Here is a 57671-nt window from a genome sequence, read left to right on the forward strand (position 1 = left end):
GGACCTCAGGGTCCTGGTTGAAGGCGTCACGGATGTCGCGGCGACGCGGGCGCGGGGTGCCGCCGTGGATGGAGACGACCGCCTCAGGGCGGCCTATCAGGTTCCTGATACGGCGGCACAGGTAATCCAGGGTGTCGCGATGCTCGGTGAAGATGATCAGTTTGCGCGGCACGCCCTGCTCGTCTCGCATCAGCGGTTCGTCTTCGAGCAACCCGGACAGCTCCCGCCACTTGCGGTCGTCCCCGGAAGCCAGCACCCGCCCCGCAAGGCCCTCCAGCTCGCGCAGCGCGGCGATTTCCAGCTCCAGCTCCTGGAGAGTGCGGGCGGCAGTTGCGGCGTCGACGACCTGCTCCTCCAACTCCTCCAGCTCACCGCCGGTCAGATCGTCCAGCTCGTCCTCGGCCGGGACGGACGGGACAGGCGCGGCACTCGACGCAGCCAAGGACTGACCCGACAGCATCTCCTGGCGCCTGGTCTCGAGCCGCAGCCGCCTGCGTTCCAAGGAACGGTGGATCGCCGCCGGACTCGAGGCGAGGCGGCGCTGGAGGATGGTGAGTGCGAAACCGACCTGGTTGCCACGGCGCCCGTCCAGCCGCTCCGCCCGGTTCATTTCCTGGCGGACGTACTCCGTGACCTGCTCGTACAGCTCCTGCTCGGTGCGCGAGAGGTCATAGGGGACGGTATAGGCGCGACGCTCGGGGAAGAGCCTGCGGCCATCGAAGGTGAGCAGGTCCTCCTTGATCATGCGGCGCATTAGCCCGGAGACGTCGTGTCGGTGGATACCCGCCCGGTACCGGCCACTGAAGCGGTCGCTGTCCAGCAGGGTCATGAACAGCTGGAAGTCCTCCTCCTTGCCCGCGTGCGGGGTAGCGGTCATCAGGAGTAGGTGCCGGGTGAGACGGCCGAGGAGGCGGCCCAGCTCGTAGCGCTTGGTGGTCTTCAGCTCCGTACCGAAGTAGCTGGCGCTCATCCGGTGTGCCTCGTCGACGACGACAAGGTCCCAGCCGCTCTCCCCGAGCAGCCGCTTCAGGTCGTCGGAGCGGGCCAGGCCGTCCATGCGCGCGATGAGCCGCGGATGCCGGTCGAAGATGTTGCCGTCGATTGTCGTGTCGATCAGCTGCCGGGTTAGCAGGGTGAAGTCGAGGCCGAACTTCTCCAGCAGCTCGTCCTGCCACTGCTCGACCAGGCCACCGGGCGCGACGATCAAGCAGCGCTCCAGGTCGCCACGGAGCGCCAGCTCCTTGATGTAGAGCCCGGCCATGATCGTCTTACCTGCGCCTGGGTCGTCGGCGAGGAGGAAACGCAGGGGTGTGCGTGGCAGCAGCTCGTTGTAGACGGCCTGGATCTGATGAGGCAGCGGGTCGAGAAGGCTTGTGGATACGGCGAGCATGGCATCACCGCGCGCCGCCATCCTGATTCGCAGGGCCTCGGATGCCAGCCTGAACAGCCCGGGATCCGCGTCGAAGCCGCCGCCCTGCGCCCCCGGGGTCACTTCAGCCAGGCGGTGTACGTCCTCCTCGTAGAGGATCGTCTCCTCCACGGCGCCGTCGGGACGGCGGTACGTCACCTGGGCAGCAGCTGCTCCGAACATCTGCAACGCGACGACTGCGACGGGCACCCCGGGGGCGATGCCTTCCACCACCGTGCCAGACGTGAGATCTTCAAGACGGAGGGAGCCTGGTCTAGACATCCTCAAGCCTCCTGCCGACTGAAAACCGCGTGGTCATGCGTATTGCAAAGTCCAATGATGCCCCAGTTGGAAGCTCCTGGGTCCCGAGATACAGGTGACTTGTTGTGACTCGCCTTCTCTGCGGCCCGAGGCCACCAAGCGGGATCGCTGAGAGAACCTCGCCTTCCCCAGCTTCTCAGCCGAGTAGGTGGGGGCGTCTGCGACAGCAGGTGATCAGATCGCTCCGGGCTGTGATTGTTGCGGCGTAGCCATGTCCGCCTTGAACACTTCAGGTCGAGGCCAGCCCAGGAATTTCCAGGCCTACGCTTCCAAGCGATCTGCGCCTATGCACGCCAAGCGCAGCGCTCACTGAGCCATACTGCGCGAGGGCCCCAGGGCTGGATCGTCCACGCGGTCTCGCGGCCCCAAGGCAGTGGGAGACGATCGGCACACAGCGCTCCAAAGTCAGCAAAGGCGGATTCCAAGGCCGCCAGCGCCTCCCGCCGGAGCGCTATGCAACCAGTACGGTTCTGGGTTGGCGAGGCGGCTACCTCATGGTGAGACCCCGACGCCACCAATCCACTGTGGCGGAAACCCCCTCTCGCAGCGCCATGGCTACCACCGTCGGGAAAGTGGCTCGCAGGCGGGTGTGGTCGGCTTGCGAGTGGGGAACGTCCCCGAGCCGACCCGGCATGTTCTCCCGCAGGGCACGTCGGCCCGTGGCCAACTCGATCTCCTGTATTAGGTCCACAAGCGAGGTTCGGGTACCGAAAGCCAGGTTCACCGGGCGGGGGTCCACGACCCGGCGGAGGAGGGCGTCGGTGAGGACGTCGCAGACCGTGCCCACGTAGGTGAAATCGCGGGTCTGGGTGCCGTCGCCGTGGATGGTCACCGGCTGGCCGGCGAGGGCGGCGCTGATCCACTTCGGGATGACGGCGGCGTAGGCGTGGTCGGCGCGCTGGCCGGGGCCGTAGACGTTGAAGAAGCGGAAGGGGAGGACCGGCAGGTCGAAGCTGTGGTGGTAGGCGCCCAGGTACGCCTCCGTCGCGAGTTTCGTGACCGCGTACGGGCTCATCGGGGCCGTGGTGAGGTCTTCGTGCTTCGGCAGGAGCGGGTTCGCGCCGTAGACGGAGGACGAGGAAGAGGCGATCACGTGCGGGCCGCCGGCGCGGCGGGCGGCTTCGAGGACCTGGAGGGTGCCGGTCGCGTTGGCGTGGTGGCTGGCCAGGGGATCTCGCAGGGAGCGCGGTACGGAGGGGAGCGCGGCCAGGTGGACGACGGCGTCGACGCCGCGGAACGCCCAGTCGAGGAGGACGGCGTCCTGGACGTCTCCCTCGAAGAACTCCACGTCGAGGCCGGCGAGGTTCGCCTTGTTCCCCGGTGGAGAGGTTGTCGACGACCCGGAGTCCGGCGACCTGGGGCTGCTCGGTCAGGGCACGGACGAGGTTGCTGCCGATGAATCCGGCGCCGCCGGTGATCACGATCTTCACGGTGGTTCCCTTCAGGGAGATCAGAGAGAGTCGACGTGGGCGCCGGTGAGTCGGCGGCGGCAGTCGAGGATGTACGCGGAGTGCGCGCTGATCAGGGGGTAGTCGAAGGCGTCGTGGTCCGCGAGGAGAACGGTGGCGTCGACCGTCGCGAGCAGGCCGGGGGTCACCTCGACCCGTTGGAGGCCCTGCAGGCCGGCGGCGCGTGGGTGGGCGTCGTCCAGGACGTGCGGGTCGGCTGCCTGGACCTCGGCGCCCATGCCGGTGAGGAGTTCGGCGATGCGGGCCGCCGGTGTCTCGCGGGCGTCCCCGGTGTTGGCCTTGTACGCCAAGCCGAGCAGCAGGATCCGGGAGCCCTTGAGCGGCTTCCTGCGATCGTTGAGACCTGCCACGAGACGCCGCACCACGTAGTCGGGCATGTGGTTGTTGACGTCGTTCGCCAGCTCGACGAAGCGGAAGTTCTGGCCCAGGGCTCGTTCGACCCGCCACGACAGGTACGAGGGGTCGACGGGCAGACAGTGGCCGCCGACCCCGGGGCCGGGGGCGAAGCGCATGAACCCGAAAGGTTTGGTCGACGCCGCGTCGATGGCCGCCCAGACGTCGATGCCCAGGTCGTGGGCGAAGATCGCCAGCTCGTTGGCGAGGGCGATGTTCACGTGCCGGAAGGTGTTCTCGAGGAGCTTCGTCAGCTCCGCCTCCTTGCAGCTGGCCACGGGCACGACCGTGTCCACGAGGAAGGCGTAGAAGTCGCGGACAGCCTTTAAGGAGGACGGGGTGATGCCCGAGACGACCTTGGGCGTGTTCTCCAGCCTCCAGGTGGGATTCCCGGGGTCGATGCGCTCCGGGCTGTACCCGAGGTGGAAGTCCCGACCGGCGATCAGGCCGGAGCCGCGCTCCAGGAGCGGGCCGAACATCTCCTCGGTCGTTCCGGGGTACGTGGTCGACTCCAGGACGACGGTCGCTCCGCGGGTGAGGTGCCGGCCGAGCGTCCGCGCCGCGTCCTCGACGTGCGACAGGTCTGGCACGCCGTCGCGCAGCGGCGTCGGGACGGTGACGACCGCCACGTCGAACCCGGCGCAGTCGGCCGGGTCGACGGTCGGCTGGTAGACGCCGGCAGAGAGGAGCGGTGCGAGCCGCCTGTCCGAGACGTCCTCGACGTACGACTCGCCGACCATGAGCCGCTTGATCCGGCCTGCGTCAACGTCGAGGCCGACGACGCTGTGCCCCATCTCGGCGGCTCGCACCGCGAGCGGGAGCCCGACGTATCCCTGCCCCACGACGACGACGCGCAGTCGACGGGGCTCGTGGTTCCTGGTCATGCGGTCCACCTCGCTGCGGTTCGGGGTTGGGGTTCGGGTGGCTGGGACGTACTCGCGACGGCAGATCCACCGTTGGTGGTGGCCGTAAGATGGGGAACGCCTCGGCCGTCCGGGACTCGCTTGGCCGCCTGTCCAGGACGGCCGAGTGCTTTTCGGGCGCGGCAGGGTGAGGCGGGAAAACCCACCGGCTGGCCCCACCCCCGGTTCGATACGATGACGGTGGCTTGCAGTCCCGTTCCGTCACCATGAGTGACGCCGACGTGCGATCGGAGTGATCGCGTCGGCTGCGGCCTCCCGACCTGGGCCCGCCGTGGCAGCGCCACCGGCGCCGTACGTACGAAATGGAGCATCCAAGGATGGCTCGACACCTGGTAACCAGCGCGCTTCCCTACATCAACGGGATCAAGCACCTGGGCAACATGGTCGGGTCGATGCTTCCGGCGGACGTGTACTCCCGGTACCTCCGCCAGCGTGGTCACGACGTCCTCTACATCTGCGCCACGGACGAGCACGGCACGCCGGCCGAGCTGGCCGCCAAGGAGGCCGGGCTGACGGTCGCCGAGTTCTGCGCGCAGGCGCACGACGCGCAGAAGGCCGTGTACGACGGGTTCGAGCTGGCCTTCGACTACTTCGGGCGCAGCTCCTCGCAGCAGAACGTCGAGATCACCCAGCACTTCGCGCGGAAGTTGAACGAGAACGGCTTCATCGAGGAGCGGGCGATCCGCCAGGTGTACTCGCCGGTCGACGGCCGCTTCCTGCCGGACCGGTACGTCGAGGGCACCTGCCCGCACTGCGGCTACGACAAGGCACGCGGCGACCAGTGCGAGAACTGCACCCGCGTGCTCGACCCGACCGATCTGATCAACCCGCGCTCGGCGATCAGCGGCTCCACGGACCTGGAGGTCCGCGAGACCAAGCACCTCTTCCTGCTGCAGTCGAAGCTCCAGCACGAGGTCGAGGAGTGGATCGCCACCGTCAGCGACCAGTGGCCGCACCTGTCCACGTCCATCGCCCGCAAGTGGCTGACCGAGGGCCTGAACGACCGCGCCATCACCCGCGACCTCGACTGGGGCGTGCCCGTCCCGGCCGACACCTGGCCGGAGCTCGCGGCCGAGGGCAAGGTCTTCTACGTCTGGTTCGACGCCCCGATCGAGTACATCGGCGCGACGAGGGAATGGGCGGACGCCGCCTCCGACGGCGAGACCCGCGACTGGAAGTCGTGGTGGTACGAGGCCGACGACACCGTCCGGTACACGCAGTTCATGGCCAAGGACAACGTCCCCTTCCACACGGTGATGTTCCCGGCCACCGAGCTCGGCGTGCGCGAGCCCTGGAAGAAGGTCGACGTCGTCAAGGGCTTCAACTGGCTGACGTTCTACGGTGGCAAGTTCTCCACCTCCCAGAAGCGCGGCGTCTTCACCGATGCGGCCCTGGAGATCCTGCCCGGCGACTACTGGCGCTACTTCCTGATCGCCAACGCCCCCGAGTCGGACGACTCCTCTTTCACGTGGGAGCACTTCACCGCCACGGTGAACAAGGACTTGGCGGACACCCTCGGCAACTTCGTCAACCGCGTGCTGTCGTTCTCCCGGAAGCGGTTCGGTGACGACGTCCCGGCCGGGCACGCCGCCGGCGAGGTGGAGGCGAAGCTGGGCGAGGAGATTGCGCGGCTGCTCGGCGAGTACGAGGAGCAGATGGAGGCCCTGCAGTTCCGCAAGGCCGCCGCTGCCCTGCGTGCGCTGTGGTCTGCGGGCAACTCGTACCTGGAGGAGAAGGCCCCCTGGCTGGAGATCAAGACCGACGCCGACGGCGCCGCGCTGACGCTCCGTACCGCGATGAACCTGATCCACCTGTACGCGGTCGTCTCCGAGCCGTTCATCCCGACGTCGGCCGCCGCCATGCGCGGGGCCTTCGCCCTGGAGAACGACACCGCGACCTGGGTGACGGCGGAGCAGGCCAAGTCCCTGGACACCGTCCCGGCAGGCACCGCGTTCACGGTGCCGCCGGTGCTCTTCGCGAAGATCACGGAGGAGGACCTGGAGTCCTACCGTGAGCGCTTCGGCGGCGCCCCGGAGGCCTGACAGGCGTCCCCGCCCCCGTACCGTCCCGACTCTCATCGGGCGGTACGGGAGTGGAGGAGGACGCGCAGATCCGCGGGCGAGACGTTCATCAGCCGCACGTGCGGAGCCGGGCCGCCGATCTCCACGCACGTGACCCCAGCGGACCCGGGCACGTGCTGGAGGTACCTGTCGAAGCCGTTCCCGGTGAGCCACAGCAGCAGGCAGGCGATGCCTCCACCGTGCCCGACGAGGACGGTGGTTCGCCGTTCCCCGGAGGAGACCTCGTCCCAGAGGCCCACGTAGCGGGCCTGGACGTTCTCCGATGACTCGCCGCCCGGCGTGCGGAGCTGGTGGATCGGCACACCGTGGCGAGCGGCCTCGGCGGCGGCGAGTTCCCTGGGCCGGCCCCCGAGGTGACCGCTGTCCTTGGCGGCCAGACGCTCGTCGACACGGACATCGGCCGGGGCGAGCGCGGCGGTGAGGAGCTCGGCCGACTCCCGGCAACGGGACATCGGGCTGACGAGTAGCTGATCCACGGTGACCCCGGCCGCCGCGAGGCAGGCGCCGACCCACCGTATGTCGGCGCGCCCGCGCTCGCTGAGTCGGCCGCCGACCGCGCGGCCCTGGTGGATGCCCTGGAGGTTCTCCTCCGTCTCGCCGTGCTTGATCAGGTAGATGCGCTGGGTGTCCATGGCGTCGTGTCCCCTCACTCCGATCAGTCCCAGTGGCGGACGTCGACGCGTGCGGAGACGGCGGCGGCGACCTCGTCGTGCTCGGCCTGGCTCATGGCGGGGAAGCGGTCGTGGTGCCACTCGACGTAGAGGACGGAGACGAGGTCGATCGTCCCGTCGGTGAGCAGCTTCCTGAGTACGGGGTACTCGGCGCCCTCGATGTCCATCTTCACGACGACGTGGTCCTCCGGCGTGGCGGTCCGGCGGAGCCAGGCGCTGAAGTCCACCGCAGGTACGGCGACGGGGGAGTTGTAGTCGATCTGCTGGTCGTACACGGGCGGTACCCGCTTGCCGGGCATCACGGTGGAGCTCTCGTGGTGGCCGAGGAAGAGGTCGATCGTGCCGTCCTCGGTCCACACCGCGCTGGGGGTGACCTCGACCAGGCCGGCGTGCCGGGTCTGCTCCACGTTCGCGCTGATGGAGGGGAGCAGGGTCGCGTTGGGCTCGAAGGCGTAGAAGTCGTGGTCAGGGAGCTCGTGCATGAAGCGCCTCAGCACGATTCCGAGGTTGGCGCCGCAGTCGACGAAGATCTTGCGCATGGGAGTCAGTCCTCCAGGTCGGTCATCGGAGCGCTGAGGTCGATCTCCCGTACGACGCGATCGGCGAGCAGCACGAAGTCGCCGGTCTCGGGGAGGTAGCAGCGCTCCTCGTAGCGGATGGTGATGCGGCGAACGGGTTCCTCGCCGCGGTAGGCGGGCAGATCGCCCCACCGGTAGAGCTGGCCCCCGGGCGCCTTGAAGCGACGTAGCCACCGGGGCAGGGGGCTCTTTCGAGTACCGGCGTTGAGCCGGGTGAACATGGCGGTCAGGAAGGCGACGTGCTCGGCCGAACGTTCCTCGTCCCTGTGCGTTCGGCCGTATGTCTGCTTGAGCGTGTGCAGCTGGTCCCGGTCCCGGCCGGCGTGGACGAGCAGATCGCGAAGCCGCCGGTCCCAGACGATTCCGAGGTGGCCGTGGAGGACGGGCTCGTCCACCAGGAAGTAGCCCTCCACGCGACCGAACTCGCGCTCGTACGGGCACATGTAGTCGTTATAGAGCTCCCGCGTCGCGCCGGACACGGTCTCCACCTGCCAGTGGACACGGGCAGTGAAGGGCGCGTCCCACCACCCCAGATGCCAGGGCTGCCACAGCAGGTCGGCGGTGCTGAGCAGGATCACGGTGAGCGCGACCAGCGCGGCGGGCCACCCGAAGGCCGTGTCGTACCCCGTGTCGGGAAGCAGCCCGACGGCCGTCGCGAGTCCGATGTGGGCGGCGATGCTCTCCCAGAAGAGGATGCCGGAGGCGAGGGCGACGGCGATGTTGAAGAGCGCGGTCGCCACCAGGACCGCGATCAGCAGTCGGCGGTCGAGGAAGGCGACCAGCCCGGCGGCCTCCACGATCATCGTGAGGATGTTGAGGGGGCGGTCCACGGCCCTCGCCCGGCGCAGAAGCCGAGACACCTTCCCGGACGGGAGGAAGCGCGCCCAGCCCCAGGAATACGCCGAGGCCATGAGGTAGTGCGTGCGGTTGTGCCAGGCCCAGGACCAGGGGCGCGGCCCCAGCCGTGCTTTGCTCCAGGTCGGCTTGACGTAGTGGGACAGCGAGACACAGCCGAGCACCAGTACCAGACCCGCCGTGGAGTCGGACGGGGGCGGGGCGAGGACCGCGGTCACGAGGAACCAGGCGAGGTACCCCTTCAGCAGTCTGGCCGGCATCATCGCGTGGTGCTGCCAGCCACGCAGCCTGCCGCAGAACACGGCGATCCACGCCAGCAGGGCGGGAGCCCAGAGGCAGGACGCAACGGCGAGGAACAGGAGGAGCAGCTTGTCCCTACGCTGGGGACCGATGGGCAGCGTGACGTCGTAGTCGCTCGTGGCGCCTCGCCAGGTGAGGAGGGCGATCACGGAGACGACGAACCAGCGCAGCTGTTCGGGCAGCGGCGAAGGACGGAGGGCCAAGGGGGCGATGACCGCGACGGCCGCACCCATGGTCAGTGGCGTGGGGCGCCGGGCGAGAGCCCGTACCGCAGGGGAGACCCCGAATCGGTAGCAGGCCACCGCGGCGGCCACGACCGCCGCGGTCACCACGTAGGAAGGAACCGGGGGAGTCGGCATGTCGACTACCCCGCGATCGGCGCGGGCATCGGCCGGTCGACGGCCGGCAGGCTCTCCAGGTACGAGGCGATCCGTTCCCGGGGATCGTCTGCGAGGTACAGGTCGCGGTGGCGTACGACGTTGTCGCGGAGCACCGGCCGCCTCGCGAGAAAGTCGAGGACGGCTCGCCGCTCGACGCGCGGGGCGGCAGTGCCCAGCCCGGCCTCGTTGACGACCTTGGCGCACCAGTGCTGGTCGTAGGTGGGTAACGGGACGAGGTGGACTGGTTTGCCGAGGACGAGGGCCTCGCTGATCAGGTTGAAGCCCGCGTTGGAGAAGACGGCCTCGGAGCGGGCCATGTCCGAGATGAACGCCTCGCGGTCGAAGGCGCGTATCTCGATCCGGGTATCGGCGTATCCGCGCAGGGACCTCAGCTCCGTCGGCTGTGCGTAGATCCGCAGCGTGCGGTCCGGTACGGACTGGCGGAAGACCGAGGCCAGTTCGCGGACGGACTCCTCCGGGCCGTGGTCGAAGTATCGGGAGAAGTAAGCCGTGATGAGGGGCTCGGTAGTGACCGGCGCCGACCTGACGAGATCCGGAACGACCGGGGAGATGAACTCCACCCTCTGGTCCTCGGCCCCCAGCGGGACGTAGGAGCAGATGAAGGACCGGTCCACGCGGGGTGCGAAGTACCGCAGCCGTTGCTCGTCGGCCGTACGGGCGTACCGGCCGACGGTGGGGAGGTCGAGGTGCCGGTACTTGCTCTGCTGATCGATGGAGACGAGCGGCCGACCGAAGTGGTAGGCGAGACGTGGGGTGTTGGGCTCGTAGTCGGTGACGAACACGTCCGGGACGCCGCTGTTCCGGACGGCCCGGCGCAGCCGGAGGTGGCGGAGGAGACCTCCAGGCGCCTGCCGGATGTTCGCGCGTAGGGCGTCGCGGGCGTGGATCCGGTCGCCGCGCGCGAGCAGCGTCGGCATCCAGGCGTCCCAGGCGGGAAAGCCGAGGTCCCGGAAGTACTCGACCCTGCCCTGGCCGTTGGTGACGATCCGGACCCGATGCCCGCGGTCGCGGAGGTACTGGGCGATCACGCTCTGCCGGACGGTGTGTCCCATACCGATGCCGTTGACACCGATGACGACGTCGAGCGGTCGTACGTTACTGGTTCCGTTTGCGGGCACGACGATCCCATCCCTTCGGTCAGGAGAGCCGGGTGATGACGTTGCGGGTGACCGTGGCGACCTGGGGATCGGTCGCCAGGAGGCGCGCCCAGTCGGTGGTGGCGGCCGTGAAGACCGTGCCGCCGGCGGTGAAGACGCCGAGGGTTGCGGCCCGGGGGCCGGGCATCGACTCCCGGGCGGCGAAGTTCCAGTCAGGGGGGAGCTCGGCGATGCCGAGGATCTCGAAGTCCTTCGGCGTTCCATCCTGGCCGGTGGAACGCGGGCGGCCGGCGGCGTCGTACTCGAACGCCGCGCCGTCGCACTCGTAGCCGATCAGCGCCCCGCCGTGTCCCAGACTGTCTCCGGTCCTGAGCTCTGTGCCGGCGAAGGCCCAGTGGCCGGCGTCGGTGACGACGAAGCCCAGCGAAGCGCGGGTGTCTTCCCAGTGGCCACCGCCGTTGCGGTAGCTCACACCCAGGAGGGTGTTCTCCGGCTCCGACTCCCACCAGTGGTCCGGGCACCCGTACGAGCTGTCCGGGTCGGTGCCGGCGGGCACTTCGGGCGGGAACTTGTCGCAGGACAGCCCCGTCCCGCCCGGGGCGACATTGACACGCCACCAGCAGGTGTTGGCCCCGAAGTTGGCGATGTGGCCACCGGCGTCCCGGAAGGCGGTCACGTGGCGCCGGAGGTCGGTGCTCCAGTACTCGTCGTGACCGGCGGCGACCAGGAGGCGGTATCCGTCGCGCAGGAACAGCCCCTCGTGAAGGTCCAGGTCGGTGCAGTAGTCGGCCTCGATCCGATTTCGCTCCATCCAGGCGATGAAGGGGGCGTCCCAGTGAGCGAACGTCTGCCGGGGCGATGACGGGTCGTACGCGTCCGGCAGGCCCTTCACGGGCCCGCCGACACCGCCCCCGGGACGGCGCGTCGTGACGTGGGCGGCGCTGTAGAGGCTGCCGCCGCCTGCCGTGTTGTAGGCCTGGTAGGTGAACGTCGGGATCTTGTACAGGATCCTGCGGCCGGAGGGCGCGGAGGGGGTGACGACCAGGAGGATGCGCGCTTCCCGGGCATCCAACGGCGGTATGCCGGAGCCGCGCTCTGTGCCCAGCACCGCGATGTAGACACCGGACCGCCACTCCGGGGGCACGAGGAACTCGTACGAGGGCCACTGCCAGTCCTCCTCGAAGTTTCCAGGAGACGCGGCACGGCCGGGCCATTCGACGTGCCCCGCGTGCTGCGGTTCGGCTCCCCAGCGGTAGAAGTCGACGTGGAAGCGGGGCGCGGTGGTGGCGATGTGTAGGCGCACCACCTCGCCGGCCCGGACGCTGGGCCGGGCCGCGTAGCCGTTGACGGTGGTCACGAGCCCTCCTTGGCGCGGGCCACGCCGGCGAGGTGGAACGGGTCGATCGCCTCGACGCGGGCGTCCCAACCCAGATCGGTCAGCTGGGAGGTGAGCTCGGCGGAGTCTCGGAGCACCTTCACAGCCATGTGGCGTGAGCCGTCAGAGAGGGTGCGATGGACGGTCGGCACGGGCGCCGCTGCCACCCGGTCCTCGATCTCCGCCTTCGCCGGCGAGTCGTCGAGGAACACCACGCGACCGCCGGGCGCCAAGGCCCACCTGAGCAGGTTCCAGAACGGTTCCATCTCCACCGGCGGCACGTGGCTGAGCCAGAACGCGAAGAACACCGTGTCGTACTGGCGGTCCGGCTCCCAGCCGAAGACGTCGGCTTCGATGAAGCGGGTCTCGGTTCCTCGCATACGGTCGCGGGCCCGGCGGAGCATCTCCGGCGCCGCGTCCAGCGCGGTCAGGCTGCGGGCCCGGCGGGAGAGCAGCCGGGTCCACTGGCCCGTGCCGCAGGCGATCTCCAGGACGTCACCGCCGACCGGCAGCGAGTCCAGGGCCTTCGTGAGCCGCGGCATGTCCATGCGGGTGCCGTACGTGGCGTCGTACTCGTCGGCTCGGGCCCGGTAGTAGGCGATCTGCCCTCCGGACCAGTCGCCCGGATCGCCCTGTCGATCTTCCGTTCCGGTCACGCTGTGACCACCCCTCTCGACTGCCCACGGAGCCGTGGTGCTCCGTGCCGAGAAGACTGCCGAGCGACGCTGGTCAGCGGGCTGTCGTGGTGTCGCACTCGCGGTGCAGCCCCGCCGCTGTCCAGGGCGACGGGTGCGCCTCGCGCGGACCTGGCCGGAATGGCCCAGGTGCTGCATCAGTGCTGAACTCCCGTCGCAGCGAAGGCTCTACACCGCTGGTCAGGCCGCCCTACCCTGTTACCGTCGTCGGTGTCGGTCGAAGGAGCTCAGGTGGCCACAGTGCAGCGCTGGACCGGACGGGAGGCGCGTGCTCTGCGGCTCGCGACGCGACGGAGCGTGCGTGGCTTCGCGTCCTACCTCGGCGTCAGCGACCGGACGGTGTCCAACTGGGAGGCCCGGGGCGAGGAGATCGTCGTCGCACCGGACTCCCAGGCGTTACTCGACACGGCGTTGGAACGGAGCGACGCGGAAGTGCGGCAGCGCTTCTGGGACTCCGTCGCTGTTCCGACGCCCGAGCCCGCGCCGGCGCCGGACGAATACCGCCCCATACCCGTTCCGGAGCCCGGCTTGGTGCACAGGTCCGAAGATCTCGAAGGGCTCGTCTCCGTACTCCGTGAGGCGGCGCAGGACGACACCGTCGCCACGGTTGCCCTGTGCGGCCCCGGCGGGTTCGGCAAGACGACGCTGGCCACGCAGGTGTGCCACGACCCCCGCGTACGGGACTCCTTCTCGGAGATCCTCTGGGTGGAGACCGGCGAGGGATGCACGGCCGCCAGGGTCGTCGAGCTGATCTCCGACCTGTGCGTCCACCTCGACGGCAACCGTCCATCACTTGCCGATCCGGAGCAGGCCGGCTTCCACCTCGCCCGTCTGCTCCAGGGGCGCCGCGCGCTCCTGGTCATCGACAACGTCTGGTCCGCCACCGACCTCAGCCCCTTCCTGCTCGGCGGCGAGGACTGCGTACGGCTCGTGACCACGAGGAACGTGCGCGTGTGCCCCAGCTCCGCCCGAGTCGTACGCCTGGGGCCCATGGCGCCGGGGGAGATCCGCGAGCTGCTCGTCCGCAACGTCGGTGCCCTCGGCGATGCCGAGGCCGCGCGCCTCGCAGGCGTGTGCGGGGGCTGGCCGCTCCTCGCGTCGATCGTCGGCGCGAACGTCTCTCAGGAGGTCGGTTTCGGCGCCCCGGCCGACCGCGCCGTCACGGAGACGAACGCGGCGATCCGCGCGTACGGCCCTCAGGCTTTCGACGTCTGGGACTCCGACCAGCGCAAGAATGCCATCGGGCAGGCGCTCGAATCCAGCCTCCGCAGTCTCGCGGAGAGCGTCTCGATCGCCGGCCGCACTGACCTGCGAGACCGGTACCTGTCCCTGGCGGTGTTCCCTCCGTCGGTGTCGATCCCCATGTCGGTCCTCACCCACTGGTGGGGCACCGCGAACGGGTGGGCCCCTCACGTGGTGCGCCAGTTCTGCCGGGTGCTGTCCGACCGGTCCCTGATCGGCGCCTACCTCGCCGACCGGAACGCCATCGTGCTGCACGACGTGTTCCGGTCCTATCTGCGCCATCTGATCGGTGACCAGTGGGCGACCCTTCACCGGTCCCTGATCGAGGCGTACCGGCAGAGCACGGACGGTGCCTGGGAAACGCTCGCTGATAGCGAGGGATACCTGTGGCGTCACCTCCCCTATCACCTGCGTGAGGCGGGCCTCGACGCCGAGCTCGTCAGCCTGCTGGCCTCGCCGACGTACGTCATGCGCAAGGTCGAACTGGTCGGGCACCAGTCTCTGACCGCGGACGCCGCCGTGCTCGACGCCATGCCCGAGCGCCACGATGCCGGCCACCCGCAGCACCAGGTGTGGGCCACCGCCCGGGCCCTGACCGGTGCCGGGTATCTGCTGAACGGGCTGGAGAGCCCGGCCGACATCGCCTCGACCCTCTCGATCGTGCTGCGGCGTGCATCCACCCCCGAGGCCACCCGAACCCTGGAATGCGCTGCGGGGGAGGGGACGGTGCTCGCCCCGCAGTGGTTGTTGCCGCCCCCTGAGGTGAGCTCCGAGGCGGTGACGGAGCGCGGTCACATCGGTGCGGTCGTCAGCGTGTCCGCCGTCCGCGACCTCGTGGCATCAGGCGGCGAGGACGGGGTGGTCAGGCTGTGGAACCTGAACACGGGCAGGCTCCTCCGAGCCCACGAAGCCCATACCGGATGGGTGTTCGCCACCGCGCTCTCCGCGGACGGGATGGTTCTCGCCTCAGCGGGGGACGACGGAGCGATCCGGCTGTGGCGCACGGACACCGGCGAACCCGTCGGGGTGCTGCCCGGGCACAACCGCCGTGTTCGCGGCCTCGCCTTCTCCTCAGCCGACTCCGTCCTGGTCTCCGGTGCCGAGGACGGAGCCGTATGCGCGTGGGACCTGGAGCGGCTCGTGCTCCTGCGCACGATGCGGGCGGCAGGCACCCCTGTCTGGTCCGTGGCCATCGGCGGGGACTCCGACTCGCTCGTGGCCGTGGCTGGCGAGGACGAGTTCGTCCGACTCTTCGACCTGCGCACCGGTCGGCTCCTCGACGAACGTGCGGAACACCAGGATTGGGTCCGCTCCGTGTCCTTCGCCCCCGGCTCCTCCCTCTTGGCCTCGGGGTCTGGTGACCGTTCCGCAGCTTTGTGGGACACGGCCGACGGAAAACTCGCGCTCGTCCGCCGGATCACCGGCCTCAAGGCGCGCGTGCGCGCCGTCGCCTTGTCCCCGCATGACGACGTCCTCGTCGCCGCCACCGAGGAGCCTAGGATCCAGGCGTTCTCGGCGGAGACGCCCGTAGGTGAGACACAGCTCCCGCGGGGCGTCGACTGGGTGCGCTCACTCGCCAGAACGGGTGACGGCACCGTGGTCGCCGGGTGCGAGGACGGCGCTGTCCGTGTCTGGGCCGTGGGGAAGGGCAGGCTCAGGACCCTGGTCGGCGGCTCGAACACCGTGTGGTCCACGCAGTTCGCGGCCGGCGGACGTACCGCTGTGGTCGGCGACGGGGACGGCGGTGTCGCCGTCGTCGACACAGCGACGGCGGCGGTCGGCCGGAGGCTGCCCGCCGCCCATGGACGCGTCTGGTCCCTGGCCTGCGGCGAGGAGCACGTCGCCGCGGCTTGCGGCGACGGGGCGGTCAGGGTCTGGTCGCTGCCTGAACCGGCCTGGTCGCTCACCTTGAACCAGGACACTCCGCGAACGTGGGCTGTGGCGATGGCCCGTTCGACGCCTCGTATCGCTGCGAGCACGGGTGACGGACACATCCGGTGCTGGGATCTCCCCACCGGGACGCTGTTGTGGACTCAGGACGTGCATGCCGGTCGGCTGCGGTCGCTCTCGTTCGACGACAGCGGAGACGTCCTGGTTGCCTGCGGCGGTGACGGCTCGGTGCGCGTGTGGCACGCCTCCACCGGGGATTTCAGAAGCCGGTTCAGCAGCCCCAGCGGATGGGCTCGCGCCGTCACCGTGGACGGTCCGGGCAACCGCGTGGCAGTCGGGTCGGGAACCGGAGACATCGCGGTACGGCATCTGGGGACGGACCGGTTCACCTCCCACCTCTCCGGTCACACGGGCCGCATCCTCACGCTGGGCTTCATGGGCGACGAGGACCGCCTCGTGTCGGCTGCGGCAGACGGGACAGTGCGCGTGTGGTCGCTCGGCGAGCAGCGGCAGATCACCAAGGTCCGAGTGGACGCCTCACTGCACTGCGCGGCTTTCGAGCCGGCGACGGGTGAGGTGCTGGTCGGGAGTGCGGCTGGCGTCGTGGCCCTGGGGATCATGGACACGTGAGCGACATGCGAAGGGCTTTGGACACCATGACAGAGAAGACTTCCCACGTCTCGGGCGATGCGGCTGGAGCGCCGGTCATCCTGAGCAACGAGCCCGGTTCGTTCGCCTGGGGCGTGCTGGCCAAGCGCCACCCTGCCCTCATCCAGCAGGTACGAGACGCCTTCCCGTACGGCCGCCGGCAGCACGAGGCCCTCGACGCCCTGTTGGGCGAGATCACCCATGGTGTCATCGAGCCGCTCCCCCCCGAGGAGTACGACCGTGAGTGCTGGGCGGACTGGGGGCAGGAGTACTTCGGGCGCTCCTGGTACGACGCCCCGTTCCTGTGGGCGGAGAGCTACTTCTACCGCAGGCTCCTCGGCGCGGTCGGGTACTTCGGCAGCGGGCCGTGGCAGGGAGTCGATCCGTTCGCATCGTTCAAGCGGGCCGAGCTACGCGGCGAGGCCGTGGAGGAGGAACTGCGGGCCCTGGACGCGCTCTCGAGTGTTCCGGCAGACGAGCGGGCTTCGGCCCTGCTCCACGCGTCGCTCTGGGGCAACCGGGCGGACCTCGGCTTCCGCGTCTCGGCGGGGGAGCCGGCGGCTGGTGACGCCGCTGCCTCAGCGCTGGTGGCCGACGACAGCTCCTTGTTGTGGCAGCTGCTGCCCGTCGGGAGCTCCTCGACCGTCGCCGTGGTGGCGGACAATGCGGGGCGCGAGCTGATTCCGGACCTGATCCTCATCGACCACATCCTCCAACAACGGCATGCCGAACAGGTCGTGCTTCACCTCAAGCCGTACCCCTACTACGTCTCCGACGCGATGACGCCCGATGTCGTCGACTGCCTCCGTCGCCTCACCGAGGCACCCGGCGAAGCTGGCGCGATCGGCGACCGGTTGTGGAAGGCCATGGCGGCAGGGAGCCTGGAGGTCCGCACCCACCCGTTCTTCTGCGCTCCGCTGCCGTACGAGGGCATGCCCGAGGACCTCCGCGGCGAGTTCGAGAGCGCCACGCTCACCATCTTGAAGGGTGACCTCAACTACCGGCGCCTGGTGGGCGACCGGCTGTGGGACGCCACGGCGTCCTTCGCTGATCTCACCGCGTACTTCCCGGGGGCCGTCGCAGCGCTTCGTACCCTGAAGTCCGACGTCATCGTCGGCATGGCGCAGGGAACATTGGACGCTCTCGAGCGGTCCGGGGCAGCCTGGCGTACGAGCGGAACGCACGCGCTGATTCAGGCGAGACGATAGATCTGGGCGGTGAACGTACGGCGTCGCACCCCTCGACATCACCTGGCTCCGCGCCCCGGGCCTCGACGATGCGGCCAATCTTCCAGCTCACGAGGTGCTGGCCGCCGAGATCGTCGAGGACCTCCAGGCCGCCCTGGAGTAGTTCGCCACGGTCGCGGAGACGCTGCTGCAGGACAGGGGTGAGGAGGCGGGATTCCGCAGCGGCGGGAGGTCGCAGCGCGGACTGAGAGCACCTGCGGCTGGTGCGTGTGAAGCGGGTGTGAAGACACAAGCGTTTGCTCTGCCGGCGCCCGATGCCTACAGCAAGTAGTTTCTGGCCAGGCCGCGGGGATGATTTTGACCTTGTCCGGAGTGCTTCGGCGGGATTCCGGGCATCCTGTTCCCAGGCGGTAGGGAGTTCGAGGGCGACAGGCGTCATGCGAACGTCGTAGCGGTCGCCCCAACCCAAGATATTTCGTAACTGACGCTCCCAGCTCACCTGCGTCTATGCAGGTCGAGCACAGCGCTCAAGCGTCCATACTGCGCGACTACCTCGACTGATCCCGTCCGAGGCTCAGAGCCGTACACGAAAGACCCGGTTCCCCGAAAGGAGGAACCGGGTCTTTCGCGTGTGCGCGTGTGCGCGGGGCGGGTACGTGCAGGACGCTGGGTGAACCGACATCACCGGAGAGTCAGGAGGCTCCATGCGTGGTCCCTTCACCCGCGCCTTGACCGGCGCCCTGGGCCTGATCACGGCCGCGGCGGGGCAGGTCGCCACCGCCGCCCCCGCGGCCGCCGACAGCGTCGTCGTGGGCGGCCGGCAGGCACTGATCACGGAAGCGCCCTGGGTCGTGGCGCTGTCCAGCCGTGACCGGTTCGGGGGTACCCGGGCGGGGCAGTTCTGCGGCGGCGTGGTCGTCGCGCCGACCAAGGTGCTCACGGCGGCCCACTGCCTGGGCCGGGAGGTACTCGGCGGCGAGCCGTGGGAGGTGCGCGATTTCGTGGTCATCGCCGGCCGTGCCGCGCTGCGCGGGCAGGGCGGGCAGGAGGTCGGGATCTCGGACACCTGGGTCAATCCCGACTACGACCCGACGACGAACTCCGGCGATCTGGCGGTGCTGACGCTGGCGAGCGCGCTGCCGCAGTCGTACGTGATCGGCGTCGCCCGCGCCGGGGACGCGGCGCACACACCCGGTACGGCGGCGGACGTCTACGGCTGGGGCGACACGACCGGCAACGGGACCTACGCGTCCACGCTGCGGACGGCGCGGGTCCAGGTACTGCCGGACACGGCGTGTGAGCGGGCGTACCCGGGCGGTTTCGGGGTCCGGTACCGGAGCGACACGATGCTGTGTGCGGGCGACCCGCAGGGCGGCAAGGACGCGTGCCAGGGGGACAGTGGCGGCCCGCTGGTGGCCCAGGGGCTGCTCGTCGGCCTGGTGTCGTGGGGGAGCGGCTGCGGGCAGGCGGAGAACCCGGGTGTCTACACGCGGGTCTCGTCGGTGCTGCCGGAGCGCATCTGACGGCCGCTCCGCGGTCGGGGGCGAGTGAGGGGTACGAGTACGGGCGGCCACCCCTTGTGAGGGGTGGCCGCCCGCCGTCCGGTCAGCGACCGGCACTGGGCTCGTCGTGCAGGGCGTCAGGCGTGGTCTTCGCCCATCGTCCGGGCCGGCACATCGGTGAGCCGGTCCGTCTCATCCTGTATCTCAGCGGCGATCTTCTTGAGTTCCGGCTCGAACTTGCGGCCGTGGTGGGCGCAGAAGAGCAAGTCACCTCCGCTGGTCAGGACGACACGCAGGTATGCCTGGGCGCCGCAGCGGTCGCAGCGGTCAGCGGCCGTCAGGGGGCTCGCGGGGGTCAGAACAGTAGTCACGTCGCCTCTTCTCTAGCTCGACGAGCTGTCGTACCAGGGTCAACATCCAACCAGGCCGGAAACGTTCCCGCTCGTGGCTTTTCCTCGAAACTTTTTCCCAAGGTGGCTGTCTGCTGCCGGTTGGCGGCGAATGAGCCGTATTGCTTCGCTCTACGGATTTCGCGTTGCTTGTGTCGGTGCGTCCTCCCGGCGTGGTTGCCGGTTGTTGATGAGGACGTGCCCGGAGCCTAAATGGTTCATGCCTGGAAGGGAACGTGATGTTCGCGTCACCCCTTCGAGGGATCGAACATCCATACGACTCTGGACTAGCATGAGGAAACGGGGAGGGTGGCGTGACAACGGCTCTACCAGGCATCGGTACCCTCTGACCGGTGAACGACGCCGGGCCTTACCCCACCGGGCCAGTTTTCAAATTCAGCGAGGAGCGAACCGCGTGACCGCCGAAACGTCCGTGCCGTCCAGTGCGCTGCTGACCGCAGACCGTGACGGTTCCAACTACACCGCGCGGCACCTGCTCGTACTCGAAGGGCTCGAAGCGGTCCGCAAGCGCCCCGGTATGTACATCGGGTCCACCGACAGCCGCGGCCTGATGCACTGCATCTGGGAGATCATCGACAACTCGGTCGACGAGGCCCTCGGCGGCTACTGCGACCACATCGAGGTCATCCTCCACGACGACGGCTCCGTCGAGGTGCGGGACAACGGCCGGGGCATCCCGGTCGACGTCGAGCCGAAGACCGGGCTCTCCGGCGTCGAGGTCGTCATGACCAAGCTGCACGCCGGCGGAAAGTTCGGCGGCGGCTCGTACGCGGCCTCCGGCGGTCTCCACGGCGTCGGCGCGTCCGTCGTCAACGCCCTCTCGGCCCGCCTCGACGTCGAGGTCGACCGGAACAGCTCCACGCACTCCATCAGCTTCCGCCGCGGGGTGCCCGGCATCTTCACGGAGCAGGGCCCCGACAGTCCCTTCGACCCGGGCAACGGCCTGCGGAAGGGCAAGCGCGTCCCCAAGGCCCGCACGGGCACGCGCGTCCGCTACTGGGCGGACCGGCAGATCTTCCTCAAGGACGCCAAGCTCTCGCTGGAGACGCTCCACCAGCGCGCCCGGCAGACCGCCTTCCTCGTGCCCGGTCTCACGATCGTCGTCCGCGACGAGCGGGACCTCGCCGGGATCGGCAAGAGCGAGGAGACGTTCCGCTTCGACGGAGGCATCAGCGAGTTCTGCGAGTACCTCGCGCAGGACAAGGCCGTCTGCGACATCCAGCGGCTCACCGGCCAGGGCACCTTCAAGGAGACCGTCCCGGTCCTCGACGAGCGCGGGCACATGACCCCGACCGAGGTCACCCGTGAGCTCGCCGTCGACGTCGCGCTGCGCTGGGGCACCGGCTACGACACCACGGTCAAGTCCTTCGTCAACATCATCGCCACGCCCAAGGGCGGTACCCACGTCTCCGGCTTCGAGCAGGCCGTCACCAAGACGGTGAACGAGGTCCTCCGCTCGGCCAAGATGCTGCGCGTCGCCGAGGACGACATCGTCAAGGACGACGCCCTTGAGGGGCTCACGGCCGTCGTCACGGTCCGCCTCGCCGAGCCGCAGTTCGAGGGTCAGACCAAGGAGGTCCTGGGCACCTCCGCCGCCCGCCGGATCGTGGCCGCCGTGGTCGCCAAGGAGCTCAAGGCCTTCCTGACCTCCACCAAGCGGGACGCCAAGGCACAGGCCCGCGCCGTCCTGGACAAGGCCGTCGCCGCCGCCAGGACCCGGATCGCGGCCCGCCAGCACAAGGAGGCGCAGCGCAGGAAGACCGCGCTCGAGTCCTCCTCGCTGCCGGCCAAGCTCGCCGACTGCCGCAGCGACGACGTGGAGCGCAGCGAGCTCTTCATCGTCGAGGGGGACTCCGCCCTCGGCACGGCCAAGCTCGCGCGCAACAGCGAGTTCCAGGCCCTGCTGCCGATCCGGGGCAAGATCCTCAACGTCCAGAAGTCCTCGGTCTCGGACATGCTCAAGAACGCCGAGTGCGGCGCGATCATCCAGGTCATAGGAGCCGGCTCGGGCCGCACCTTCGACATCGACGCCGCCCGTTACGGGAAGATCGTCCTCCTGGTCGACGCCGACGTCGACGGCGCGCACATCCGCTGCCTGCTGCTGACGCTCTTCCAGCGCTACATGCGGCCCATGGTCGAGGCCGGGCGCGTCTTCGCCGCCGTGCCCCCGCTGCACCGGATCGAGCTCGTCCAGCCCAAGAAGGGCCAGGACAAGTACGTCTACACGTACTCGGACAACGAGCTGCGCCAGACCCTCCTGGAGTTCCAGCGCAAGGGGGTCCGCTACAAGGACGCCATCCAGCGCTACAAGGGTCTCGGCGAGATGGACGCCGACCAGCTCGCGGAGACCACGATGGACCCGCGCCACCGCACCCTGCGCCGGATCAACATCGGCGACCTGGACTCGGCGGAGCAGATCTTCGACCTGCTCATGGGCAACGACGTGGCGCCCCGCAAGGAGTTCATCACCAGCTCGGCGGCGACCCTCGACCGCTCGCGCATCGACGCCTGACGAGCGACCGCCGGGTGACCGAAAAGGGCCGGGCCGTGCGATACGCATATCAGCACGGTCCGGTCAGGCCAACCACAAGATCTGTCACCTGATGGGGTGAAGAGCGGGAGGAGAAGAGTCCGGGATCTTCCCGCTCTGTCCATCCTTGGGCACGCGGCCGAAACGGTTCGCTGACAAGGAGAGTTGGCCGGTGGAGCAGGTGGACAGGCAGGAGGGGCGTGACGTTTCGGCGGTGCCGGACGACGCCCCCTGGTACGACATGGCAGTGCCGCGGCAGCGCGAACCCAGCGCGGCGGAGATCTACCTGGAGGTTCAGCGGAGCCCCGCCTTCCAGGAAGTGCGCCGCCGCTACCGCAGGTTCGTCTTCCCGGCCGCCCTCGCGTTCCTCCTCTGGTATCTCGCCTACGTCGTCGCGGCGACCGCGGCACCCGGGCTCATGGCGCGGCCCGTCGCCGGCGCGGTGAACGTGGCGATGGTCGCGGGCCTCGCCCAGTTCCTCACCACCTTCCTGCTCACCTGGGCCTACGCGCGCCACGCGCGACTGCGCCGCGACCGGGCGGCCCTGGAACTTCGCTGGGACACCCAGGAGATGACCCGAGGGGTGGCGCAGCCGTGACCGGAGACCACCAGACCCTGGCGCTCGTGCTCTTCAGCGTCTTCATCGCCGTCACCCTGGGGATCACCACCTGGGTGAGCCGCAACCGGCACGGCTCGGCGGAGGAGTTCTACGCCGGCGGCAGGCTGTTCTCGCCTCTGGAGAACGGTTTCGCCATCGCGGGCGACTACATGTCCGCGGCCTCCTTCCTCGGCATCTCCGGACTGATCGCGCTCTACGGCTACGACGGCATGCTGTACTCCGTCGGCTTCCTCGTCGCCTGGCTGGTCGTCCTGCTGCTCGTCGCGGAACTCGTCCGCAACTGCGGGCGGTTCACGCTCGCGGACGTCGTCGCCGCGCGGATGGCCGAGCGGCCCGTGCGGATCGCCGCGGGCACCTCCTCCGTGGCCGTCTCCGTGCTCTACCTCGTCGCCCAGATGGTCGGAGCCGGCAGCCTCGTCGCGCTCCTGCTCGGCGGCACGAGCGAAGCGGCCCGCTCCTGGACCGTGATCGGCGTGGGCGCGCTGATGGTGATCTACGTGTCGCTCGGCGGCATGCGGGCCACCACCTGGATCCAGATCGTCAAGGCGGTCCTCCTGATGGCGGGCACGATCGCGCTCACCGTCCTCGTCCTGCTCCGCTTCCACGGGGACGTGAACAGCCTGCTCTCCACCGCTGCCGACCGCAGCGGCCACGGACGGGACTTCCTCGCCCCCGGGCTGCGCTACGGCGGGGACTGGACCGCGCGCCTCGACTTCATCAGCCTCGGCATTGCCCTCGTCCTCGGCACCGCCGGGCTGCCGCACATCCTGTCGCGCTTCTACACCGTGCCGACCGCCCGGGCCGCCCGCCGCTCCGTCGTCTGGTCCATCGGCCTCATCGGCAGCTTCTACCTGATGACGATCGTGCTCGGCTTCGGCGCGGCCGCCCTGATCGGACCCGCCGAGGTCCGCGCCTCCAACGCCTCGGGGAACACGGCCATCCCGCTGCTCGCCCTCGACCTCGGCGGCGGCGCGGGCTCCACCGGCGGCACCGTGCTCTTCGCCGTCGTCGCCGCCATCGCCTTCGCGACCATCCTCGCGGTCGTCGCCGGGATCACGCTCGCCTCCTCGGCCTCCGTCGCCCACGACCTGTACAGCTCGCTGCGCCGCAAGCACGCGAAGCGGCAGTACAGCGAGGTGACCGTGGCGCGGTTGGCGGCCGCGGGGATCGGCGCCGCCGCCATCGGCCTCGGCCTGCTCGCCCGCGATCTCAACGTGGCCTTCCTGGTCGGCCTCGCCTTCGCGGTCGCCGCCTCCGCCAACCTGCCCGTCCTGCTCTACTCGTTGTTCTGGCGGAAGTTCACCACCAGGGGCGCGGTCTGGTCGGTGTACGGCGGGCTCGTCCCCGCGGTCCTGCTCGTCCTGCTGTCGCCGGTGGTCTCGGGCAGCCCGGAGTCGCTGTTCCCCGGTGTCGACTTCCACGTCTTCCCGCTGCAGAACCCCGGAGTGGTCTCCATCCCGCTCGGGTTCCTCGCGGGCTGGATCGGTACGGTCACCTCGGCCGAGCCGCCCGACGAGGCGCGGCACGCCGAGACGGAGGTCCGGGCGCTGACGGGGGCGGGGGCCGCCTGACCGGGGCGGGACGGGGCGTGTGAGTGGGCCGGGGCCGGGGCTCCTGGCCTCGGGCTCAGGAGCCGAGGACTGGCTCAGGTGGTCGGTGGTGAGGACGTCCAGGCGTAGCGGTGCTCGGGACGGCCCGTCTCGCCGTACCGGAGGGAGAGGCTCACCCGGCCGGTGCGTTCGAGGAGCTTGAGGTAGCGCTGGGCGGTCTGGCGGCTCACGCCGGCCCGCTCGGCGATCTCCTGCGCGGAGATCGGACCGCCCGCGGCGAGCAGGACCTGGCGGACCAGCTCGGCCGTCGTGGGGGAGTGCCCCTTCGGCAGGTCGGGGGCGACGGTGCCCGCCGCCAGGACGCCGAAGATCCGGTCCACCTCGGCCTGCTCCGCCTCGCCGCCGGCCCCCAGGGCCCGCCGGAGCGCCGCGTACGCCTCCAGCTTGGGGCGCAGCCCGGCGAAGTTGAACGGCTTGACCAGGTACTGGAGGGCGCCGTGGCGCATCGCCGCCTGCACGGTGGCGACGTCCCGGGCGGCGGTCACCATGATCACGTCGCACTGGTGACCGCGCGCGCGGAGCTCCCGTACGGCTGCGAGACCGTTCTCGTCCGGCAGGTAGTGGTCCATGAGGATCAGGTCCACCGGATGCGCGTCCAGGGCGGCCAGTGCCTCCGCGGTCGAATGGGCGGTGGCGGACACCCGGAAGCCGGGGACCTTGGCCACGTACGCGGCGTTGATCCGTGCGACGAGCACGTCGTCGTCCACGACGAGTACGTCGATCATCGCGGCTCCCGGGCCGGCTGGGGAACCACGGGATCTCCGGGGGAGGGTACGGCGAGCCCGGTGAGTCCGGCGGATTCGGCGGGCTCGGCAGATTCGGCGGGTCCCGTCTCGGCCAGGGCGTCCGGGAGGACGACCGTGAACTCCGCGCCTCCGTCCGGGCCCCCGGCCACACGGGCCGTGCCGCCGCGCCGCTCGGCCAGCCGGCGCACGAAGGCGAGCCCGAGCCCGCGCCTGCCGTGGGACGGCGGTTCCTTCGTCGACCAGCCCTCGGTGAAGATCAGCTCACGGCGCTCCTCGGGGACGCCGGGGCCACTGTCCGTGACCCGCAGCACGACCGTACGGCCCTCGGTGCGGAACGCGACCTCGATCCGGGCGCCCGGTGTGCCGGCGACGGCGTCGAGGGCGTTGTCGACCAGGTTCCCGACGACCGTGACCAGCTCACGGGGGTCGACGAGGCGGTCCGGGAGCAGGGACCCGGGGGAGAGCCGCAGGGACACCCCGCGCTCGGCGGCGACGGTCGCCTTGCCGACCAGGAGCGCGGCGAGCAGCGGGTCGTGGACCTTCTCCGTGACCTGCTCGGCGGTGGCGCGGTGGACGCCGACCACCTCCGTCACGAATTCGACCGCCTCCTCGTGCATGTCCAGCTCCAGGAGGCCGAGGAGCGTGTGCAGCCGGTTGGCGTGCTCGTGGTCCTGTGCGCGGAGGGCGTCGATCAGGCCCCGCGTCGAGTCCAGCTCGCGCCCGAGCCGCTCCAGCTCGGTGCGGTCGCGGAGGGTCGCGACGGCGCCGCCGTCGTCGGTGGGCATGCGGTTGGCGATCAGGACCCGGTGACCCTGGACGGTCACGAGGTCCTCGCCCGTGACCCGGCCCGCCAGGACGTCGGCGGTACGGCCCTCGCCGAGGAGCTCGTCCAGGGGCCGGCCCGCGGCCTCCGGGCCCAGGCCGAGGAGGCGCTGCGCCTCGTCGTTCAGGAGCCGTACGGAGCCGGTGCGGTCGATGGCCACCACACCCTCCCGGATGCCGTGCAGCATGGCCTCGCGCTCGGCGAGCAGCGCGGAGATGTCGGAGAAGGCCAGGTCGTGCGTCTGGCGCTGGAGGCGCCGGGAGATCAGGTACGCCGCGAGGGCGCCGACCGCGAGCGCCCCGCCCGCGTACGCGAGGAGGCCCGGGATCGCGCCGAGGAGCCGGTCGCGGACGCTGTCGTACTCGATCCCGACGGAGACCGCGCCGACGATCCGGCCGTCCGCGTCGCGCAGCGGGGCCTTGCCGCGCGCCGAGCGGCCGAGCGTGCCGCTGTCGATCTCCATCACCTCGCGGCCCGCGAGGACGGCGCTGGGGTCGGTGGAGACGCGCCGCCCGATCTGGGCGGGGTCGGTGTGCGACCAGCGCACGCCGCGGGTGTCCATGACGACGACGTACTCGGCCCCCGTGGCCACCCGGATCCGTTCGGCCGCGGTCTGCACCGGGCCCCGCGGGGCGGGCGGGGCGCCGACGACGTCGGCGGCGAGCGCGGGGGAGGCGGTGGACTCGGCGATGGCCAGGGCCCGCCGCATGGCCTGGTCGTCGAGCTGGTCGCTGAGCGGCGCGAGGAAGAGACCGGTGGCGAGGACGGTCACACCGGTCGCGATGGCCAGCTGCATCAGCAGGACCTGCGCGAACATCCGCCGAGGCCACCCGAACCGCCGACGGCGCACGAGGGGCCGCGCGGGGCTGCTGGTCTGTGCGGGTCTCATGCCGAAAAGGTACGGGTCGAAATCCCGGGACCGGAAATACCGACCTGAGGGCGCCTCGGCTTCACCGGGCCGCCCCAGGCCTCCCCGGCGCACGCGCCGTCCGCCGGGGCCGGGGCGCAGGGGCGGATTCGGACGCCCCCGGATGTTCCCGCCTATCCTGGGGCCTTCCCACGGCCGTGGGAAGGAACCCGTTACCGGAGGCGCGACCCTTGACCACGCAGCAGATTCCCGTCGTCGTCCTCGCCGGGTTTCTCGGGGCCGGGAAGACCACGCTCCTCAACCATCTGCTGCGCAGTGCCCGGGGTACCCGGATCGGGGTCATGGTCAACGACTTCGGGGACATCGGCATCGACGCGATGACCGTCGCCGGGCAGGTGGGGTCGACCGTCTCCCTCGGCAACGGGTGCCTCTGCTGTGCGGTCGACGCCGGTGAGCTCGACGAGTACCTGGAGGTCCTGACCCGGCCCGAGTCCCGGCTCGACGTGATCGTGATCGAGGCCAGCGGGCTCGCCGAGCCGCAGGAGCTCGTGCGGATGGTGCTCGCCAGCGAGAACGAGCGGATCGTCTACGGAGGACTCGTCCAGGTCGTCGACGCGGCCGAGTTCGGGGCGACCCGGCGGCGCCACCCGGAGACCGACCGGCATCTGACGATCGCGGACCTCGTCGTCGTGAACAAGGCGGACCGGGTCTCCGCGGACGAGCTGGCCGCCGTACGCGAGACGGTCGTCGGCCTCGCCGGGAAGGCCGCCGTGGTCGAGGCCTCGCACGGGCGGGTCGATCCTGAGCTGCTCTTCGACCGGGTGGTGCCCGAGGACGAGATCGAGGGCCAGATGTCCATCGAGGACATCCTGTACGGCCCCGAGGACGAAGCGCACGCGCACCCGCACGCCGCGTACGAGACGGTCTCCCTGACCGCCTCGACCCCGCTCCACCCGCGCCGCCTCATGGCCTTCCTGGACGCGCGGCCGGAGGGCCTGTACCGGATCAAGGGCTTCGTGGACCTCGGCGCCGCCGACCCGGACAACCGTTACGCGGTCCACGCGGTCGGCCGCTTCCTGCGCTTCTACCCCGAGCCGTGGCCCGCGGGCGTGGAGCGGCTCACCCAGCTCGTCCTGATCGGCTCCGGCGTCGACGCCGCGGGGCTGCGCAAGGAGCTCGCCGGATGCGAGCAGAACGGGCCGCAGGACGCCCCCGACGAGCACAGCATGTGGGGCGTCCTGCGGTACGTGCGCCAGAGCGGGACGGACGAGGAGCCGGACGAGGGCTGAGCCCTTCCCGGCCCGGCCCCCGCCCCGCCCGTCGTCAGTTCGCCGGAGGGGAGGCCAGCACGTCCACCGGCTGCGGCAGCGGCGCGCCCGAGCCGTCGCGGCGGGGGTCCACCTCGGGCAGGGGCACCGGAGTGCCGTTCTTCTGCGCGGCCCGTGCCGGGGTGGCGCCCGCCCAGGCCAGGATCAGGACGTCCTCGCCCTTCAGGAACCGCTGGCAGCGGACACCGCCCGTCGCGCGGCCCTTGCGCGGGTACTGGTCGAAGGGGGTCAGCTTCGCCGACGTACCCGTCGAGGAGTCCAGTGTGCCCGTGGAGCCCGCGACGGTGAAGACGACGGCGTCCGCCGCCGGGTCGACCGCCGTGAACGAGAGCACCTCGGCGCCCGCGGTCAGCTTGACGCCCGCCATGCCGCCGGCCGGCCGGCCCTGGGGCCGTACCTGCGCGGCCGGGTAGCGGAGGAGCTGGGCGTCGGAGGTGATGAACACCAGGTCCTCCTCGCCCGTCCGCAGCTCGGTCGCGCCGACGATCCGGTCGCCGTCCTTGAGGGTGATGACCTCCAGCTCGTCCTTGTTCGCCGGGTAGTCCGGGACCACGCGCTTCACGACGCCCTGGAGCGTCCCGAGCGCGAGGCCCGGGGAGGACTCGTCGAGCGTGGTCAGGCAGACCACCGACTCGTCCGCCTCCAGGGACAGGAACTCCGAGAGCTGCGCGCCGCCCGCGAGGTTGGGGGTGGCCGCGGTGTCGGGGAGCTGCGGCAGGTCGATGACCGCGATGCGCAGGAGCCGGCCGTCCGAGGTCACCGCGCCGACGTCGCCGCGCTGGGTGGCGGCCACCGCCGAGACGATCAGGTCGTGCTTGGTGCGCGGCGCGTCCGGGTCGGCCGGCGGCAGCTCCGCCGTCGCCGTACGGGCCAGCAGTCCCGTCGAGGAGAGCAGGACCCGGCACGGGTCGTCGGCGACCTCCAGCGGTACGGCCGCGACCGGCGCGCCCGCCGATTCGAGCAGGACCGTCCGCCGGTCGGTGGCGAACTTCTTGCCGACGGCGGCCAGCTCCGCCGAGACCAGCTTCCGCAGCTCCGCGTCGGAGTCGAGGATTCCGGTCAGCTCGTCGATCTCGCCGTTGAGCCGGTCGCGCTCGGTCTCCAGCTCGATGCGGTCGAACTTGGTGAGGCGGCGCAGCGGCGTGTCCAGGATGTACTGCGTCTGGATCTCGCTCAGCGAGAAGCGCTCCATCAGGCGCTCCTTGGCCTGGGCGGAGTTCTCGCTCTCCCGGATGATCCGGATGACCTCGTCGATGTCGACGAGCGCGACGAGGAGGCCGTCGACCAGGTGGAGCCGGTCGCGCTTCTTGGTGCGGCGGAACTCGGAGCGGCGGCGGACGACCTCGAAGCGGTGGTCGAGGTAGACCTCCAGGAGCTCCTTGAGGCCGAGCGTGAGCGGCTGGCCGTCCACGAGCGCCACGTTGTTGATGCCGAAGGACTCCTCCATCGGCGTCAGCTTGTAGAGCTGCTCCAGGACCGCCTCCGGCACGAAGCCGTTCTTGACCTCGATGACGAGGCGCAGGCCGTGGTTGCGGTCGGTGAGGTCCTTGACGTCGGCGATGCCCTGGAGCTTCTTGGAACCGACCAGATCCTTGATCTTGGAGATGACCTTCTCGGGGCCGACCGTGAACGGCAGCTCGGTCACGATGATGCCCTTGCGGCGGGCCGTGACCGTCTCCACGGTCGCCGTGGCGCGGATCTTGAAGGAGCCGCGGCCCGACTCGTACGCGTCCTTGATGCCGGACAGTCCGACGATCCGGCCGCCGGTCGGCAGGTCGGGGCCGGGCACGAAGCGCATCAGCGTCTCGAGGTCGGCTCCGGGGTGCCGGATCAGGTGGCGGGCCGCCGCGATCACCTCGCCGAGGTTGTGCGGCGGCATGTTGGTCGCCATGCCGACCGCGATCCCGGAGGCGCCGTTGACCAGCAGGTTCGGGTAGGCGGCGGGCAGCGCCACCGGCTCCTGCTCCTGGCCGTCGTAGTTCGGCGAGAAGTCGACGGTGTCCTCGTCGATGGACTCGGTCATCAGCAGCGCGGCGGGGGCCATGCGCGACTCCGTGTACCGCATGGCGGCGGGCGGGTCGTCGTTGCCGAGGGAGCCGAAGTTGCCATGGCCGTCGACGAGGGGCAGCCGCATGGAGAAGGGCTGCGCCATGCGGACCATGGCGTCGTAGATCGACGCGTCGCCGTGCGGGTGGAGCTTGCCCATCACCTCGCCGACGACGCGGGCGCACTTGACGAACCCGCGGTCGGGGCGGAGGCCCATCTCGCCCATCTGGTAGACGATGCGGCGCTGGACGGGCTTCATGCCGTCGCGGGCGTCGGGGAGCGCGCGCGAGTAGATCACCGAGTACGCGTACTCGAGGAAGGAGCCCTGCATCTCGTCGACGACGTCGATGTCGAGGATCCTCTCCTCGTACGCGTCGTCCGGCGGCGGTGTCTTCGTGCTGCGGCGGGCCATCGCGGCTGCGGCTCCTTCACCAACAAGGTTGATCTGACGCGGACCATTGTGGACCGTGCCACCGACAACGCCGACCGCGACCCGGAAGAGGGACATCTGGAAGGGGCGGGAACTTCGCGAGGTGTCGGCGCGCTTGCATACAGTGGCAGGACTTTTTCACATCGCGATCGAAGGGACGTACATGCCCATGGGTCACACGGCCACGGCCGAGGCCGGCTCCGGCGGCCTGACAGCGACCGAGCACCGGTTGGCGAACGGCCTGCGCGTGGTGCTCTCGGAGGACCACCTGACCCCGGTCGCCGCGGTCTGCCTCTGGTACGACGTCGGTTCGCGGCACGAGGTCGAGGGCCGCACGGGCCTCGCCCACCTCTTCGAGCACCTCATGTTCCAGGGCTCGAAGCAGGTCCACGGCAACGGGCACTTCGAGCTGGTGCAGGGCGCGGGCGGCTCGCTCAACGGCACGACGAGCTTCGAGCGCACCAACTACTTCGAGACCATGCCCACCCACCAGCTGGAGCTCGCGCTCTGGCTGGAGGCCGACCGCATGGGCTCGCTGCTGGCGGCCCTGGACGACGAGTCCATGGAGAACCAGCGGGACGTCGTCAAGAACGAGCGCCGCCAGCGCTACGACAACGTGCCGTACGGCACGGCCTTCGAGAAGCTGACGGCGCTGGCCTACCCGGAGGGCCACCCGTACCACCACACGCCGATCGGCTCCATGGCGGACCTGGACGCCGCGACGCTGGAGGACGCGCGGAACTTCTTCCGCACGTACTACGCGCCGAACAACGCGGTGCTGTCGGTCGTCGGCGACATCGACCCGGCGCAGACGCTCGCCTGGGTCGAGAAGTACTTCGGCTCCATTCCCTCCCACGACGGCAAGCGGCCCCCGCGCGACGGCTCGCTGCCCGACGTCATGGGCTCGGAGCAGCGTGTGGTCCTCGTCGAGGAGGTCCCGGCGCGCGCGCTGATGGCCGCCTACCGGCTCCCGCACGACGGCACGCGCGAGTGCGACGCCGCCGACCTGGCCCTGACCGTCCTCGGTGGTGGCGAGTCCTCCCGTCTGCACAACCGCCTGGTCCGCCGGGACCGTACGGCCGTCGCCGCCGGCTTCGGCCTGCTGCGGCTCGCCGGGGCGCCCTCGCTGGGCTGGCTGGACGTCAAGACCTCCGGCGGCGTCGAGGTCCCGCAGATCGAGGCGGCCGTCGACGAGGAGCTCGCCCGCTTCGCCGCCGAGGGCCCGACGCCCGAGGAGATGGAGCGCGCACAGGCCCAGTTGGAGCGGGAGTGGCTCGACCGGCTCGGCACCGTCGCGGGCCGCGCCGACGAACTGTGCCGGTTCGCCGTGCTGTTCGGCGACCCGCAGCTCGCCCTGACCGCCGTCGACCGGGTCCTCGACATCACCGCCGAGGAGGTGCGGGCGGCCGCCGAGGCCCGGCTGCGCCCCGACAACCGCGCGGTGCTCGTCTACGAGCCGGTGGCCACCGAACAGAGCGAGAGCGACAGCGACGAGGGAGAGGGAGCGGACCAGTGACCGACGCTGCCGTGTCTTTGACGAGCATGGACTTCCACCCGCAGCCCGAGCCGGGCGTCGCCAGGCCCTGGGCCTTCCCGGCCCCGGACCGCGGCTCCCTGGCCAACGGCCTGACCGTGCTGACCAGCCACCGCCCCGGTCAGCAGGTCGTGGCCGTGGAGCTCTTCCTGCCGGCCCCGCTGGACGCCGAGCCGGCCGGTCTCGACGGCGTCGCCACGATCATGGCCCGGGCCCTCTCCGAGGGCACGGACCAGCGCGACGCCGAGGAGTTCGCGGCCGAGCTGGAGCGCTGCGGTGCCACGCTCGACGCGCACGCGGACCACCCGGGCGTCCGGGTCTCCCTCGAGGTGCCCGTCTCCCGGCTGCCCAAGGCGCTCGGGCTGCTCTCCGAGGCGCTGATCGCCCCGGCGTTCCTGGAGACCGAGATCGAGCGCCTCGTGCGCAACCGCCTCGACGAGATCCCGCACGAGACGGCCAACCCGGCCCGCCGCGCCGCCAAGCAGCTCTCCAAGGAGCTCTTCCCGGCCGATTCGCGGATGTCCCGGCCGCGCCAGGGCACGGAGGAGACGGTCTCCGCGATCGACGCCGCCGCCGTGCGTGCCTTCTACGAGGCGTACGTCCGTCCCGGCACGGCCACCGCCGTGGTGGTGGGCGATCTGACGGGCGTCGACCTGGACAAGGTCCTCGCCGAGACGCTGGGCGCCTGGACCGGCGAGCCGGCCGAGACGCTCGCGATGCCGCCGATCACCGCCGACGACACCGGACGGGTCGTCATCGTGGACCGTCCCGGCGCGGTGCAGACCCAGTTGCTGATCGGCCGGATCGGTCCGGACCGCCACGACAGCGTCTGGGCGGCCCAGGTCCTCGGCACGTACTGCCTCGGCGGCACGCTGACCTCCCGCCTCGACCGGGTCCTGCGCGAGGAGAAGGGCTACACGTACGGCGTGCGGGCCTTCGGGCAGGTGCTCCGCTCCGACGCCGAGGGGAACGGCGCGTCGATGCTCGCCATCAGCGGCTCCGTCGACACCCCCAACACCGGCCCGGCACTTGACGACCTGTGGAAGGTGCTGCGGACGCTCGCCGCGGAGGGCCTCACGGACGCCGAGCGCGAGACGGCCGTGCAGAACCTGGTGGGCGTGGCACCGCTCAAGTACGAGACGGCCGCCTCGGTCGCCGGGACGCTCTCCGACCAGGTCGAGCAGCACCTCCCGGACGACTACCAGGCCCAGTTGTACGCGCGCCTCGCCGAGACGGGGACGGTCGAGGCGACCGCGGCCGTGGTCAGCGCCTTCCCCGTGGACCGGCTCGTCACCGTGCTCGTGGGCGACGCGGCGGAGATCGCCGAGCCCGTGCGGGCGCTCGGCATCGGTGAAGTCACCGTGGTGACCGGCTGATCGCACGCGCCGACCGCCGGGTCGCACATGCCGACCCGGCGACGGAAGGCCTCGACGTCACGGTTTCGTCGAGGCCTTCCCGTTTGTCCGGATTGCGGGCAAGGGTGGTCGTCTGCCCTGTGGCATGTCTTACAAACTGACGCGTCTGTTTGCCGATTGACAGACGATCCGCATAGCGTCGGTCCGTCTGTTCGTCAGTTGTACGCGCCGCACTCGCGGCAGCGGACAGTCATCGCCGAGTCCCCGTCAGGCGCGAGCCTGGGGAGCCGGGGACCCACACAGTCCCTGGGGTGAATCGGGCGCCTTCGTCTCGTACGGAGGGGCTCGTAGGAGACCTTCCTGCTCCGAACCCGTCAGCTAACCCGGTAGGCGAGAGGGAAGGAAAGGATCAGCCTCTACATGGCGTTCACCCGTGCCACCGGGAAGCATCGTGGTCCGAGCCGGATGGCGCGCCGCAGCGTGGGCATCGCCGGCGTCGCGACGCTCGCCACCACCGGCGTCATCGGAACCCTCGCCTCCCCGGCGCTCGCTGCCGACGCGGACAACCGCTCCGCCGAGGACACCGGCCGCATCAAGGTGATCACCGAGGACTCGATCGCGGACCGGATCGACGCCCAGGCCGCCGCCCAGGAGCAGGAGGCCTTCGAGGCCGTCGCCAAGGAGAAGGCCCAGGCGGAGGCCCGCGCCGAGGCGAAGCGCAAGGCCGAGGCCCGCGCCAAGGAGGTCCGCGAGGAGCGCGAGCGCGCCGCCCGCGAGGCCGAGCGCCGCCGCCTCAACTCCTTCCAGCTCCCCGTGGCCGGCTCGTACGTGACCACCGGCTACAAGACCGGCGGCTCGCTCTGGTCCTCCGGCAGCCACTCCGGCATCGACTTCCACGCCTCCTACGGCAGCTCGGTCGTCTCCGTCGGCTCCGGCACCGTCGTCGAGGCCGGCTGGGGCGGCGCGTACGGCAACAACATCGTCATCCGGATGAACGACGGCACGTACACCCAGTACGGTCACCTCTCGTCCATCGGGGTCTACGTCGGCCAGACCGTCGAGCCGGGTCAGCAGATAGGCGTCTCCGGCTCGTCCGGCAACTCGACCGGCCCGCACCTCCACTTCGAGGCACGCACGGGATCCGACTACGGCTCGGACCTGAACCCGATCTCCTACCTCCGCGCCCGCGGCGTCAGCCTCTGACACCACGTCGATCGCGTCGCAAAAGCCCCGGCTCGTACTGAGCCGGGGCTTTTTCGTCGACCGGGCGACCGAAATGTATGAGCCTGGATTCCATGCGGGCATCGGAAATTCCGGCCCGCTGCAATAGAGTCACGGAACAAGCTCGGAACAGGCTCGGAACGAGTACGGGACGAGCACACGAAGAGCACGGGACGGACGCAGAACAGGCGTCACCCGAATTGTCTCTCGCGGACCAAAGGCGGAGGTCGGACATGCGCGTTCCCGCGCAATCGGTGTGCACGGCGATCCGGGACGACATCGTCTCCGGTGTCTTCGAGCGGGGTGGGCGGCTGACCGAGGAGCAGCTCGCCCGTCGCTACGGGGTCTCCCGTGTCCCGGTCCGCGAGGCCCTGCGCACCCTGGAGTCCGAGGGTTTCGTCGTCACCCGCCGGCACGCCGGCGCCCATGTCGCCGAGCCCACCGAGCAGGAGGCGGCCGATCTCCTCGACATGCGGGCCCTGCTCGAACCGCTCGGCGCCGCCCGCGCCGCGCAGCGCCGCACCGAGGCCCATCTGAAGGTGCTGCGCGGCCTGGTCAGGCTGGGCCAGGAGCGGGCCAGGCGCGGCCAGGGGGAGGATCTGCGCTCGCTCGGCGGCTGGTTCCACGAGACGCTGGCACAGGCCTCCGGCAGCCCGGCTCTGACGGCCCTGCTCACCCAGCTCCGGCACAAGATCACCTGGATGTACGCCGTCGAGCAGCCGGCCCACCCCGTGGAGGCCTGGTCCGAGCACGGCGCCATCGTGGACGCCGTCGCGCGCGGCGACGCGGAGCGGGCCAGGGCGCTGACGGCGCTGCACGCGGAGCGCTCGCTGGCACTGCACCGGCTCAAAGGGTCGGAGCGCGGCCGTGTGAGGGTTTCGCAACATGTCGTCAACACGGCGAGCGGTCAGAATTAACGCGCGCACCGTATACAAAGAAGAGGAATTCGACGGAGCTGCTTCGCGCTGCCCGGAATTACGCGGAAGTCGGCCCGGGAAACGCAGGATCCGGAAACCGGGTCGAGATCCCTCGGGAATCCTCGGGAATCCGGTTCGGGAATCCGGCTCGGAAATCCGGCCCCGGAAACGCGAGAACCGCGGCCGCCGGGATTCCGGCAGCCGCGGTTCTCGTCGTACGGGAAGGCGGGGTCAGACGGTCTCGGGGAGCTCGTCGAGACCCTCGGCCACCAGCTTCGCGAGGCGGTCCAGCGCGGCCTCGGCGCCGTCGGCCTCGGAGGCCAGGACGATCTCCTCGCCGCCCTGCGCGCCCAGGCCGAGCACCGCGAGCATCGAGGCGGCGTTCACGGGGGTGCCGTCGGACTTGGCGATCGTCACCGGAACGCCGGAAGCCGTGGCGGCACGGACGAAGATGGACGCGGGGCGGGCGTGGAGGCCCTCGGCCCAGCCGACGTTGACGCGGCGCTCAGCCATGGTGTTGCCCTTCAAGTCTCAAGCGGGTTGTCTAGACCAGTCTCTCACGGGATGCGCGGTGCTCCTACCGACCTTCGGCCCGGACCGCACCGTCCTTCGGCCCTCCCCACCTTGCACGGCAGGCACCCGCCGCGCGACCGGTGCCCGTGCCGTGCACCGGCCGTAGGCTGGCCCCATGCAGAGCGCGTCGGAGCAGTCGGAAGCGGCGGATCGACCGGCACCACCGGCACCACCGGAGCACGCCTATCCCGACCACTGGGAGGCGGACGTGGTGCTCCGGGACGGCGGCACCGCGCGCATCAGGCCGATCACGGCCGACGACGCCGACCGGCTGGTCAGCTTCTACGAGCAGGTCTCGGACGAGTCGAAGTACTACCGCTTCTTCGCGCCCTACCCGCGGCTCTCCGCCAAGGACGTCCACCGCTTCACCCACCACGACTTCGTCGACCGGGTGGGCCTCGCCGCTACCGTGGGCGGCGAGTTCATCGCCACCGTCCGCTACGACCGCATCGACGAACGCGGCATGCCCGCCTCGCACCCGGCCGACGAGGCCGAGGTCGCCTTCCTCGTCCAGGACGCCCACCAGGGGCGCGGAGTCGCCTCGGCCCTCCTCGAACACATCGCGGCGGTCGCGCGCGAGCGGGACATCCGGCGGTTCGCCGCCGAGGTGCTCCCCGCCAACAACAAGATGATCAAGGTCTTCACCGACGCGGGCTACACCCAGAAGCGGAGCTTCGAGGACGGCTCCGTCCGGCTCCACCTCGACCTCGAACCGACCGACCGCTCCCTCGCCGTCCAGCGCGCGCGGGAACAGCGCGCGGAGGCCCGGTCCGTCCAGCGGCTCCTCAACCCCCGCTCCGTCGCCGTCGTCGGCGTCGGCCGCACCCCCGGCGGCGTCGGCCGGACCGTCCTCCGCAACCTCCTCGGCGCCGGCTTCACCGGCCGCGTCCACGCGGTGAACGCCGCGCTCACCGACGGCCCCGCGGAGCTCGACGGCGTCCCGGCCCACCCCTCCGTGGCGGCCATCGGCGAGCCCGTGGACCTGGCGATCGTCGCCGTCCCCGCCGAGCGCGTGCCGGAGGTCGTCGCCGACTGCGGCGAGCACGGCGTGCTCGGCCTCGTCGTCCTCTCCGCCGGATACGCCGAGAGCGGCCCGGCCGGCCGGGAGAGGCAGCGCCAGCTCGTACGGCAGGCCCGCTCGTACGGGATGCGGATCATCGGCCCCAACGCCTTCGGGATCATCAACACCTCCGAGGACGTCCGGCTCAACGCCTCCCTCGCCCCCCACATGCCGGCCGCGGGCCGGATCGGACTCTTCACCCAGTCCGGCGCGATCGGGATCGCCCTCCTCGCCGGTCTCCACCGGCACGGCGCGGGGCTCTCCTCCTTCATCTCGGCCGGGAACCGCGCGGACGTGTCCGGCAACGACTTCCTCCAGCACTGGTACGACGACCCGGGCACGGACGTCGTCCTCCTCTACCTGGAGTCGATCGGCAACCCCCGGAAGTTCACCCGGCTGGCCCGGCGCACCGCCGCGGTCAAGCCGGTCGTGGTCGTCAAGGGAGCCCGGCACAGCGGCAGCGCGCCGCCCGGCCACCGGGTGCCCGTCACCCGCATCCCGCACGCCACGGTCTCCGCGCTGCTGCGCCAGGCCGGGGTGATCCGCGTCGACACCGTCACCGAACTCGTGGACGCCGGACTGCTCCTCGCCGCCCAGCCGCTGCCCGCCGGGCCGAGGGTCGCCATCCTCGGCAACTCCGAGTCGCTCGGCCTCCTCACGTACGACGCCTGTCTGACCGAGGGGCTGCGCCCGCTGCGCCCGCTCGACCTGACGACGGCCGCGGGCCCGGCGGACTTCCGGGACGCGCTCGCGGCGGCGCTCGCGGACGAGACGTCCGACGCGGTCGTGGTGAACGCGATCCCCTGGGTCGGGGAGAACGGCGCCACCGAGTCCGGTGACGGGGAGGTCCTCGCGGCCTCCCTGCGCGAGGCCGTCGCGTCCGTGCCCGCCCCGGCGAAGCCCGTCGTCGTCGTCCACGTCGAGATGGGCGGCCTGGCGGAGGCCCTCGCGGTCGCGACGAGCACCCGGCCGGCGTCGGCGGCGACCCGTACGACTCCGCCGTCCGCGTCACCCCCCGCCCCGGCCGGCACCACCACCCCCACCGCACCCCCCGCGAGCGCAGGGCACCCGGCGCAGCCCACCACCGCGCCGACCGAGGCCCCCCGAGCGACCACCCCCCAAGCCGCAACCGCTCAGGCCCCGGGACCCCAGGCCCCGGGACCCCAGGCCCCGGGACCCCAGGCCCCGGGACCCCAGGCCCCGGGACCCCAGGCCGCCGGATCCCAGGCCCCCGGCCTCCAGATCCCCGGGCCCCAGGCCACCATCCCCGCCTACCCCGCCGCCGAGCGCGCCGTGCGGGCGCTGGCCGAGGCCGTCCGGTACGGGCAGTGGCGGCGGCAGGCCGCCGAGCCCGGGCGGGTGCCCGAGTACGAGGACATCGACGAGTCGGGAGCCGCCGCCCTCATCGAGCGGGTGCTCGGCGCCGGCGGCGACGGGGACACGCGCGGTGTGACCCTCGACACCGCGGACGCCGGGGAGTTGCTCTCGTGGTACGGGATCACGGTCCTGCCCACCCTCCCCGCGCCCGCCCCCGACGAGGCCGTCGCCGCCGCCCGCCGGCTCGGCTACCCCGTCGCGCTCAAGACGACCGCGCCCCATCTGCGCCACCGCCCCGACCTCGGCGGCGTCCGGCTGGACCTGGCCACCGAGGAGCAGCTCCGCACCGCCTACGCCGAGCTGACCGAGGTCCTCGGCAAGCCGGAGGAGCTCCAGCCCGTCGTCCAGGCGATGGTGCCCCGGGGCGTCGACACCCTCGTCCGCTCCGCCATCGACCCGGCCGTCGGAGCCGTCCTCTCCTTCGGGCTCTCCGGCGCGGCCTCCGAGCTCCTCGGCGACACGGCCCACCGGCTGGTCCCGGCCACCGACCGGGACGCCGCCGAGCTCGTACGCTCCATCCGCACCGCCCCGCTGCTGTTCGGCTGGCGGGGCTCCGCCCCGGTCGACACCCCGGCCCTGGAGGAGCTGCTGCTCAGGGTGTCCCGGCTCGTCGACGACCACCCGGAGGTGGTGGCGGTCTCACTGGAGCCGGTCGTCGTGGCCCCGCGCGGACTGTCCGTCCTCGGGGCCACCGTCCGCCTGGCCCCGCCCCCGCCCCGCACCGACCTCGGCCCGCGCCGCCTGCCGAGTTACTGAGGACCCGCACCGTCCGCCGGGTCGTCGGGGACGAGTGCCGTGTCCGCCGGGTTATCGAGGATCTGAGGGGGTCCGCGGCCCCGTAGGATGGAGTCCATGGCGAAGAGCGGTACGACGACCCAGGGGCTGCGCGCGGCGATCGAGCGCAGCGGCTACTACCCGGCCCTCGTGGCCGAGGCGGTGGAGGCCGCCGTCGGCGGCGAGGCCGTGGCGTCGTACGTGGTGCACCAGGAGACCACCTTCGACGCGAACGAGGTCCGGCGCCACGTCACCGTCCTGGTCCTCACGCCGCACCGCTTCATCGTGAGCCACACCGACGAGCAGGCCGCCGACACCAGTTCCCCGACCCCGTACGCCACGACCTCCACCGAGTCCGTGAAGCTCGACCGGATCTCCTCGGTCGTCGTCAGCCGGGTCGTCGCCAACCCCGAGTCGTACACGCCGGGCACGCTGCCCCGCGAGGTGGTGCTCACCATCGGCTGGGGCGCCGTCTCCCGCATCGACCTGGAGCCCGCCGCCTGCGGCGACGCCAACTGTGACGCCGACCACGGCTACACGGGCAACGCCACCGCCGACGACCTCAGCCTGCGGGTGAGCGAGGCCGGCGACGGTCCGGACACCGTCCGGCAGACCCTGGCCTTCGCCCAGGCGCTCTCCGAAGCGATCGCGGCCACCGCCGCCCCCACGCGCTGATGGTCCAGCCCGCCGCCGTGACCCACGGCTGGCCCGACGACCCGGTCCCGCTGTCCCCGGACACCGCGCCGGTGCCCGAGTACACCTCCGGCTCCCTCGGCGACCTGCTCCCGACGCTCGTCGCCGCGCAGGGCGTGCCCGGCTTCGACCCGAGGATCGCCGAGCTGACTCCGGCCGACCGGAACTGCGTCTTCCTGATCGACGGGCTCGGCTGGGAGCAGATCAAGGCCCATCCGGACGAGGCCCCGTACCTGACCTCGCTCATCGGCTCCTCGCGCGGCGCCACCGGCCGCCCGATCACCGCCGGCTTCCCCGCCACCACCGCGACCTCGCTCGCCTCGGTCGGCACCGGCCGCTACCCCGGTACGCACGGGCTGCCGGGCTACACCGTGCGCAACCCCGACACCGGCGAGCTGATGAACCAGCTGCGCTGGCGGCCGTGGACCGAGCCGCGCGTCTGGCAGCCGTACCCCACCGTCTTCCAGCTCGCGCACGCGGCCGGGATCCACACCGCGCAGGTGTCGTCCCCGATCTTCGAGCAGACCCCGCTCACCCAGGTCGCGCTCAGCGGCGGAACGTTCCACGGCCGGCTCAGCGGCGAGGAGCGCATGGACTTCGCCGCCGAGCAGCTCGCCGCCGGCGACCGCTCGCTGGTCTACACGTACTACAGCGAACTCGACGGCGCGGGCCACCGCTTCGGCATCGACTCCGACGCCTGGCGCGGACAGCTCATGTTCGTGGACCGGCTCGTGCAGCGCCTCGCGGAGCAGCTGCCGGCGCGCTCCGCGCTGTACGTCACGGCCGACCACGGCATGGTGGACATCCCCTTCGACGAGCAGCACCGCATCGACTTCGACGAGGACTGGGAGCTGCGCGCGGGCGTGGCCCTGCTCGGCGGCGAGGGCCGTGCCCGTCATGTGTACGCGGTCCCCGGCGCCGAGGCGGACGTCCTCACCTGCTGGCGCGAGGTGATCGGCGAGCAGTTCTGGGTGGCGAGCCGGGACGAGGCCATCGCCCTGGGCTGGTTCGGCGACGAGATCGACGACCGGGTGTACGGCAGGATCGGCGACGTGGTCGCCGCGGCCCACGACGACGTCGCGATCACCGCGTCCGTCAACGAGCCCCACGAGTCGGCGATGGCCGGCATGCACGGGTCCATGACCCCCGCCGAGCAGCTCGTCCCACTGCTCGAAGTCCGTTCCTGAACGCCCGCCGCCCCGCCCGACCCTCCGCCGCCCCACGCCGACTCCCACGGCCCACCCCCCACGACCTGAAAGGTCCCCGACCCGTCATGCCCGAGCTGGTCTTCTTCTCCGGAACCATGGACTGCGGGAAGAGCACCCTGGCCCTCCAGATCGCGCACAACCGCGACGCGCGCGGGCTCCAGGGCGTGATCTTCACCCGTGACGACCGGGCGGGCGAGGGCAAGCTGTCCTCCCGGCTCGGCCTGGTGACGGAGGCGGTCGAGGCCCCGCAGGGGATGGACCTGTACGCGTACCTCGTCGGTCAGCTGTCGCAGGGCGGCAAGGCCGACTACGTGATCGTCGACGAGGCGCAGTTCCTCGCGCCGGAGCAGATCGACCAGCTCGCCCGTATCGTCGACGACCTCGGCCTGGACGTCTTCGCCTTCGGCATCACCACCGACTTCCGGACCAAGCTCTTCCCCGGTTCGCAGCGGCTGATCGAGCTGGCGGACCGGATCGAGCAGCTCCAGGTCGAGGCGCTGTGCTGGTGCGGGGCCAGGGCCACGCACAACGCCCGTACGGTGGGCGGCGAGATGGTCGTCGAGGGCGCCCAGGTGGTGGTCGGCGACGTGAACCGCCCGGCGGGGGAGGTGGGTTACGAGGTGCTCTGCCGCCGTCACCACCGCCGTCTCATGACCTCGTCCGCGGCGCGGGCGGGCGCGCTCTCGCCCGACGTCCTGCCGGTCAACAACGCCTGACCGGACTCCCTTACGCCTCCGGGGGCGTGACCGGCGGGTTCAGCGCGCGGACCAGGTGGCCGAGCGCGGCGCCGTCGACGGGTGAGGTGCCCGTGAGGGTGCCGACCAGTGCCTGGGCGAGGACCGTCGCCGTACCGATCCGGGAGTCCTCGCGCTCGTCCCCGGTGGCCTTGCCGATGACGGCGTCGCGCACCGTCCGCGAGATCTCGTCGCCCGTGAACAGCTCGGGGAACGACAGCGCCATCATGCACACGCCCACGTTGGCGGAGAGGATCGCCTGCCCGGCCAGCTCGGGGGCCGTGCGCAGCCGTCCGGCGTCCCGGCAGCGCTCCACGGCCGTCAGCAGGATGGCCTGCGCCTCCTTGATCGCCTGGGGCTTGGCATCGCCCGTCGGCGTGAACATCAGGCGGTACAGGTGGGGATTGCGCAGCGCGAACGCGACGTGGCTGTCCCAGGCCGTCCGCAGGTCCGCCACGGGGTCGTCGGTGAGCGGATTGCGCCTCTTGGCGGCGAGGAAACGCTCGAATCCGATGTCGGCGACGGCCGTGAGCAGTCCCTGCTTGTCCCCGAACTGGCGGTAGATCTCCGGCATGCCGACCTTCGCCCGGTCGCAGATGGCCCGGGTCGAGATGGCCAGGGCGTCCTTGCCGGCGAGCAGTTCCTCGGTGGCTTCCAGGATGCGCTCTCGTGCCGTCGACATGGCTCCCACGATAACAGCGCTAACGCCAGGACCTGGGGGTTTGTGCCTCCCGGGGTGCGCGAGGCCGTCAGCGCGGAATCCTGCCATCGTTCGTGTAATCATTGATTACGCGATGTGTTAGCGTGATGAACATCCGGGGGGTTCCTCACCCCGTGAGCAACCGAGCGAACCGAAAGGAACCCGTCATGACCGCGTCCACCACCCTGCGTGACGTGACCGGCCTGCCCCAGGACCTTCCGTGCCTGGCCGAGTCCGCGCTGATCATGATCGACTTCCAGAACACCTACCGCACCGGCGTCATGCTGCTCGACGGGGCCGAGGAGGCCGTGGCCGCCGGCGCCCGGCTGCTCGCCGCCGCCCGAGCGGCCGGCACGCCCGTCGTGCACGTCGTGAACGACGGCGGCGAGGGCACTCCCTACGACATCCGGGCCGAGATCGGCTCGATCAGCACCGAAGTCGCCCCGGTCGAGGGCGAGAAGGTCGTCGTCAAGCAGTTCCCGAACGCCTTCCACGCCACGGACCTGGAGGAGACCCTGAAGGGCCTCGGCGCCGGGGCCGGCGCCGACCTGGTCATCGCCGGGTTCATGACGCACATGTGCGTCCTCTTCACCGCGCAGGGCGCCTTCAACCTCGGCTACCGCCCGACCGTGGTCGCCGAGGCCACCGCCACCCGCCCCCTGGCGGCACCGGACGGCACCGTCGTCCCGTCGGCGGCCCTCCGGACCGCGAGCCTGACCACGGTCACCGACCTCTTCGGCACCGTCGCCCGCACGGTCGACGAGCTCGTGGCCCGCACGGTCGACGAGCTCAAGGCCCCGGCGAGGGTCGGCTGACCCACCGGCGCCCGGTCCGGTCGCACCGGGAGTTCACCCGGGGTGTACCGGAAAACCGCCTGATGATCGGTTACGGGTCGCCCGCCTCGGCGGTAATGGCGGTCGGCCCGTGACGACTCCGCCTCCGGGCGTTCCCGCCCCGTGCGCCCCCTGGAGGACGTGTGCCCCCCGCCGCCGAGACCGTGCTGGACGAGGTCGACGGCGAGGAGGGGGGCGGCGGGACCCGGCGCCGGCCGGGGCCCCGGCCGTGGCGCCGGCCGGCCCCGGCCGTCGCCGCCCCGCTCGCGGCCTCCCTGCTCACCGCCCTGCTGCTCTGTCTCGCGACAGCGCTGTCCCGCACGTACCCCTTCGGGCCCGTGACCAGGAACGTCGTCGACCTCGGCCAGCAGTACCTGCCCTTCCACGCGTACTGGCGCGCCCTCCTCCTCGGCGCGACGCACGGCGACGCCTTCCTCAACTGGAACTCCGGCTTCGGGTCCAACTTCCTCGGCGACATCGGTACCTACCTGAGCAGCCCCTTCGACCTGCTGGTCGTCGCCTTCCCGGCGGACCGGATCGAGCTCGCGCTGTACGTCGTCACGGCCGCCAAGATCAGCGCCGCGGGCGGCGCGGCGGCGCTGCTGCTCGTGCGGCTGCGGTCCGGCCCCTGGCCCCTCGCCGCCGCACTCGGCACCGCGTACGCCCTCTCCGGCTGGACCCTGAACCACGGCGCCACCGTCCCGATGTGGCTCGACGGGCTGCTCGCCTTCCCGCTGCTCTGCCTCGTCGCCGAGTGGGCCCGCACCGGCCGCCGGCCCGTCCTCGGGCCCGTCGTCGTCGCCCTGGCCTGGATCTCCAACTTCTACACCGCCTACATGGCCACCCTCGGCGCGGCCGTCTTCCTGGCCGTCAGGCTCCTCACCTCGGACCAGACCGCGACCTCCCGGCAGCGGATCGCCGTGGTCCTCCGCGCCGCGCGCAGCGTGCTCATCGGCGTCGGGCTCGCCGCGCCGCTCGTCGTGGTCGTCTTCCTCGGCACCAAGGTCGCCGACCCGACCCCCGTGACCACCTTCGCCCCGGCCGCCTGGACGGATCTCCTCGCCCGGTTCCTGCCCGCCACCGCGGGCGTCACCAGCCCGGCCCTCTTCATCGGCACGCCCGCCCTCGCCCTCGCCCTGACCCTGCCGTTCAACCGGGCCGTCGCCCCGCGCGTCCGGGCCGCCTGGACGGCGGCGGTCGTCCTCGTGGCGCTCTCCCTCCAGTGGGAGCCCACCCATCTCCTCTGGCACGCGGGCGCCTCGCCCAACGGCAATCCGTACCGTCAGACCTTCGTCCTGAGCGGCCTCCTGCTGATCGCCGCCTGGCTGTCCGTCGCCCGCGGAGTGCCCCGGCCGCCCGCGCTCCTCGCGAGCGGCACACTGCTCGGAGCTCTGGCGTGGGCCGCCGGGGGCAGCGTCGAGATCGACGACTGGACCTACCCCGCGTTTCTCACCGCCGCGGCCCTCACGCTCGCGGCGGCCCTCCTCGCCGGGCGGGACGCCCGCCGGAAGACTTCCGCCGGCCCCGCCCCCCGCGCCCTCACCGCCGGCCCCGCCCCCCGCTCGCTCACCGCCCTCCCCGTCCTCTCCGCAGTGGCCGTCGCCCTCTTCGTCGCCGCCCAGGCCGGCGAGACGGTCGTCACCGGGAAGCGGATCGAGGAACAGCAGCGGAGCGAGGTCTCCTGGTCGCCCCTGACCGGCCCCTGGCACGCCTCCGCCGCCCGCGAGGTCGCGCGCGCCGACGCCTGGCCCCGCCACCGCACGGACCCCGGAGAGGTGCCCGGCGGCAACGACGTCCTGCTCGTCGGAGGCCAGGGCGCCGACTACTACAGCAGCCTCACCGCCGACACGACCTCCGCCACCCTCGCCTCCCTGGGCTTCGGCCACTACGCCAAGGGCCGGCACCCGGTCACCCTCGACAACCCCGTGACCGACGCCCTCTTCTCCATCGGCACCCGGCTCCGCTCGGAGCCCACGGAGCCGGTACGCCAGGACGTCCGGCCCCGCGCCGAGGTCACCGCCACCACGACCCCCGTACCGCCCCTGGTGACGGTCCGCGTCCGCCCGGCGCGTGCCCCGCGCCCGGGGGACTCCGCCTTCGTGCGCCAGGAACTCCTCCTCGGCTCCCCGGTGTACGAGCTGCCACGGGACACGCGCCGCACCGGACGCACCCTCACCGCCCGCTGCCCGGCCGGCTCCGAGGTCTGGCTCTGGGCTCCCGAGTACATGGGCTCGGCGACCCTCGCGGGGGAGGGAGCGAGCGCCGTACCCGCGGGGGAGGGGACAGGCGCCGTATCCGCGGGGGAGGGGACAGGCGCCGTATCCGCGGGGGAGGGGACGCGCGCCGTCGACTTCGACGGCAGACCGCCCGCCGTACGCGCGCCCATGCAGGCCCTCGGGACCGTGCCGGCCTCCGGCGAGGTGAGCATCGACCTGCTGCCCGGCAAGGCCGGGAAGGCGAGGATCAGACTGCCCCGCCAGTCCGTCGGCTGCCTCGTCCGGGCCCGGCTCGACTCCGCCGTACGCCGGCTCACCGCCGAAGGCGCCACCCGCGTGAGCGCCGACGGGCACGGCGTCACCGCCGAACTCCCCCCGGGCAGCAGGGGCCTCGCCGTCCTCGCCGCACCCCGCATCTCCGGCTGGCGCTGCGCCGCGGGCGGCGCGGAAGCCGTACCCGCCCGCGCCTACCAGGGGCTCGTCGCCGTCCCCCTCGACGGGCGGGCGACCACGGTCAGCTGCTCCTTCCGGCCTCCGGGGCTCCGTCTCGGCGGCGCCGTGGGGGCGGCCGCGCTCCTCGCGCTGGCCGCGACGGCGGGTTTCCACCGGAGACGACAAGAGTTCACCCGGAGTGCACCCGCGGATCGTTCGGCCGGAAAAGTGGACGGCTAATCTGCCCGCCGTACCGGCGTTTGATTGTTCGATTCAGTGTGGGGATTCCGAGTGCCAAAGCTGTCCGTCGTCGTCCCGTTCCACAATGTCGGGCCCTATGCGCCCGACACCCTGCGCAGTCTGGCGAACAACGCGAACCCGGAATTCGAGTTCCTGCTGGTCGACGACTGCTCGACGGACGACACCCCGGAAATCCTGGACCGCTGGCGCGACCGCCTCCCGAACGCCACCGTCATCCGGCACGAGACGAATCTCGGCGTCGCCCAGGCGCGCAACACGGGAATCGACGCGGCGAAGGGCGACTACCTCACCTTCCTGGACGGCGACGACTGGTACGCGCCCGGACACCTGAGCGCAGCCGTGGCCGGAATCTCCCGTCTGGGCTGCGATTTCGCCCGTACCGACCATGTCCTCGCGGAGGGCCGGAAGCGGCAGATCCGCTACGCCCCCGCCAAGGTCCGCGACGCGGTGATGGACCCCCGGGACGGAATCTCGCCCGCCAGCATGGTGACGATGGTCGACTATCCCTTCGTCCCCTTCGGCATTTACAGCGGACGGCTCTTCGAGAACGGCGCCTCGCGTTTCGAGACCTCCCTGAAAACGGCCGAGGACCGCCTCTGGGTCTGGCGGCTCCACCTCAAGGCCAGGACTTTCGCGGCGCTTTCCCTGCACGGTGTCTTCTACCGGCGAGGAGTCACCACCTCGCTCACCCAGATCACCGACAACCGACAGCTGGACTTCATCACCTCGTACGACCTCCTGCTCGACGACGTCTCCCGGGACGCCGAGGCCGACCGGTTCCTGCCGAAGGCCGTCCGCACCTACTGCGCGATGATCGCCTTCCACATGGGCAAGGTCGGGAAGTACGAGCCCGAGGTCGCCGCACGGCTGCGCACCGACGTCGGCGACGCCCTGCGCCGCATGCCGCAGCAGGTCCTCGACGAGACCCTCACCACCATGGACACCCCGCGCAGCACCCTCCTCCGGAGCCTGCGCGAAACCGGAAGGACCGTCTGACCCATGGCCCTCGACACGCACCCCGCCATGGCCTCGGGCCCGGCCGCCGACACCCGCCTCGTGCAGATCTTCCAGGTGTCCACCCTCTACGGAGCGGCCACGCTCGCGGCCGCGCTCGACGCCGGACAGTTCGGCCCCCGCGAGGACGCCCGCCGCCTCCTGCTGATCTCGCACAACGCCGAGATCCCGGAGACCGCCCTGCGCCTGGAGACGATGACCGGATACGAGCGGATCGCCGCCCGCTTCGACGGCACGCTCGACTGGAACGAGACGATCCACCCGTACCACCCCGCCGCCTGGGCGCCCCGGCCCGAGGAGGCCCCGCTCTGGCAGCGCGTGCTCCGGACCGCCTGGGACCTCGGCACCGCCCGGGTCGAGCTGATCGTCGAATCGATCCAGGTCAACCCGGCCAAGGCCCTCGCCGCCGCCTTCCCCGAGAGCTCGGTCGACGTCTACGCGGACGGCCTCATGAGCTACGGCCCGACGCGCTCCGACCTCGCCCAGTCGATCGCCATCCGCATCCGCCGCGTCCTCCACCTCGACCTCGTCCCCGGGCTGCGGCCGCTGCTCCTCAGCGAGTACGCGGTCGAGCCCGAGCTCGTCCCCGACAGCGCCTTCCGCGCGGTGCTCGCCGAGATCGCCGAAGCATCCCTGGCCGACGAGGGCAGGGACGAGGCCTCGCCGATCGCGCGGGCCGTCGCGGCCGAGCCGACGGCCCTCCTCCTCGGCCAGTACCTCGCCGCCCTCAACCTCCTCACCGCAGAGGAGGAAGAGGAGCTGCACGTCCGGATGCTGCGCGGCGCGGCGGCCTCCGGACACCGCTCGGTGGTCTTCAAGCCGCACCCGACCGCGCCCGTCCGCTACTCCCAGGCCCTCGACGAGGAGGCGGCGGAGCTCGGCGTACGGCTGACGGTCCTCGACGGGCCGCTGCTCGCCGAGACCTTCTACGAGCGCTGCCGGCCACGGCTCGTCGTCGGCTGCTTCTCCACGGCGATGCTCACCGCCGCTGTGTACTACGGCATCCCGATCGCCCGCGTGGGCACGGTCGAGGTCCTCGAACGGCTCACCCCCTTCGAGAACAGCAACCGCATCCCGCTCACCGTCGTCGACCACCTGGTCGCGGACCTGGAGGAGGGCGAGGAGGCGGCGGTCCCCGGCACGGCCCCGGCCTCGCTCTCGCCCCTGGTGCGGGCCGTCGGCTACTGCATGCGGCACAAGAGCCACCCCGGGCTCCGCGAGGAGGCCACGCGCTTCCTGGCCGAGCACCACGCGCAGCCGGGCATCGCGCACCACTTCACGGAACTGCGGCTGACCCAGCTCGGTCTGCCGGGCGCTCCGGAGCCCACGGCCCCGGAGCCGACGGCCGACACCGCGAGCGCCGCGGCCACGGGCGGCGGCGCCTCGCGGTTCCGCCGCGGCCTCGCCAGGTCCCGCCGGGCCTGACGCGGAGGCCGTGGGACCAGCGGCGGGGGACCGTGGCGGGGGACAGTCGGGGGACGGTGGCGGGGGACAGCGGCGGGGGACGGCAGCGAGGAACCGGGTCCGCGTACCGGTCAGTGGTCGACGGACCTGACGAGCGTGAACACCGCGCCCTCCGGGTCCGTCACCAGGGCCTGCCGCCCCGCCGTGCCCTCCCGCGGCGGCTTCAGCACGTGCCCGCCGAGCTCGGCGACGAGCCGGGCGGCCCCGTCCGTGTCCTCGACCTCGAAGTACGTCATCCAGTGGGCGCCCCGCTCCCGGGGCAGCGCGTTCCCGACGCCGTGCAGGGAGGCCACCGGGCGGTCGTCCAGGTGGAGCGTGGCGAAGTCGAAGTCGGCCGAGACGACCGGCTCCACCTCGTAGCCGAAGATCGACCGGTAGAACTTGGCGACCGAGGACGTCTCGTACGTCAGCAGCTCGTTCCACACGGGGGTCCCGGGCGGTCCCGCGGTCGCCGTGCCGTGGTGCGCCTCCGCCTGCCAGACGCCGAAGACCGCGCCGACCGGGTCGGAGCAGAGCGCCAGCCGTCCGGCCTCGCCCGCGTCCAGCGGGCCGACCGCGACCGTGCCGCCGCAGCAGCGGATCGTCTCGGCGGTCTCGTCGGCGTCGTCCGTGGCCAGGTAGGGGGTCCAGGCGATGGGCAGATGCCGGTCGGGCGGCAGCTGGCCGATGCCCGCCACCTCCTCGCCGTCGAGCAGCGCCCGGACGTACGGGCCGAGGTGCTGCGGGCCGGGCAGGAACTCCCAGCCGAAGAGCGCGTTGTAGAACTCCTGTGTCCCGTCAAGCCCGTGCACCATCAGGCTCACCCAGCAGGGTGTGCCGGGTGTGCGCCGAGTCGCCTCGGTCATCGTCACTCTCTCCTCGGACCATCGTCGTGGCCGTGCCGCGTGCCTCATGGCCGATGGTCGCACCGACGGGCGGGCGGCGCGTCCCGACCGCACCGAACCGTGGGGGCGCGTTGTGGCGCGAGGGCGCCGGGACGTCCTCCCGCGGCCGTGCCGGCTGCGCGAGGATGGCACCCATGAACCCCATCATCTCCGCAAGCGAACTTCTGAGCGAGTCGGCAGGGGCCCGGCCGCCGGTCCTCCTGGACGTCCGCTGGACGCTCGGCGGCCCGCCCGGACGGCCCGCGTACGAGGCCGGTCACCTCCCCGGCGCGGTCTACGTCGACCTGGACGCCGAGCTCGCGGGCCCGCCCGGGAGCGGGGGACGGCATCCGCTGCCCGACGTGGCGGCCTTCGGGGCCGTGATGCGCCGGGCGGGTGTCTCGGCCGACCGCCCCGTCGTCGTCTACGACGGCGGCCTCGGCTGGGGCGCGGCCCGCGCCTGGTGGCTGCTCCGCTGGACGGGGCACCAGGACGTCCGGGTCCTGGACGGCGGCCTCGCGGCCTGGACGGGGGAGCTCTCCGAGAAGACCCCGGAGCCGGAGCCGGGCGACTTCCGGCCGGAGCCGGGCGCGCTCGGGCTGCTCGACGCCGACGGGGCGGCGGAGCTGGCCCGCGCCGGGCTGCTCCTGGACGCCCGGGCGGCGGAGCGCTACCGGGGCGACGTGGAGCCCATCGACCGGGTCGGCGGGCACATCCCGGGCGCGGTCTCGGCGCCGACGACGGAGAACGTGGACGCGGACGGCCGCTTCCTGGCCGCCGGGGCGCTGCGGGACCGCTTCACCGCCCTGGGCGCGGCCGAGGACGTCCCGGTCGCGGTCTACTGCGGTTCCGGCGTCTCCGGCGCGCACCAGGTCCTGGCCCTGGAGCTCGCGGGCATCCCCGCGGCGCTGTACGCCGGCTCCTGGTCGGAGTGGTCCGGCGACCCCGCCCGCCCGGTGGCCACGGGCCCGGACCCGCAGTAGGAGGGTTTGCCCCCCACCCCGCCCCTTCCTGAACCGGGGCTCCGCCCCGGACCCCGTACGGCCTGACGGCCGTGCCCTCGAACGCAGGGCGGGCTGGATTTCCGCACGCAGAGTGTGAAATCCAGCCCCGCCGGCGTTTGAGGCGCGGGGGTCCGGGGGCGGAGCCTCCGGTTTCGGGAAGGGGCGGGGTGGGGGAGAGGCCCCGCAGGACCCCCGCCTACTCCTGCTTCTTCCTTCGCGTGCCGAAGACGATCTCGTCCCAGCTCGGCACCGCGGCCCTGCGGCCCGGCCGAACCCCGTCCGCCTCCGCCTGCCGATCCGTGGCGCCGTGCAGCCGGTCACGGTGGCCCGAGACGGCGCGCGGCATCAGGACGTCGGCGTACGCGGCGCCCGCGCCCGCCGAGGCGGCCGGGGCCGGGGGCTCCTCCGCCTCCGGCTCCTCCGAGGGCTCCGTGTCCGGCTGCTCGGGCACGACCATGTCGCCGCGGAAGTTGGGGACGGCCTCCAGGAGGCTCGTCAGCGTGTCCCGCTCCTCCTCCGGCTCGGGCGCCGGGGCGGGCGCCCGCTCCAGCCGCTCCAGCTGGCGGTCGAGGGCCCGGTCCAGGGGCCTGTCCCGGGGAAGCCGGGCGATGCGGGGCACGAAGGGGAAGCTCGGCTCCGGTGCCGCGGCGATCGTGTCGTCCGTCTCGCCGATCAGCGCCCGCGCCTCGTCGTCGACGGCCTGGACGAGCCGCCGGGGCGGGTCGTACGTCCAGCTGGCCGTGTGGACCTCGCCCGCGACGCGGTAGACGAGCAGCACCTCCCAGGTGCCGTCGTCGCGCCGCCACGAGTCCCACTGCACGGTGTCCTTGTCGGCGCCGCGCAGGAGCAGCCGCTCCTGGACCGCCTCGCCGAGCTGCGGGCCGCTGTTCTCCCCGGGCCTGCGGACCGGGGTCTTACGGGCCCGCTCCGCCATGAAGGCGCGCTCCGCCAGCACGGGGCCCTCGAAGCGGCGTACGCGGTCGACGGGGATGCCGGCGAGCTGGGCGACCTCCTCCGCGGAGGCACCGGCTCGTATCCGCGCCTGGATGTCACGGGGGCGGAGGTGGCTCTCCACCTCGATCTCGATCTGACCGAGGCGCGCGCGGTCGTTGCGCACGGCGGCGCGGAGCCGCTCGTCGATCGGAAGTGTGTACTCCGTGCTGTCAGCAGCCTTCAGCACCAGTCGTGTGCCGTCGTTGGAGACGGCCACGACACGCAGTTCGGGCATGGGGACCTCCCGGGTGGTGCCTGCCGACGTCACGTGCGTCGCTGCTTCCGCTAGTCGAGTGTGGCCTGCCCGGGTGCAGCCTGCCACTACCTTGCCGAGTTGCCCGGCGTGTCGGGCATGGACCCTGGAGCGCCGTTATGGCACGGTTACCTGTTCGCCACTCAGAGTGACTGACGGTCACGCTGTGCAGCGGGTCTCCGTGCGGTGCAGCGGCGCCGCCGGTTCGAGTGCCGCGTTCGGCCCCCTCCCCGATCCCGGGCACCCGTGAAGGCGTCCGGACCCAGGGTTCGCCAATGTACTCCATTCGGGCCACTTGGGTGGACCGGCGCGCCGCCCAACTTCTCGGGCGGTACGGGAGTTGAGTCTCCGCGATCTTGCCCCCCACGTGTCCCTCTTCACAGAACCGGCGGAACCGGAACCATTCACTTCGCCCATTTGTCCCTTCTGGGTGCAAGCCGAACGGATGAGCCATCAGGGGTTGGAGATGCGTCAGAGGCCGGATGCCGACACGGAGACGGGCGAGGAGAGGGGTGGTGGCAGGAGAAGGATCGACCTGAGCGTGGCCCAGGTCTCGGGCAGCGCCCTGGCCGCGGTCATCGCCGCCAAGCTCGCCTCCACCCTCGGCGTGTACGGCACGATCCTCGGTGCCGGTGTGATCAGCGTCATCGCCACCTGTGGCGGCCCGCTCTTCCAGCACCTGTTCAAGCGCACGGGCGAGCAGATGCGCGACGCGACCGCCGCCGCCAAGCCGAAGGCCCGTCAGGTGCCGCTCCCGGCCGCGCGCCCGGCGCACGGCGGTGACCACCACACGCTGGTGCTCGGCACGGTCCCGCCCGCCGGTTCCGAGGACCCCGCGCCGTACGACGAGGAGTTCGGCACGGCGACCACGCACGGCACCCGCGTCCGGGGCTGGAAGCGCCCGGCGATCGCCGCCGCCCTGGTCTTCGGCGTCACCATGGGCGGGATCACCGCCTACGAGCTGGTCTCGGGCCGGGACTTCAGCGGCACCCAGGGCACCACCACCTTCGGCTCCGTCGTCCGCGGCGGCGGGAGCTCCGGGCAGGACGCCCCCGACCGGGGCGAGAGCCCCGCGCCGAAGCCGTCCGGCTCCGCCGACGACACCGGGCAGCGGGAGGACGGCGGCGGCACGCCCGCGACGGGCGCCACGCCGGACCCGGAGAAGCCGGGCTCCGGCACGGCGACCCCCGACGCGGACCCGGGGTCCTCGGGCGCCACCGACGGCGGGTCGACCCCCACGCCGGACCCGACGGTGCCGACCACCGGACCGACGACCGGCCCGACGGATCCTGTCGGGCCGACGGAGCCCACGACGGGTCCGACAGGGCCGACGGACCTGGTGACGCCGACCGCGCCGACCGACGCCCCGACCACCGGCGCCGCCGATCCCGCGGCGCCGACGGCGCCGGCCACGGGCGGCGCCGGCTGACGGTCAGTCGCCCAGGACCCGGCGGAGGTAGTCGTTGGCGAAGAGCCGGTCCGGGTCCAGCCGGTCGCGCAGCGCCGTGAACTCGGCGAAGCGCGGGTAGACCTCCGAGAAGTAGGCGGCGTCACGGGTGTGGACCTTGCCCCAGTGGGGGCGGCCCCCGTGCGCCGTCATGATGCGCTCCACCGCGGTGAAGTAACCGCGGTGGGGCGTTCCCTTGTAGAGGTGGACGGCGATGTAGGCGGTCTCCCGCCCCGAGGCCGTGGACAGCGTGATGTCGTCCGCCGGGGCGGTGCGCACCTCCACCGGGAAGCTCACCTTGAGGGGCGAGCGCTCGACCATGGCCTTGACCTCGCGCAGCGCGGCGACGGCCGCCTCACGCGGCAGCGCGTACTCCATCTCCAGGAAGCGCACCCGGCGCGGCGAGGTGAAGACCTTGTACGGGATGTCGGTGTACGTACGGGCAGACAGGGCCCGGCTGGAGACCTTGGCGATCGAGGGGATGACCGGCGGGACCGCGCGGCCCAGCGAGCAGGCGAGCTGGAAGACCCCGTTGGAGAGCAGCTCGTCCTCGATCCAGCCGCTCACCTTCCCGGGAGGGGCGGCGGGGCCGGCGCTGCGGTTGTTGCGCTTGGTGTTGCAGTTGTCCGTGTGGGGGAACCAGTAGAACTCGAAGTGCTCGTTCTCCGCGTACAGCTCGTCGAACTCCGAGGTGACCCGGTCGAAACTCATCGGCTCCTCGCGGGCGGTGAGCAGGAAGACCGGCTCCACCGCGAAGGTGAGGGCGGTGACCACGCCGAGGGCGCCGAGCCCGATGCGGGCGGCGGCGAAGACCTCGGGGTTCTCCTTCTCCGAGCAGGTCAGCAGCTGTCCGTCCGCCGTGACCAGCTCCAGCTCGCGGATCTGTGCGGCTATCGAGGCGGAGTCGCGGCCGGTGCCGTGGGTGCCCGTGGAGGTGGCCCCGGCGACGGTCTGCTCCATGATGTCGCCCATGTTCGTGAGCGACAGGCCCTCCCGGGCCAGCGCCACGTTGAGCCGCTTGAGCGGGGTGCCCGACTCGACCGTGACGGTCATCGCCTCGCGGTCGATGCGCCGGATGCCGGTCAGCAGCCCCGGCCTGATCAGTACCCCGTCGGTGGCCGCGATCGAGGTGAAGGAGTGGCCGGTGCCGACCGTCTTCACCCGCAGCCCGTCCGCGGCCGCCCTGCGCACCGCCTCGGCCAGCTCCTCGGCCGAGGCCGGGCTCACCTCCCGCACGGGGCGGGAGGTGACGTTCCCCGCCCAGTTACGCCACGGGCTGCTCGCCGTCCTGGTGCTCCCCGACCCCGCTGTTGTCGTCCCGCTCACGCTTCCCCTCCCGGTCCGGCGCCGGCCTGCGCAGCCGGCGGTGTCCGAGGAGACCCACCGCGACCGCGACCGCGCCCGAGACGACGGGCACCACGTACCCCGCCTCGGCCCCGGACGCGTCGACCACCCAGCCGGCGGCCGAGGAGCCGAGCGCCACGCCGACCGCGAGCCCGGTACCCGTCCAGGTCATGCCCTCGGTCAGCTTGGTGCGCGGTACGTGCGCTTCGACGAGGGCCATGGTGGTCACCATCGTCGGTGCGATGGACAGGCCCGCGACAAAGAGCGCCACGGCCAGCAACGGCAAGTTCCCGGCCAGTAGGAGGGGGATCATACTCACGGCCATCGCGCAGACACCCACGAGCCAGCGCCGGGAGGGCTCGCCCTTGAGGTGCAGCAGTCCGAAGACGGCGCCGGCGAGACAGGAACCCAGGGCGTACACGGCCAGGACGAGGCTCGCGGCGGCCTTGTGGCCCTGCTCCTCGGCGAAGGCCACGGTCACCACGTCCACCGAGCCGAAGATGGCTCCGGTGGCGACGAAGGCGAGGGCCAGGACCTGGAGGCCGGGGGAGCGGAGCGCGGACACGCTCTTCTCACCGGTCACCCGGGGGTGCGGCGCGGGCTCCGTCGCGCGCTGCGCGGTCAGCCAGAAGACGCCGATGGCCAGGAACACCCCGGCGAACAGCGGGCCGGCCTCGGGGAACCAGACCGTCGACAGGCCGATGGAGATGATCGGACCGAAGATGAAGCACACCTCGTCGACGATCGACTCCCACGAGTACGCGGTGTGCAGGCGCCGCTCGTCGCCCCGGTAGATCGCCGCCCAGCGGGACCGGGTCATCGCCCCGATGCTCGGTACGCAGCCGATCACGGCCGTGAAGACGAAGAGCGTCCAGTCCGGGGCCTGCTGCTGCACGCAGACGAGGAGACCGGCGCCGCCGACGAGCGAGATCAGCGTGACCGGGCGGAGCACCTTGCGCTGTCCGTGGCGGTCGACCAGGCGCGAGACCAGCGGACCGAGGACCGCGGCGGACATGGCGAGCGTCGCCGAGAGGGCGCCGGCCAGTCCGTACCGGCCGGTGACCTGCGAAATCATGGTGACGACGCCGATGCCCATCATGGACAGCGGCATGCGTCCGAAGAACCCGGCGACGGAGAACGAGGTGGTGCCGGGCGCGGCGAAGATCGCGCGGTAGGGGCTGGGCAAGAGGATCTCCGGATCTCCGTCTCCGGAGCAGGCTCCGCGCGGCGAATCAACACGTGTAATTAATAGCTAAAGCCTACGGTGTTGAAGTCGATCGGTCATCCCCCATTTCGCGAACGAGCGCACTCCGACCGGACGAGTGCCGCCGCACGCGCGCCGTCCGACGGGCCGCGCCCTCCGGCACCGGAACCGGGTGGGAGGATCGGGCCATGTCCGATCAGCACGATCCCGCCCCGTACGACGCCCTGCTGCTGCTCTCGTTCGGCGGCCCCGAGGGCCCGGACGACGTGGTCCCGTTCCTGGAGAACGTGACGCGCGGCCGAGGCATTCCGAAGGAACGGCTCAAGGAAGTGGGGCAGCACTACTTCCTCTTCGGCGGCGTCAGCCCGATCAACGACCAGAACCGCGCGCTGCTCGACGCGCTGCGGACGGACTTCGCGGAGGCCGGCCTCGACCTCCCGGTCCACTGGGGAAACCGGAACTGGGCGCCCTACCTCACCGACACCCTCCGCGAGATGATCACCGACGGCCGGCGCCACATCGCCGTCCTCACCACCAGCGCGTACGCCTCCTACTCCGGCTGCCGCCAGTACCGCGAGAACCTCGCCGACGCGCTCGCCACCCTGGAGGCGGAGGGCCTGCCCCTGCCCCGCGTCGACAAGCTCCGGCACTACTTCAACCACCCCGGGTTCGTCGAGCCCATGGTCGAGGGCGTCCTCGCCTCCCTCGCGGACCTCGACCCGGCCGTGCGCGAAGGGGCCCACCTCGCCTTCACCACGCACTCCATCCCCGACTCCGCCGCCGACAGCTCCGGACCGGTCGCCGAGCACGGCGAGGGCGGTGCCTACGTGCGCCAGCACCTCGACGTGGCCCAGGTGATCGTCGACGCCGTCCGCGAGGCGACCGGCGTCACGTACCCCTGGAAGCTCGTCTACCAGTCCCGCAGCGGCGCCCCGCACGTCCCGTGGCTCGAACCCGACATCTGCGACCACCTGGAGGAGCTGCACGGCGCCGGGGTGCCCGCCGCCGTCATGGTCCCCATCGGCTTCGTCTCCGACCACATGGAGGTCCTGTACGACCTCGACACGGAGGCCACGGCCAAGGCCGCCGAGCTCGGCCTGCCCGTCCGGCGCTCGGCGACCGTCGGGGCCGACCCGCGCTTCGCCGCGGCCGTCCGCGACCTCGTCCTCGAGCGCGCGGCGGGCGAGCGGGGCACCCGGGTGGAGCGGTGCGCCCTGGGCGCGCTCGGCGCCTCCCACGACCTGTGCCCGATCGGCTGCTGCCCGGCAAGGACGGAGCGCCCGGCGGCCGCCGGCGCCGACAGCCCGTACGCGTAAGGAGCCCCTGTGAGCGACCTGAACGGCGTGAGCGACCCGCTGCTCGCCGAACTGCTCGACCTCGGCCTGGAGGCCGCACGGCGGGCCGGAGCCCTCCTCCGCGACGGCCGGCCGGACGACCTGGCCGTCGCGAAGACCAAGTCGAGCCCCATCGACGTCGTCACCGAGATGGACATCGCCGCCGAGAAGCTGATCACCGGCTTCCTCGGCGAGCACCGCCCCCAGGACGGCTTCCTCGGCGAGGAGGGCGCGTCGACCCCCGGCACGAGCGGCGTCCGCTGGGTGATCGACCCGCTCGACGGCACCGTGAACTACCTCTACGGCCTGCCCACCTGGGCCGTCTCGATCGCCGCCGAGCGCGACGGCGAGACCGTGGTCGGCGTGGTCGAGGCGCCGATGCGCGGCGAGACGTACCGGGCGGTCCTCGGCGGCGGC

At 71.6% G+C, this 57671-nt stretch carries 42 protein-coding genes, 1 pseudogene and 1 riboswitch (2 of these 44 cut by a window edge); of the genes and pseudogenes, 24 read left to right on the forward strand and 19 right to left on the reverse strand.

Features of this window, described 5'->3' with window-relative positions:
- The 3 genes and pseudogenes from ACF08F_RS31530 to ACF08F_RS31540 form a co-directional block, all read right to left on the reverse strand.
- A protein-coding gene (locus ACF08F_RS31530; protein WP_392301939.1) for a helicase-related protein crosses the window boundary here: on the reverse strand, positions 1-1618 show its start. The gene continues 1826 nt to the left of window position 1, outside the view; only the first 1618 of its 3444 coding nucleotides appear in the window; its start codon is at positions 1616-1618; its stop codon lies off the left edge, out of view.
- Positions 1619-2216: 598 nt separating this feature from the next.
- A pseudogene (locus ACF08F_RS31535) lies at positions 2217-3159 on the reverse strand (NAD-dependent epimerase/dehydratase family protein).
- A gap of 20 nt (positions 3160-3179) precedes the next feature.
- Positions 3180-4475 (reverse strand): nucleotide sugar dehydrogenase, encoded by a 1296-nt coding sequence (locus tag ACF08F_RS31540; protein WP_392301940.1) that lies wholly within the window; start codon positions 4473-4475, stop codon positions 3180-3182.
- 356 nt (positions 4476-4831) lie between these two features.
- Here ACF08F_RS31540 and metG point away from each other — a divergent pair, with 356 nt between their 5' ends.
- Positions 4832-6556 (forward strand): methionine--tRNA ligase, encoded by a 1725-nt coding sequence (metG, locus tag ACF08F_RS31545; RefSeq protein WP_392301941.1) that lies wholly within the window; start codon positions 4832-4834, stop codon positions 6554-6556.
- A gap of 32 nt (positions 6557-6588) precedes the next feature.
- Here metG and ACF08F_RS31550 read toward each other — a convergent pair whose 3' ends face one another.
- From ACF08F_RS31550 to ACF08F_RS31575, 6 genes are read right to left on the reverse strand one after another with little or no spacing between them, the layout of a single operon-like run.
- Positions 6589-7227: a histidine phosphatase family protein gene (locus tag ACF08F_RS31550; protein WP_392301942.1), complete on the reverse strand. Its 639-nt coding sequence runs from the start codon at positions 7225-7227 to the stop codon at positions 6589-6591.
- A 23-nt stretch (positions 7228-7250) separates the two neighbouring features.
- Positions 7251-7805, reverse strand: a complete 555-nt coding sequence (locus ACF08F_RS31555) for an FkbM family methyltransferase (RefSeq protein WP_392301943.1) — start codon at positions 7803-7805, stop codon at positions 7251-7253.
- Positions 7806-7810: 5 nt separating this feature from the next.
- On the reverse strand, positions 7811-9358 hold the full coding sequence (locus ACF08F_RS31560) for a hypothetical protein (RefSeq protein ID WP_392301944.1): 1548 nt from the start codon (positions 9356-9358) through the stop codon (positions 7811-7813).
- A gap of 5 nt (positions 9359-9363) precedes the next feature.
- The gene (locus tag ACF08F_RS31565) at positions 9364-10518 is read right to left on the reverse strand and encodes a glycosyltransferase family protein (protein WP_392301945.1); all 1155 of its coding nucleotides are present in this window, start codon (positions 10516-10518) and stop codon (positions 9364-9366) included.
- Between the two features lie 19 nt (positions 10519-10537).
- Positions 10538-11854 (reverse strand): N,N-dimethylformamidase beta subunit family domain-containing protein, encoded by a 1317-nt coding sequence (locus tag ACF08F_RS31570; protein ID WP_392301946.1) that lies wholly within the window; start codon positions 11852-11854, stop codon positions 10538-10540.
- Positions 11851-12528, reverse strand: coding sequence for a class I SAM-dependent methyltransferase (locus ACF08F_RS31575; RefSeq protein WP_392301947.1), 678 nt, complete (start codon positions 12526-12528; stop codon positions 11851-11853). Before ACF08F_RS31575 ends, ACF08F_RS31570 begins: the two co-directional genes overlap by 4 nt.
- 270 nt (positions 12529-12798) lie before the next feature.
- Here ACF08F_RS31575 and ACF08F_RS31580 point away from each other — a divergent pair, with 270 nt between their 5' ends.
- The 3 genes from ACF08F_RS31580 (at position 12799) to ACF08F_RS31590 (ending at position 19057) form a co-directional block, all read left to right on the forward strand.
- Positions 12799-16329: an NB-ARC domain-containing protein gene (locus ACF08F_RS31580; protein ID WP_392301948.1), complete on the forward strand. Its 3531-nt coding sequence runs from the start codon at positions 12799-12801 to the stop codon at positions 16327-16329.
- A 26-nt stretch (positions 16330-16355) separates the two neighbouring features.
- Entirely contained in the window at positions 16356-17555 is a 1200-nt protein-coding gene (locus ACF08F_RS31585; RefSeq protein ID WP_392301949.1) for a damage-control phosphatase ARMT1 family protein, read from the forward strand.
- A 683-nt stretch (positions 17556-18238) separates the two neighbouring features.
- Positions 18239-19057 carry a serine protease gene (locus tag ACF08F_RS31590; RefSeq protein ID WP_392301950.1) on the forward strand — a complete coding sequence of 273 codons (819 nt, stop codon included), beginning with the start codon at positions 18239-18241 and terminating at the stop codon, positions 19055-19057.
- A 116-nt stretch (positions 19058-19173) separates the two neighbouring features.
- On the opposite strand, the gene ACF08F_RS31595 is transcribed toward ACF08F_RS31590, so the two are convergent.
- On the reverse strand, positions 19174-19407 hold the full coding sequence (locus ACF08F_RS31595) for a hypothetical protein (protein ID WP_055640955.1): 234 nt from the start codon (positions 19405-19407) through the stop codon (positions 19174-19176).
- Positions 19408-19840: 433 nt separating this feature from the next.
- Between ACF08F_RS31595 and ACF08F_RS31600 the strand changes: the two genes are divergently transcribed.
- The 3 genes from ACF08F_RS31600 to ACF08F_RS31610 all read left to right on the forward strand — a co-directional run bounded on the left by ACF08F_RS31600 (position 19841) and on the right by ACF08F_RS31610 (position 24166).
- On the forward strand, positions 19841-21958 hold the full coding sequence (locus tag ACF08F_RS31600) for a type IIA DNA topoisomerase subunit B (RefSeq protein WP_392301951.1): 2118 nt from the start codon (positions 19841-19843) through the stop codon (positions 21956-21958).
- Between the two features lie 259 nt (positions 21959-22217).
- Positions 22218-22574, forward strand: coding sequence for a DUF485 domain-containing protein (locus ACF08F_RS31605; protein ID WP_392301988.1), 357 nt, complete (start codon positions 22218-22220; stop codon positions 22572-22574).
- Positions 22571-24166, forward strand: coding sequence for a cation acetate symporter (locus ACF08F_RS31610; protein WP_392301952.1), 1596 nt, complete (start codon positions 22571-22573; stop codon positions 24164-24166). Before ACF08F_RS31605 ends, ACF08F_RS31610 begins: the two co-directional genes overlap by 4 nt.
- Positions 24167-24240: 74 nt before the next feature.
- Here ACF08F_RS31610 and ACF08F_RS31615 read toward each other — a convergent pair whose 3' ends face one another.
- Together ACF08F_RS31615 and ACF08F_RS31620 are read right to left on the reverse strand one after the other, a co-directional pair.
- Positions 24241-24930: a response regulator gene (locus ACF08F_RS31615; protein ID WP_392301953.1), complete on the reverse strand. Its 690-nt coding sequence runs from the start codon at positions 24928-24930 to the stop codon at positions 24241-24243.
- Positions 24927-26663, reverse strand: a complete 1737-nt coding sequence (locus tag ACF08F_RS31620) for an ATP-binding protein (protein WP_392301954.1) — start codon at positions 26661-26663, stop codon at positions 24927-24929. The genes ACF08F_RS31615 and ACF08F_RS31620 overlap by 4 nt, the downstream gene beginning before the upstream one ends.
- A 209-nt stretch (positions 26664-26872) precedes the next feature.
- On the opposite strand from ACF08F_RS31620, the gene ACF08F_RS31625 reads away from it, so the two are divergent.
- Positions 26873-27931: a CobW family GTP-binding protein gene (locus ACF08F_RS31625; protein ID WP_392301955.1), complete on the forward strand. Its 1059-nt coding sequence runs from the start codon at positions 26873-26875 to the stop codon at positions 27929-27931.
- A 34-nt stretch (positions 27932-27965) separates the two neighbouring features.
- Here the strand turns inward: ACF08F_RS31625 and ACF08F_RS31630 are convergent, their stop codons facing one another.
- Complete coding sequence (locus ACF08F_RS31630; RefSeq protein ID WP_392301956.1) at positions 27966-30428, reverse strand: DNA topoisomerase (ATP-hydrolyzing) subunit A; 2463 nt, start codon at positions 30426-30428, stop codon at positions 27966-27968.
- A gap of 181 nt (positions 30429-30609) precedes the next feature.
- Between ACF08F_RS31630 and ACF08F_RS31635 the strand changes: the two genes are divergently transcribed.
- The 4 genes from ACF08F_RS31635 (at position 30610) to ACF08F_RS31650 (ending at position 35473) form a co-directional block, all read left to right on the forward strand.
- On the forward strand, positions 30610-31962 hold the full coding sequence (locus ACF08F_RS31635; RefSeq protein ID WP_392301957.1) for a M16 family metallopeptidase: 1353 nt from the start codon (positions 30610-30612) through the stop codon (positions 31960-31962).
- Between the two features lie 26 nt (positions 31963-31988).
- On the forward strand, positions 31989-33356 hold the full coding sequence (locus ACF08F_RS31640) for a M16 family metallopeptidase (protein ID WP_392301989.1): 1368 nt from the start codon (positions 31989-31991) through the stop codon (positions 33354-33356).
- Between the two features lie 223 nt (positions 33357-33579).
- A riboswitch (cyclic di-AMP (ydaO/yuaA leader) is annotated at positions 33580-33743 on the forward strand.
- A 12-nt stretch (positions 33744-33755) separates the two neighbouring features.
- A complete protein-coding gene (locus tag ACF08F_RS31645; RefSeq protein WP_392301958.1) occupies positions 33756-34538 on the forward strand; it encodes a M23 family metallopeptidase in 783 nt (260 codons plus the stop codon).
- Positions 34539-34789: 251 nt separating this feature from the next.
- Positions 34790-35473, forward strand: coding sequence for a GntR family transcriptional regulator (locus ACF08F_RS31650; protein WP_392301959.1), 684 nt, complete (start codon positions 34790-34792; stop codon positions 35471-35473).
- A gap of 231 nt (positions 35474-35704) precedes the next feature.
- On the opposite strand, the gene ACF08F_RS31655 is transcribed toward ACF08F_RS31650, so the two are convergent.
- Positions 35705-35986 (reverse strand): HPr family phosphocarrier protein, encoded by a 282-nt coding sequence (locus ACF08F_RS31655; RefSeq protein WP_015036698.1) that lies wholly within the window; start codon positions 35984-35986, stop codon positions 35705-35707.
- 175 nt (positions 35987-36161) lie between these two features.
- On the opposite strand from ACF08F_RS31655, the gene ACF08F_RS31660 reads away from it, so the two are divergent.
- The 4 genes from ACF08F_RS31660 (at position 36162) to ACF08F_RS31675 (ending at position 41874) form a co-directional block, all read left to right on the forward strand.
- On the forward strand, positions 36162-39239 hold the full coding sequence (locus ACF08F_RS31660; RefSeq protein WP_392301960.1) for a GNAT family N-acetyltransferase: 3078 nt from the start codon (positions 36162-36164) through the stop codon (positions 39237-39239).
- 96 nt (positions 39240-39335) lie between these two features.
- On the forward strand, positions 39336-39932 hold the full coding sequence (locus tag ACF08F_RS31665) for a DUF5998 family protein (protein WP_189804644.1): 597 nt from the start codon (positions 39336-39338) through the stop codon (positions 39930-39932).
- The gene (locus tag ACF08F_RS31670) at positions 39932-41137 is read left to right on the forward strand and encodes an alkaline phosphatase family protein (RefSeq protein WP_392301961.1); all 1206 of its coding nucleotides are present in this window, start codon (positions 39932-39934) and stop codon (positions 41135-41137) included. Before ACF08F_RS31665 ends, ACF08F_RS31670 begins: the two co-directional genes overlap by 1 nt.
- 86 nt (positions 41138-41223) lie before the next feature.
- The gene (locus ACF08F_RS31675) at positions 41224-41874 is read left to right on the forward strand and encodes a thymidine kinase (protein ID WP_392301962.1); all 651 of its coding nucleotides are present in this window, start codon (positions 41224-41226) and stop codon (positions 41872-41874) included.
- Positions 41875-41884: 10 nt separating this feature from the next.
- Here the strand turns inward: ACF08F_RS31675 and ACF08F_RS31680 are convergent, their stop codons facing one another.
- On the reverse strand, positions 41885-42574 hold the full coding sequence (locus ACF08F_RS31680; protein ID WP_392301963.1) for a TetR/AcrR family transcriptional regulator: 690 nt from the start codon (positions 42572-42574) through the stop codon (positions 41885-41887).
- Between the two features lie 185 nt (positions 42575-42759).
- Between ACF08F_RS31680 and ACF08F_RS31685 the strand changes: the two genes are divergently transcribed.
- From ACF08F_RS31685 to ACF08F_RS31700, 4 genes are all read left to right on the forward strand, one after another.
- Positions 42760-43407 (forward strand): isochorismatase family protein, encoded by a 648-nt coding sequence (locus tag ACF08F_RS31685; protein ID WP_392301964.1) that lies wholly within the window; start codon positions 42760-42762, stop codon positions 43405-43407.
- Between the two features lie 161 nt (positions 43408-43568).
- Positions 43569-46313, forward strand: coding sequence for a YfhO family protein (locus tag ACF08F_RS31690; RefSeq protein WP_392301965.1), 2745 nt, complete (start codon positions 43569-43571; stop codon positions 46311-46313).
- Positions 46314-46364: 51 nt separating this feature from the next.
- Complete coding sequence (locus tag ACF08F_RS31695) at positions 46365-47330, forward strand: glycosyltransferase family 2 protein (RefSeq protein ID WP_392301966.1); 966 nt, start codon at positions 46365-46367, stop codon at positions 47328-47330.
- 3 nt (positions 47331-47333) lie between these two features.
- A complete protein-coding gene (locus ACF08F_RS31700) occupies positions 47334-48773 on the forward strand; it encodes a polysialyltransferase family glycosyltransferase (RefSeq protein ID WP_392301967.1) in 1440 nt (479 codons plus the stop codon).
- Positions 48774-48883: 110 nt separating this feature from the next.
- On the opposite strand, the gene ACF08F_RS31705 is transcribed toward ACF08F_RS31700, so the two are convergent.
- Positions 48884-49657 carry a VOC family protein gene (locus ACF08F_RS31705; protein ID WP_392301968.1) on the reverse strand — a complete coding sequence of 258 codons (774 nt, stop codon included), beginning with the start codon at positions 49655-49657 and terminating at the stop codon, positions 48884-48886.
- Between the two features lie 173 nt (positions 49658-49830).
- Between ACF08F_RS31705 and ACF08F_RS31710 the strand changes: the two genes are divergently transcribed.
- Positions 49831-50658 carry a sulfurtransferase gene (locus tag ACF08F_RS31710; protein ID WP_392301969.1) on the forward strand — a complete coding sequence of 276 codons (828 nt, stop codon included), beginning with the start codon at positions 49831-49833 and terminating at the stop codon, positions 50656-50658.
- A gap of 217 nt (positions 50659-50875) precedes the next feature.
- On the opposite strand, the gene sepH is transcribed toward ACF08F_RS31710, so the two are convergent.
- Entirely contained in the window at positions 50876-51940 is a 1065-nt protein-coding gene (sepH, locus tag ACF08F_RS31715; RefSeq protein ID WP_392301970.1) for a septation protein SepH, read from the reverse strand.
- 526 nt (positions 51941-52466) lie between these two features.
- Between sepH and ACF08F_RS31720 the strand changes: the two genes are divergently transcribed.
- Positions 52467-53354 (forward strand): hypothetical protein, encoded by an 888-nt coding sequence (locus ACF08F_RS31720; protein WP_392301971.1) that lies wholly within the window; start codon positions 52467-52469, stop codon positions 53352-53354.
- 3 nt (positions 53355-53357) lie between these two features.
- On the opposite strand, the gene ACF08F_RS31725 is transcribed toward ACF08F_RS31720, so the two are convergent.
- Together ACF08F_RS31725 and ACF08F_RS31730 are read right to left on the reverse strand one after the other, a co-directional pair.
- The gene (locus ACF08F_RS31725) at positions 53358-54698 is read right to left on the reverse strand and encodes a D-arabinono-1,4-lactone oxidase (protein ID WP_392301972.1); all 1341 of its coding nucleotides are present in this window, start codon (positions 54696-54698) and stop codon (positions 53358-53360) included.
- Positions 54637-55902, reverse strand: a complete 1266-nt coding sequence (locus ACF08F_RS31730) for an MFS transporter (RefSeq protein ID WP_392301973.1) — start codon at positions 55900-55902, stop codon at positions 54637-54639. The genes ACF08F_RS31725 and ACF08F_RS31730 overlap by 62 nt, the downstream gene beginning before the upstream one ends.
- A gap of 206 nt (positions 55903-56108) precedes the next feature.
- Here ACF08F_RS31730 and ACF08F_RS31735 point away from each other — a divergent pair, with 206 nt between their 5' ends.
- Both ACF08F_RS31735 and ACF08F_RS31740 read left to right on the forward strand, forming a co-directional pair.
- Positions 56109-57236 carry a ferrochelatase gene (locus ACF08F_RS31735; RefSeq protein WP_392301974.1) on the forward strand — a complete coding sequence of 376 codons (1128 nt, stop codon included), beginning with the start codon at positions 56109-56111 and terminating at the stop codon, positions 57234-57236.
- A gap of 27 nt (positions 57237-57263) precedes the next feature.
- Positions 57264-57671 carry the 5' portion of an inositol monophosphatase family protein gene (locus tag ACF08F_RS31740; RefSeq protein ID WP_392301990.1) on the forward strand. It continues 393 nt past the right edge of the window, so the window shows 408 of its 801 coding nt (coding positions 1-408); it begins with the start codon at positions 57264-57266; its stop codon lies off the right edge, out of view.

It is taken from the genome of Streptomyces sp. NPDC015130, from assembly GCF_043080005.1.
Lineage (GTDB): Bacteria > Actinomycetota > Actinomycetes > Streptomycetales > Streptomycetaceae > Streptomyces.

What these genes read in the sequence shown, in the direction of transcription:
- ACF08F_RS31585 (WP_392301949.1), top strand. Translation starts at nt 16,356, where the DNA reads ATGACAGAGAAGACTTCCCACGTCTCGGGCGATGCGGCTGGAGCGCCG.
- ACF08F_RS31665 (WP_189804644.1), top strand. Translation starts at nt 39,336, where the DNA reads ATGGCGAAGAGCGGTACGACGACCCAGGGGCTGCGCGCGGCGATCGAG.
- ACF08F_RS31550 (WP_392301942.1), bottom strand. Translation starts at nt 7,227, where the DNA reads ATGGACACCCAGCGCATCTACCTGATCAAGCACGGCGAGACGGAGGAG.
- metG (WP_392301941.1), top strand. Translation starts at nt 4,832, where the DNA reads ATGGCTCGACACCTGGTAACCAGCGCGCTTCCCTACATCAACGGGATC.
- ACF08F_RS31735 (WP_392301974.1), top strand. Translation starts at nt 56,109, where the DNA reads ATGTCCGATCAGCACGATCCCGCCCCGTACGACGCCCTGCTGCTGCTC.
- ACF08F_RS31635 (WP_392301957.1), top strand. Translation starts at nt 30,610, where the DNA reads ATGCCCATGGGTCACACGGCCACGGCCGAGGCCGGCTCCGGCGGCCTG.
- ACF08F_RS31605 (WP_392301988.1), top strand. Translation starts at nt 22,218, where the DNA reads ATGGCAGTGCCGCGGCAGCGCGAACCCAGCGCGGCGGAGATCTACCTG.
- ACF08F_RS31660 (WP_392301960.1), top strand. Translation starts at nt 36,162, where the DNA reads ATGCAGAGCGCGTCGGAGCAGTCGGAAGCGGCGGATCGACCGGCACCA.
- ACF08F_RS31705 (WP_392301968.1), bottom strand. Translation starts at nt 49,657, where the DNA reads ATGACCGAGGCGACTCGGCGCACACCCGGCACACCCTGCTGGGTGAGC.
- ACF08F_RS31630 (WP_392301956.1), bottom strand. Translation starts at nt 30,428, where the DNA reads ATGGCCCGCCGCAGCACGAAGACACCGCCGCCGGACGACGCGTACGAG.
- ACF08F_RS31680 (WP_392301963.1), bottom strand. Translation starts at nt 42,574, where the DNA reads ATGTCGACGGCACGAGAGCGCATCCTGGAAGCCACCGAGGAACTGCTC.
- ACF08F_RS31590 (WP_392301950.1), top strand. Translation starts at nt 18,239, where the DNA reads ATGCGTGGTCCCTTCACCCGCGCCTTGACCGGCGCCCTGGGCCTGATC.
- ACF08F_RS31540 (WP_392301940.1), bottom strand. Translation starts at nt 4,475, where the DNA reads ATGACCAGGAACCACGAGCCCCGTCGACTGCGCGTCGTCGTCGTGGGG.
- ACF08F_RS31650 (WP_392301959.1), top strand. Translation starts at nt 34,790, where the DNA reads ATGCGCGTTCCCGCGCAATCGGTGTGCACGGCGATCCGGGACGACATC.
- ACF08F_RS31640 (WP_392301989.1), top strand. Translation starts at nt 31,989, where the DNA reads ATGGACTTCCACCCGCAGCCCGAGCCGGGCGTCGCCAGGCCCTGGGCC.
- ACF08F_RS31645 (WP_392301958.1), top strand. Translation starts at nt 33,756, where the DNA reads ATGGCGTTCACCCGTGCCACCGGGAAGCATCGTGGTCCGAGCCGGATG.
- ACF08F_RS31685 (WP_392301964.1), top strand. Translation starts at nt 42,760, where the DNA reads ATGACCGCGTCCACCACCCTGCGTGACGTGACCGGCCTGCCCCAGGAC.
- ACF08F_RS31700 (WP_392301967.1), top strand. Translation starts at nt 47,334, where the DNA reads ATGGCCCTCGACACGCACCCCGCCATGGCCTCGGGCCCGGCCGCCGAC.
- ACF08F_RS31675 (WP_392301962.1), top strand. Translation starts at nt 41,224, where the DNA reads ATGCCCGAGCTGGTCTTCTTCTCCGGAACCATGGACTGCGGGAAGAGC.
- ACF08F_RS31615 (WP_392301953.1), bottom strand. Translation starts at nt 24,930, where the DNA reads ATGATCGACGTACTCGTCGTGGACGACGACGTGCTCGTCGCACGGATC.
- ACF08F_RS31620 (WP_392301954.1), bottom strand. Translation starts at nt 26,663, where the DNA reads ATGAGACCCGCACAGACCAGCAGCCCCGCGCGGCCCCTCGTGCGCCGT.
- ACF08F_RS31710 (WP_392301969.1), top strand. Translation starts at nt 49,831, where the DNA reads ATGAACCCCATCATCTCCGCAAGCGAACTTCTGAGCGAGTCGGCAGGG.
- ACF08F_RS31555 (WP_392301943.1), bottom strand. Translation starts at nt 7,805, where the DNA reads ATGCGCAAGATCTTCGTCGACTGCGGCGCCAACCTCGGAATCGTGCTG.
- ACF08F_RS31655 (WP_015036698.1), bottom strand. Translation starts at nt 35,986, where the DNA reads ATGGCTGAGCGCCGCGTCAACGTCGGCTGGGCCGAGGGCCTCCACGCC.
- ACF08F_RS31670 (WP_392301961.1), top strand. Translation starts at nt 39,932, where the DNA reads ATGGTCCAGCCCGCCGCCGTGACCCACGGCTGGCCCGACGACCCGGTC.
- ACF08F_RS31560 (WP_392301944.1), bottom strand. Translation starts at nt 9,358, where the DNA reads ATGCCGACTCCCCCGGTTCCTTCCTACGTGGTGACCGCGGCGGTCGTG.